Genomic DNA, 56414 nt, shown 5'->3' with positions numbered 1-56414 from the left:
GCTACGGCGCGATCATGGCCGCGGGCACGCAGACGGACGCCAACGGCTCCCCGGTCTTCACCGAGGCCGGACTGCCGACCACGGGCATGCTCGGCCCGTACCAGCAGAAGATCTACTACGGCGAGAAGACCGATCAGTACTCGATCGTCGGCGGTCCGCAGAAGGAGCTGGACTACGAGGAGAACGGCGAGAAGACCACCAGCTACGAGGGCAAGAGCGGGGTCAACCTCTCCAACACCTTCAACCGCGCCGCGTACGCGGTGGCCTTCAGCGAGCCGCAGATCCTCTACTCGGGGGCCATCGGCGAGGGCTCGCGGATCCTCTACAACCGCACGCCCAAGGAGCGCGTCGAGGCTGTCGCGCCGTGGCTGACCATCGACGGCGACGCCTACCCGGTGGTCGTCGACGGCCGGATCCAGTGGGTCATCGACGCCTACACGACGACCAACGGCTACCCGTACGCCTCGCGCACCACGCTCGGCGACACCACGGCCGACTCGCTGACCGTCGGGAACCAGCAGCGCGCGGTCGTCGCCCAGCAGAACCAGGTCAACTACATCCGCAACTCGGTGAAGGCCACCGTCGACGCCTACGACGGCACGGTGAACCTCTACCAGTGGGACACCCAGGACCCGGTCCTGAAGACCTGGATGAAGGCCTTCCCGGGCACGGTCAAGGGCAAGTCCGAGATCAGCGGCGACCTGATGGCGCACCTGCGGTACCCGCAGGACATGTTCAAGGTCCAGCGCGAGCTGCTGACCCGCTACCACGTCACCGACCCCGCGCAGTTCTACAGCGGCTCGGACGCCTGGCAGGTGCCGGACGACCCGACCAACAAGGACGGCAACGCGGTCCCGCCGTACTACCTGAGCATGAAGATGCCCGGAGACACGGCGCAGCGCTTCTCGCTGACGACGACGTTCACGCCGAACGGACGGCCCAACCTGGGCGGTTTCATGGCGGTCGACGCCGACGCCACCAGCAAGGAGTACGGCAGGCTGAGACTGCTGCGGGTCACCGAGGACGTGCCGGGCCCGGCGCAGGTGCAGAGCAAGCTCAACGGTCTGCCGTCCGTGGCCACCTTCGTCCGGGACATGAAGGGCGCCGACTCCGACATCCAGTACGGAAACCTGCTGACCGTCCCGCTCGACGGCGGATTCCTGTACGTGGAGCCGGTCTACGCCCAGGGACGCAACGCGCTCTACCCGCTCCTGAAGAAGGTCGCGGTGTCGTACGTGGACGCGGACCAGCCGGACGGTGACACGACCAAGGACACCACGGTGTTCGAGGACAACCTCACCAAGGCGCTCAACGCGGTCTTCGGGGTGGAGGCGCCGACCACGCCGCCCACCACACCGACGACCCCGCCGGGCACCACGAACCCGCCGCCGGCTTCGAACGACGCCGCGCTCAAGCAGGCGATCTCCGACGCGCAGAAGGCGTACGACGCGGGCGAGGCGGCGCTGGCGAAGGGCGACTGGGCGGCGTACGGCAAGGCTCAGGAGGACCTCCAGGCGGCTCTCCAGAAGGCGGCCGAGGCCGGGGCGAAGCTCAAGCCGACGGGATCAAGCGGCTGACCTGAGGTTTTCCACCCCGCGACCGTGGTACGGTTGGTTTACCGACGCGGGGTGGAGCAGCTCGGTAGCTCGCTGGGCTCATAACCCAGAGGTCGCAGGTTCAAATCCTGTCCCCGCTACTCAGAGGATGAGGGCCCGGATCCATAAGGATCCGGGCCCTCGTCGTGTGTCGGCGTGCATGGGGGGCCCGAAGAGCGGTAGGGAAGGGGCGAGTTGGCGTGAGTCGTGTTTGACTTGTCTCTCTGTGGGCATGTCGACAAAACGCTGAGTGACCTCACTGGCTGCGGTATACCAGGTGTGCTCGGGTTGCGGGTGGTGCGACGATGGTATTTATGGGGGACAGGGCAACTCTGTTGGAGACAGGGCGGTTTGTGCAGCGGCACGCCAGAAACGCCGCAGACGAGATCATCGAGGCAGTAGGGGCCGTCGATGCGGCCGTCGACACCACCGCCGAGACCGATGCCGAGAACGAGACCGAGACCGAGGCCCGCCACCGGCGCGCCGCCGAGCGCGGCGACCTCGCCTCGATGAGCGCCCTCGGCGCGCTGCTGCTGCGCCGCGGTGACCTCGACGGCGCCGAGCCCTATCTGCGCGGCGCCACCGCCGAAGGCGACCGGGCCGCCGCGAACAACCTCGGGGTCCTGCTGCACCAGCGCGGATACGCCGAGGAAGCAGCCGGCTGGTGGCGGGTCGCCGCCGTCGCCGGTTCCGCTCCCGCCGCCCACGCCCTCGGCCGCTACCACCGCGAGCGCGGCGACGAGCCCGCCGCCGAGTACTGGCTGCGCCAGGCCGCCGAGCAGGGCCACGCCCTCGGCGCGTACGCCCTCGCCGACCTCCTGGAACACCGCAGCGACGTCGGCGCCGAGCGCTGGCTGCGCGCCGCCGCCGAACAGGGCCACCGCGAGGCCGCGTACCGGCTCGCCCTCGCCCTGGAGCGCCGCGGCACCGAGACGACCCGCGGCCCGCACGACACCGGCACCCGGCTCAGGGTGCCCGGCACGGGCGCGATCGTGCCCACCGGCGCCCCGGCGAAGGGCGCCGACCCCGCCGTGCCCGGGCGTCCCGCGGGCGAGCCCGGCGGCGAGCCCACCGAGGCCGAGCAGTGGTTCCGGCAGGCCGCCGCGCGCGGCCACCGGCGGGCCGCGCTCCACCTCGGCGCGATCCTGGAGCACCGGGGCGAGCTCAAGGAGGCCGGCCGCTGGTACCTCAGCTCCGCCAAGGAGGGCGAGGCCAAGGCCGCCTGCGCGCTCGGCTTCCTGCTCCGCGACGCCGGCGACGAGGAGAGCGCCGCCGTGTGGTGGCTGCGCGCCGCCCAGGACGGCGACGGCAACGCGGCCAACGCCCTCGGCGCCCTGCACGCCGCCCGGGGCGAGCAGCAGACCGCCGAGCGCTGGTACCGGGCCGCCATGGACGCGGGCGACGTCAACGGCGCCTACAACCTCGGGCTGCTCTGCGCCGCTCAGGACCGCATCCCGCAGGCCGAGCAGTGGTACCGCCGGGCCGCCTACGCGGGCCACCGCGAGGCCGCCAACGCCCTCGCCGTACTGCTCCTGCAGGCCGGCGACGCCAACGGCGCCGAGCCCTGGTTCTCCAAGGCCGCCGAGGCCGGCAGCGTGGACGCCGCCTTCAACCTGGGCATCCTCCACGCGGGCCGTGACGAGGACCGTACGGCCCTCGTCTGGTACGAGCGGGCCGCGGCCGCCGGGCACACCGAGGCAGCCCTCCAGGTCGGCATCGCCGCCCTCCGGGACGGCGACGAGCGGACCGCCGAGCGGCACCTGCGCTGCGCCGCCGGCGGCGGCAGCGCCGAGGCCGCCTTCCGGCTCGCCTCGGTGCTCGACGCGCGTCGCCCCGACCCCGGCCCGGCCGTCCTCGGCGCGCCCCGGGAGGAGAAGACCGAGTGCGAGGAGTGGTACGAGCGGGCGGCCCAGCAGGGGCACCGGCGTGCCCAGGTGCGGGTCGGCATGCTCGCCGCCGGGCGCGGCGACCTGGCCGAGGCCGACCGCTGGTACCGCGAGGCGGCGGAGGCGGGCAGCCGCAACGGCGCCTTCAACCTCGGGCTGCTCCTCGCCCGCGAGGGCAGCGAGCGCGAGGCCGCCCTGTGGTGGACCCGGGCCGCCCGGGCCGGCCACGGCCGTGCCGCGCTCCGGCTCGCGCTGCTCGCGGCGCGCCGCGGGGAGCTGACCGAGGGGCGCCGCTGGTGCGCCCGCGCGGTGGAGCTGGGCCCGGCGGAGGTCGCCGAGCGGGCGGCCCGGCTGAGCGAGGCACTGCACCAGGAGCTCACGGCCTAGGTCGTGGGCGTCGGGGGCCAGGCGGGACTTTCCGGACCCGGCCCGGGGCTCCGCCCAATGGATTTGCGCTGGTCGAGGGGCGTCCCGTAGAGTCGGGTCTACCGACGCGGGGTGGAGCAGCTCGGTAGCTCGCTGGGCTCATAACCCAGAGGTCGCAGGTTCAAATCCTGTCCCCGCTACTCAGTAGCAACGAAGGCCCGGATCCAGTCACTGGATCCGGGCCTTCGTCGTGCTCGCGACCTCACGAAGAAGGCCCCCACCGAAGCGGGGGCCTTCTTGTGTCGAGCGGAGGTCGCGTCAGGCGGAGGACGCACAGCTCGGGCAGATGCCCCGGTACGTGACCTCGACGTTCGAGATGGTGAAGCCGAAGCGCTCGGTGTCCGGCAGGTCCGCCAGCGGGTCGCCGCCCGGGTGGACGTCGCGGATCGCGCCGCAGCGGCCGCAGACCAGGTGCTGGTGCGGCCGGTGGGCGTTGGGGTCGTAGCGCTTGGCGCGCCCGTCGGTCGCGACCTCGATGACCTCGCCGAGGGTGACCATCTCGCCCAGCGTGTTGTAGACGGTCGCGCGCGAGATCTCGGGGAGTCGCGTCACGGCGCGCGCATGGACCTCGTCGGCGGTCAGGTGCACATGATCACCGTCGAGGACCTCGGCCACGACACGCCGCTGCGCGGTCATCCGCCAGCCGCGTCCGCGCAGTCGTTCAAGCAGGTCACTCATGAGGGCCAGCGTAACAGTCGCACTGCCGGGTTCCCGAACAGGTGTGACTTTGGAAGTCCAATTGACTTAGACATTGTCTATTGTAGGATCGATTACGGCAGCGCAGGACAGGACGCAGGAGGCGCACGTGACGCAGGGACCGCTCACCACAGAGGCCGGCGCGCCGGTCGCCGACAACCAGAACAGCGAGACGGCGGGCATCGGCGGTCCGGTCCTCGTCCAGGACCAGCTCCTGCTGGAGAAGCTCGCCCACTTCAACCGTGAGCGCATCCCGGAGCGCGTGGTCCACGCGCGCGGTGCCGGCGCCTACGGCACCTTCACGCTCACCCGCGACGTCTCGCGGTGGACGCGGGCCGCGTTCCTCTCCGAGGTCGGCAAGGAGACCGAGACCTTCCTGCGCTTCTCGACCGTCGCGGGCAACCTCGGCGCGGCCGACGCCGTGCGCGACCCGCGCGGCTGGGCGCTGAAGTTCTACACCGAGGAGGGCAACTACGACCTCGTCGGCAACAACACCCCGGTGTTCTTCATCAAGGACGCCATCAAGTTCCCCGACTTCATCCACACCCAGAAGCGCGACCCGTACTCGGGCTCGCAGGAGGCGGACAACGTCTGGGACTTCTGGGGCCTCTCCCCGGAGTCGACCCACCAGGTCACCTGGCTCTTCGGCGACCGCGGCATCCCCGCCTCGTACCGCCACATGAACGGCTACGGCTCGCACACGTTCCAGTGGAACAACGAGGCCGGCGAGGTCTTCTGGGTCAAGTACCACTTCAAGACCGACCAGGGCATCAAGAACCTCACCCAGGACGAGGCCAACCGCCTCGCCGGCGAGGACCCCGACTCGCACCAGCGCGATCTGCGCGAGGCCATCGAGCGCGGCGACTTCCCGACCTGGACCGTGCAGGTCCAGATCATGCCCGCGGCCGACGCGGCGGACTACCGCTTCAACCCCTTCGACCTCACCAAGGTGTGGCCGCACGAGGACTACCCGCCGATCGAGATCGGCAAGCTGGAGCTCAACCGCAACCCGGAGAACATCTTCGCCGAGGTCGAGCAGTCGATCTTCTCCCCGGCGCACTTCGTGCCCGGCATCGGCCCGTCCCCGGACAAGATGCTCCAGGGCCGCCTCTTCGCCTACGGCGACGCCCACCGCTACCGCGTCGGCATCAACGCCGACCACCTGCCGGTGAACCGCCCGCACGCCACCGAGGCGCGCACCCACTCCCGTGACGGCTTCCTCTACGACGGCCGCCACAAGGGCGCGAAGAACTACGAACCGAACTCCTTCGGCGGCCCGTTCCAGACGGACCGTCCGCTGTGGCAGTCCGCCCCGGTCACCGGGGGCACGGGCAACCACGCCGCCGCGGTCCACGCCGAGGACGACGACTTCACGCAGGCGGGCGACCTCTACCGTCTGATGTCGGAGGACGAGAAGGGCCGTCTCGTGGGCAACCTGGCGGGCTTCATCGCCAAGGTCTCGCGCGAGGACATCGCCGAGCGCGCGATCGGCAACTTCCGCCGGGCGGACGAAGACTTCGGCAAGCGGCTGGAGGCCGCGATCCAGGCCCTGCGCGGCTGAGGACGCTTGCCGTAGAGAGAGCGGGCCGGATTTCCGTACGGATTCCGGCCCGCTTTCGTGTCATCCCGCGACGCTGTGCAGGGGGATCCAGCAGCGGATGATGTCGCGCACCGAGACGATGCCGACGGGACCCCGGTCGTCGAGGACGACCAGATGGCGGAATCCGCCGTGCGTCATGGCCTCGGCCGCCTCCTCCAGGGTCCAGGTGGGGGCGGCGAAGACGACGTCGTGGGTGGTGTGGGCGTCGGCGGTCTCGTCGTCGGGGTCCTGGTCGCGGGCCAGTGAGTTGAGGATGTCGCGCTCGGTGAGGATGCCGAGTCCGGCGTCCCCGTCCAGGACGACGGCCGCGCCGACGCGACGCGCCGCCATCAGCCGGGCGGCCTGTCGGAGGGTGTGGGCGGGGCCGATGGTGAGGACCACGGTGCTCATGGCGTCACGGACGAGCATGGGCGGAGCCACCTCCTTGGTGAAACGTTCCCGCCTTCAACGAGAAGCGCTTCACAAGTTCACAAGCGGGGGGACTCTCAGAGTGACACCGGGGGAGGGGGCCGACAAGGGGGCGCGCGAGGCGCTCCCGGGGAGTGCGCGTGAGCCGCGTTCATCGTTTGTCTACCGCCGCCGCCGAGGATCGGTGCGCACGCCGAACCGAAGGAAGGCAACGGGGATGAAGACGATCGTGAAGAAGACGCTGCGCGGGGCGGCCGGGGCCGCGGCGGCCGGACTGCTGGCGGTGGCGGGGACGGTGGCCGGATCCGGCACGGCCCAGGCCGCCTACGACCCCGGCACCCAGACCATGTGGGGCGACGAGCCGCTCTACCCCGGCTGGCACGTCAGCACCGGCTACGCGCGGCTCATCATGCAGACCGACGGGAACCTCGTCTTCTACCGGACGAACACACCGGGCGACTGGTCGAACGCCACGCCCCTCTGGCACACCGACACCGTCGGCTGCGGCCACAAGGCCGTCATGCAGAGCGACGGCCGGCTCGTGGTGCGCGGCGCGGACGGCCGCGAGTGCGCCTCACGGGGCCGCGACAAGGGGGGCTCCGCCTACGCCTGCCTCCAGGTCGGGGACGGCCCGGGCGGCCTCCACATCTGGTACACCAACACCCGGTGCGGCACGTTCAACGCCCTCACGGCGCGGACGCTGAGCTCGACGACCGAGGACAGGATCCTCTCCGACCTGTACTGACCCGTTCCTGCCCCCATCCCCCTCCACACGTGGCCCCGGCCCGGACCCCCTTCCGGCCGGGGCCACCGCACGTCCCCGCCCGGTGGCTCAGCCCGAGAGACGGCCCACCAGATCGGCCACCGACCACTGCGGGCGGGCCGCGAGCCGCGCCGCCGCCGATCGCAGCCGGGCCGGCAGCCGGCCGCACAGCTCGGCCAGTTCCCGGGCCGCGGCGGCCTCTCGACGGATCCGGTCCGGGCCCACGATCCGGGCGAGGAGTTCGTACGCGTCGTCCGGATCGAGCGGTCCGACCGGCAGTCGTACGGCCCCTGGTCCCGTTGCCGCCTTCGCCGCCGCTTCCACCCCCGCTGCCGACGCCGCCTCCGCTCCGACCCCCGCTGCCGACGCCGCCTCCGCCTCCGCCTCCGTGAGCAGGGCGGCGCACCCCGCCCCGCCGGGCAGCAGCGGCCCCGGCTCCCGTACTCCGTCGAGCAGCACCAGGACCCGACGGCCCGCGAGCGCCGCCCGGTAACGGGCCGCCAGCTCGCCCTCGCCCGTGCCCTCCGGAGGCCGCTCGCCCAGCGCCCGCAGGAACCCGGCCAGAACCTCCCGTACGGCTCCGGGGGCATCACCCCGCGCGTACAACTGACCGTCCGGGAACGCGTCCCGCACCCGGTGCGCCAGATGTACCGCGAGCGTCGAAGCACCCGCCCCGTACGGCCCCGAGAGCACGACCACCGGGCCGCCCCCCTGCCCGCCGCCGGACCGCAGCAGCCCCTCCGCCTCACGCACCTGCGCCCCGCGCCCCACCAGGTCCGGGATGTCCGGCGGCAGCTGGCACGGACGCGGCACGGCGAGCCCCGGACCGTCACGCCGGATCCGCTCGTACAGGCCGGTCAGCGCCCCGCCCGGATCCAGCCCGAGCCGCCGGTCCAGCCGCTCGCGCAAGGCCTCGAACAGCGCCAGCGCCTCCTCGCGCCGGCCGCACCGGTACAGCGCGAGCAGACACAGCCGGTGCGCCTCCTCGTCCTCCGGGCGCGCCGCCGTCAGCTCGCGCAGCGCCACGAGGACATCGGCGTGCCGACCGAGCGACAGCTCCGCCTCGTACGACGCCATGACCGCCGCGTGACGCGAGGCCGCGAGCCGCTCCCGGGTGCGTGCCGCGAGCGGCCCCGGCACCCCGTCGAGCGCGGTACCGGACCACCGGCCCAGGGCGCGCGCGAGGAGTTCCCGCGCCTCCTCGGGGGCGTCGCGCAACCGGGCGACGGCGCGGCCCGCCTCCTTCTCGTACCGGAAGACGTCCACCGCCTCGCGGGCGACGGCGAGCCGGTAGCCGCCCGGCCCGGCGACCAGGACGCCCGGACGGTCCAGCGCCCGCCGCAGCCGGTGGGCGTGCGTGCCGATCTGACCGACCGGGTCCTTGGGCCAGTCCTCCTCGTCCTCGCCCCACAGCGCCGTGATCAGCCGCTGCGTGGGCACCAGCTCTCCGGGCGCGAGCAGCAGGGCGCACAGCACCGCTCGCTGCTGCGGGCGGCCGAGCGCGCGTTCCCGCCCGTCGAGCCATGCGCGCGGTGGGCCGAGAACGGCGAACTCAAGTCCCATGACACCCCCTGAGCCATGAGTACTTCGCGGTTGACGTGGCGCATCATAGGCCGCCGGGACGCGCCGCCCGGAGGGGTTGCGGACCGTCGGCGCGCCGCGCCGACCAGCGGAAACAAGAGGAAAGACGGGGGTCACGGTGGACACGGGGGACACGGGAAAGCTGCGGTTCGCGCTGCTCGGGCCGCTGCGCGCCTGGTACGGGGACGCGGAGCTCGCCCTCGGCCGGCCACAGCAGCGGGCCCTGCTCGCGGTGCTGCTCGACGCGTCCGGGCGGACGGTCGCACACGGCGTCCTCGCGGAGGGGATCTGGGGCGAGGGTGCCGCTCCCGCCGACCCGCGCAAGGCGCTCCAGCTGCTCGTCCACCGGCTGCGGTCCGCGTTCCGGCCGCACCTGGCCGATTCGCCGATCGTCCGGGTCGGGGACGGGTACGCCCTACGGGCCCCGGACGCGTGGGTCGACACGACCGAATGGCGGCGGCTGGTCGCGGAGGCGCACGCCGGAGCGGCACCGGCCCGGGTACGGGAAGTGCTGCGCGCCGCGCACCGACTGTGGGCCGGCGAACCGCTCGCCGGCCTGCCCGGACCCCACGCGGAGGCGGTCCGCGCCCGCCTCGCCGACGAACGGCTCAGCGCCCTGGAGCAGCGGCTCGAACTCGACGCCGAGCTCGGCGACCGCCCCGACCTCACCGCCGAGGCCGCCGCCCTCTGCCTGGAACACCCGCACCGCCCCCGCCTCGTCGCCGTCCACATGCGCGCCCTCCACCGCGCAGGCCGCACGGCGGAAGCCCTGGCCGTCTACGAGGACGCCCGCGCGTCCATCCCAACGGAGGCGCTGTCCGGCCCGGCCGACACGAACGTCCCGGGCCACCGCTCCGTCCCGACCGGGCGACCCGCCCCCGGCGCCCGCTCCGGTCCGAACAGCGGCCCCGGCCCGGCCGGCCCCGCGCCCGATTCGCCCGCCGGACTTCAGCTGCGGATCCTGCGCGGCGATCCGACCCTGCTCGGCGGACCGGCGGACGGGCCCGCCGAGGAGGACACGCCTGTGTGGCGCGCCCCCGGACAACTGCCCGCCGGACTCGCCGACTTCACCGGCCGCGGGGACGCCGTCGACGCGCTCGCGGAGCAGCTGGGGGCGGGTGGCAGGGCCGTCGTGGTGTCCGCGCTCGACGGCATGGGCGGGGTCGGAAAGACCACGCTCGCCGTGCACGCGGCCCGCCGGGCGGCCGACCGCTTCCCCGACGGGCAGCTCTTCGCCGACCTGCGCGGCGCCGACCGCACCCCGCGTGAACCGGCCGCCGTCCTCGCCGAGTTCCTGCGCGCCCTCGGGGTGGCCGCCGAGGACGTACCGCCCGGCACGGCCGAACGCTCCGCCTGCTATCGCTCCGTGCTCACCGGCCGCCGGGTCCTCGTCGTCCTCGACAACGCCGCGGCACCCGAGCAGGTCGAGCCGCTCCTGCCCGGCTCCGCCGACTGCGCGGTCCTCGTCACCAGCCGCATCCGCCTGCCGGGCCTGGCGGGCGCCCACCACCTGCGGGTCGACCCGCTCCCGGCCGACGAGGCCGCCGAACTGTTCACCCGGATCGCGGGCCCCGACCGGGTCGCGGCCGAGCCGGGCCTCGTCGAGGAGATCGTCGCCGCCTGCGGGCGCCTGCCGCTCGCCGTACGGATCGCCGCCTCCCGCGTCGCAGCCAACCCCGGGACCGGCCTCGCCGCGCTGGCCGAGGGACTGCGGGACGAACGGCGGCTCGCCGCCCTCGACGACGGGGAGCGCGCCGTCGAGGCCACCTTCGCGCTCTCGTACCACCGCCTCACGCCGGAGGCGGCCCGCGCCTTCCGGCTCCTCTCGCTGCCCGAGGCGCCCGACGTCGCCCTGCCCTGCGCCGCAGCCCTCCTCGACCGCTCGGAGGAGGAGGCCGACGAACTCCTCGAAGGGCTCGTGGACCTCAACCTGCTGCACTCGCCGGGCTTCGGCCGGTACGGCTACCACGACCTGGTCCGCGCCTACGCGCGCGACCGGCTCGCCGAGGAGGAATGCGGCACGGAGCGGAGCGCCGCGGCCGCGAGGCTGCTCGACTTCTGTCTGGCCACCGCACGGCACGCCGACACCGCCGCCCGATCCGTCGACCCGGTCGAACGGAGCCTGCTCGACACACCGGTGACCCTGCCCGGCCGCCCGCTCGCCACCGGCGCCGACGCCGTCCGCTGGATGCGCGACCAGGCCCCGGTGCACGCCGCCGCCGTCGCCCTCGCCTGCACGGACCCGGCCCTGCCGCTCGCCCAGGCCGCCGAACTCGTCGACAAGATGGGTTCGGTCCTCTTCGAACGGACCCAGACGACCGTCATCGCCGGCCTCGCCGAGCGGATCGCCGGGGCGGCCGCGAGCCGCGGCGACCGCGCACCCCAGGCCCTCGCCCGCTATGTGCGCGGCACCATGCTCTGGCACGTCAACCGCTACGAGGAGTCCCGGACCGAGATCACCCGCGCGGTGGCGCTGTGCGAGGCCCTCGCCCAGGACCCGGACCCCACGGCCGGGCCGGCCGCCCGCGTCCGGGCCAAGGCGCTGCTCACGCTCGCCGGGAACGCGCGCGTGCACGGGCGGCACGCGGAGGCAGCCGGGCATGCCGGGCGGGCCGCCGAGGTGTTCCGGGGCCTCGGGGCCGAGCGGGCCCAGGGCAGCGCCCTGGGGGAGTTCGCCTTCAACGCCGCGCACACCGGGCGCCTGACCGAGGCCCGGCAGGCCGCCGAGCGCGGGGCGCGGCTGATGAGCGGGACCGGGCCGGTGTCCGCCGCCACCGGGCGCTACTACCTGGCGCGGGTGCTGCGGCTGTGCGGGGACCCGGAGGGCGCGCTCGTCCAGGCGACCGGGGCCCGGGAGGAGTTCGCCCGGCTCCAGGTCACGGTGTTCGAGGCGGCGGCGGGCGACCTCGCCGCCCGGATCCACGCGGAGTGCGGCCGGGCCACGCTGGCCGCGGAGGCCGCCGAGGAGGCGCTGCCGCTCGCCCGGAAGACCAGCGTGGCCCTGGAGGCGGCCCTGCTGCGGACCCTCGGCTCGGCGCTCGTCTCCCTCGGCAGGCCCAGCCGGGCCCGCGCCTGCCTCCAGGACGCGGCGGAGCTGTACGCACGGCTCGGCATCGCCGACGAGGAGCAGGTCGTACGAGCGCTGCTGGACACCCTGCCCGCGCCGTGAGTCGCACGGGTTGTCGTGCCCGTGCCGTGAGGTGCAAGGGCGTCCTGCCCGCGCCGTGAATCGCCCAGGCACCCTGCTGTGCCGCTCACGGCGCACGCCGGGCGAGCGCCCCGCGCTACGCGCGTTGACCGGATGTCTACCGGTGTCGGTGAACGTACTCCCCGTCAGGTCACCGACACGACTGGAGAGATCACGACATGACGACGCAGCCGCAGAACGGGCAGGTGTGGACGCTCCTCGCGGGCAACGGCCTCGCCGCCGACGTCAACGCGAGCCAGACCGGCAACGGCAACCGGATCCAGGGCTGGGCGCCCAATGGCAGCGCCGCCCAGGGCTGGGTCTTCTGGGCCAAGCCGAACAACACCTTCCTCCTGGAGACCAGGCTCACCCACAACGCCCACGCCCCCGGCCAGGGGATGGTGATGGACTACGACTACTCGCACTTCACCACCCACCTGTTCCAGGAGCACGGCCAGGCCAACCAGCTCTGGCATCTGGAGGACGGGGGCGACGGGCGGGTGCTGCTGCGCAGCGCCCGCCCCGACGAGGGCCCCGCCTACCTCACCGCCGACGCGCAGGGCGCCGCGCTCGGTGTTTGGCGGCGCGACCCCGCCAACCAGGGCCAGGTCTGGCGGCTCGCCCCGGCGGGCAGCACCGGCGGCGGCCAGGGCGGCGGCGCCCAGCCGCAGCCGCAGCCGCAGCCCGCGCCGGCCGGTGTGCACGGCGAGATGCTGGCCATGGTCAACGAGGAGCGCCGCCGCGCCGGAGTCCCGGCCATGCGGCTCGACGACCGGCTCTCCTCCGCCGCGCAGCGTCACGCCGACGACATGGCGCGCAACGACCTCACCCAGCACAACGGCACCGACGGGTCCGACTTCAGCCGTCGCATCAGCGACGCCGGCTTCCCCGGCAACACCGCCCGCGCCGAGAACGTCACCCCGTCCAACAGCGTCCCCGAGGCCATGCGGATGTGGATGGACAGCCCCGGCCACCGCAGCAACATCCTCAACGGCGCCTACCGCAACCTCGGTGTCGGATACGCGCCGCGGCAGCGCGGCAACTGGGGCCGCTTCGTGCAGACCTTCGGGAGCTGAACCCGATGGGAACGACATGGATCCCCGGCGCCGTACGCATCGGCGACAGCGCCATCGGCGGCCCCATGGACAGCCCCGAACTGCCGCCCCGGGTCGTCTGGCACACCACCGAGAGCGGTGCGGGGAACGCGGCCTTCGACTCCGTCGGCGCGTACCTGATCCGGCAGGGCAGCGAACCCCACCTCCTGTACGACCCCACCACCGACCGGCTCGGCCAGTTCGGGCCGCTCGACCGCAGCGCCCGCGCGCTGCGCAACGACGGGGACACCCGGACCAACCGGACCGGCCGGGTCTGCGTGCAGATCGAGGTCCTGGCCCGCGCCGCGACCCCGTTCACCGGCTACTGGAAGCCGGGCCCGAACTTCCGCGCGCTCATGGCGGCCGCCCGCTCCTGGGGCGTGCCCGACGTCTGGGCCGGCCGGGAGCGGTCCCGTACCGACTGGCGGGGGAAGGGAGGCCACTTCGGCCACGCCCACGTCCCCGGCAACGACCACTGGGATCCGGGGAACATCGACCCGGCCCGGCTCTTCGCCGCCGCCGGCGGGTCCATCGCACCGGCACCGGCGTCCCGCCAGCACCTGCGGTCCGTGGTCAGCCTGGCCCGGGTGCTCGCGGCGGCCCGCACAGACCCGGCGGCCGCCCAGGGCGCGGCGGCGCACCGCGCCGACGCGCTGCCCGTCGAGAAGGCGCTCGCCGCCGAGGGGCTGCTGCGCGCCGAATGGGCGGACGGCTCCTTCGGTACCAGGACCGTCACCGCGTACGCCGCCTGGCAGCGCCGCTGCGGCTACACCGGCGCGGACGCGGACGGCGTGCCCGGCCGCACCACCCTGGAACGGCTCGGCAGGGCGCACGGCTTCCAGGTCACCGCATGACCCCCACCCCGCATCAAGAGAGGACGAGCATGACCACCACGAGCATGACCACCACGAGCATTTCCGCCATCCGATCCTTCGTCGCCGGACTCGGCGTCGCCGTGACCGTCGCGGGGGCGGCCCTGGCGACCGCCCCGACCGCGGGCGCCGCCACCACCGACGACTGCGGGATGTTCCCGCCGGGGCTGCACGCCACCACGGAGGTCGCCACCTATCGGGGCGGCGCCCTCGACCTGCCGTCGAACAACGAGGCCAACGGGCAGCGCGTCGGCACCTGGACGCCCAACGCCTCCGAGGCGCAGACCTGGGCGGTGTGGAGCTACTGCGACGGCACCAGTGCCATCAGCCACGGCGGCGACGGCAAGGTGCTCGACGTCGACCGTGCCACCGGCATCCCGCAGATCTGGGACACGCCCGGAGGCTGGACGGGCCTCAACGACCCGTACGGCAGCGGGATCCCCGCCAACCAGAAGTGGCGGCTGACCGACGGCGGCAACGGCTGGCGGATGGCGAAGAACGTGGCCACCGGCCAGTGCCTGAAGTCCAACGGCGTCGGCTACCTCGACACCATGGCGTCGTGCGACCCGAACGACGCCGGCCAGTGGTGGAAGCTCGGCTGACACCCGGGGCCGGGCTGACGCCCGGGCCGGGCTGACGCCGGGGCCCGGCCGACGCCCGGCCGGCCCGGCGAGGGGGTCGCTCAGCCCTCCGCGTTCTCCTGGTTCAGGTAGCTGAGCAGCTCCCCGTGGAGCAGCCCGTTCGAGGCCGCCGCGTTCCCGCTGTGCGGGCCGTGGCGGCCGTCGAGCCCGGTGTACGTACCGCCGGCCTCCTGGACGACGACCGCCACCGCCGCCATGTCCCACAGCGACAGCTCCGGCTCCGCGCAGATGTCCACGGAACCCTCCGCGACCATCATGTACGGCCAGAAGTCGCCGTACGCCCGGGTCCGCCAGCACGCGCGCGTGAGGTCGAGGAAGCCGTCGAGGCGGCCCTGCTCCTCCCAGCCGCTCAGCGAGGAGTACGCGAAGGAGGCGTCCTCCAGGGAGGCGACCTTCGAGACGCCGATCCGGGTCGCCGAGGCGAGGCTGCGCCCGGTGTACGCGCCGAGGCCCTTCGCCGCCCACCAGCGCCGGCCGAGCGCCGGGGCCGACACCACGCCCACCACCGGCTGGAACCCGGTCTCCCCGGCCTCCATCAGCGAGATCAGGGTCGCCCAGACGGGAACCCCGCGCACGTAGTTCTTGGTGCCGTCGATCGGGTCGATCACCCAGCGGCGCGGGCCCGAGCCCTCCACGCCGTACTCCTCGCCGAGGATCGCGTCGCGCGGCCTGGCCCGCTTGAGCTGTCCGCGGATCAGCTCCTCGGCGGCCTTGTCGGCCTCGCTCACCGGGGTCATGTCCGGCTTCGTCTCGACCTTGAGGTCGAGCGCCTGGAATCGGTCCATGGTGGCCGCGTCGGCGGCATCCGCGAGGACATGGGCGAGACGCAGATCATCGTGGTAATCGGCCATGACCGGCACTCTATCTCCGTGTGATCCCTGGACGGGGAACCGTCCACCGGGGGCCCTTGACAGTGCCTGGACGCCTGCCGACGCTGAGCACGGAAACGATTCGCTCGGTCCAGGAGGCCGCCGATGCCGACTGCCCGCGAGGCCCTGCTCGACGCCGCGCTCGCCGCGCTCGCGCACCGGCCCTGGCCCGCCGTGCGCATGGCCGACCTGGCCGCGGCCGCCCGGGTCTCCCGGCAGACCCTCTACAACGAGTTCGGCAGCAAGGAGGGCCTTGCCCGCGCCCTGGTTCGCAGGGAGGCCGACACCTATCTCCAGGGGGTACGGCGGCTGCTCGCCGCCCCGGCCCCGCCCGAACGGAACCTTGCCGTCGTCGCCGAGTGGATCGTGATCCGGGCCGCAGCCCGGCCCGTGCTGCGGGCTCTGCTCACCGGCGCCTGGGACGAGCGGCTGCCCGCGCCCCGGCCCGCCAGACCCGGCGCGCGCCCCGCGGCCGTGCCCGCCCAGCGGCGCGCCGACGAGGGTCCGCCCGCGCCGGGCGAGTTGGTGGCGGCGACCGCGGCCTGCGCGGGCGAGCGCTGGGCGGCCGGCTGCGAACTCGCCGTACGCCTCGCCCTCAGCCATGTCGTGGCGCCCGTGATCCCCTCCGCGGAGGGCCGGCGGGCGGACGGTCAGTGCGCGGAGCCGGACAGCTGGAGCCCGATCACCCCGATGATGACCAGGCTGATCGAGATGAGCTTGAGCGTGGAGACCACGTCGCCGAGGAAGATCATTCCGTAGATCGCCGTCCCGGCCGCCCCGATCCCGGTCCACACCGCGTACGCGGGACCCACGTCGAGCTTGCGCAGGGCGAGCGTGAGGAGACCGAAGCTGCCCAGGGCGAAGGCCGCGAACGCGACCGTCGGCCACAGCCGGGTGAACCCGTGCGAGAGCTTGAGGCAGACCGCGAAGCCCGTCTCCAGGAAGCCCGCCACCACCACCAGCAGCCACGCCATCGTCAGTGCCTCCCACGCCGTCGGTGACTGCTTCGTCGCACTTGGTGCGATTATGCACTTGCCGGTCGGGGTCGTCCCTAAACGCGGACGCGACGCGGAAGGATCAGTCGCCCTCGCGTCGCTCCCGCGTCGCCAGCAGTCGCCGCAGCGAGACCAGCCGCGCCGGATCGGCGTGCCCGTCCGTCACCCACGCGTCGAGCGCGCAGTCCGGCTCGTCGTGGCTGCACGCGCGCGGGCAGTTCTCCGTGCCCGGCACGAGATCGGGGAAGGCGAGGATCACCCGGGACGGGTCGACGTGGTGCAGACCGAAGGAGCGCACGCCCGGGGTGTCGATGACCCAGCCGCCCTCCTTGTCGTTCAGCGGCAGGGCGAGCGCGGAGGTGGTGGTGTGCCGGCCGCGGCCCGTGACCGCGTTGACGACACCCGTGGTCCGCCGTCGCTCCGGCGGCACCAGGGCGTTGACCAGCGTCGTCTTTCCGACACCGGAGTGCCCGACGAACGCGGTCGTCCGGCCCTTGAGGTGCTCGTGGACCCGCTCGGCCGCGACCCCGTCCACGAACTCGTCGCGGGTGGTCACCACGTACGGCACGCCCAGCGCGCCGTACATGTCCAACAGGGTGTCCGGCGACGCCAGGTCCGACTTGGTGAGGACGAGCAGCGGGGTGAGGCCGCCGTCGTACGCGGCGACCAGACAGCGGTCGATCAGCCGGGGGCGCGGCTCGGGGTCGGCGAGCGCGGTGACGATCGCCAGCTGGTCGGCGTTGGCGACGACCACCCGCTCGTACGGGTCGTCGTCGTCGGCCGTGCGGCGCAGCACGGAGCTGCGCTCGCTGATCCGCACGATCCGGGCGAGGGTGTCCTTCTCTCCGGACAGGTCGCCGACGAGCGAGACCCGGTCGCCGACCACGGCGGCCTTGCGGCCCAGTTCGCGCGCCTTCATCGCGGTCACCGCCCGGTCGTCGACCAGAACGGTCAGCCGCCCGCGGTCGACGGTGAGGACCATGCCCTCGACGGCGTCCTCGTGCTTGGGCCGGATGGTGGTCCGGGGACGGGTGCCCTTGCGGTTGGGCCGCTGGCGGATGTCGTCCTCGTCGGTGTGCTTGCCGTAACGCCGCATGACTCAGGCCCCGAGCATTTCGGTCCACATCCTCGGGAAGTCGGGCAAGGTCTTCGCCGTCGTGGCCACGTCCTCGATCTCCACGCCCTCGACCGCGAGGCCGATGATCGCGCCCGCCGTCGCCATGCGGTGGTCGTGGTACGTGTGGAAGACGCCGCCGTGCAGCGGGCGCGGGCGGATGTGGAGACCGTCCTCGGTCTCGGTCACGTCGCCGCCCAGCTCGTTGATCTCCTTGGTGAGCGCCGCGAGCCGGTCGGTCTCGTGGAGCCGCAGATGGGCGACCCCGCGCAGGGTGGACGGGGAGTCCGCGAGGGCCGCGACCGCCGCGATGCCGGGGGTCAGCTCGCCGACCTCGCCGAGGTCCACGTCGATGCCGTGGATCCGGCCCGTACCGGTGAAGGTCAGACCCTCCTCGGTCAGCTCGTAGGTGCCACCCATTTCGGTGAAGATCTCCCGCAGCGCGTCACCGGGCTGGGTGGTTCGCGCGGGCCAGTCCGGGACCGTCACCCGGCCGCCGGTGATCAGGGCGGCCGCCAGGAACGGCTGCGCGTTCGACAGGTCGGGCTCGACGACCAGGTCACGGCCGCGCAGCGCGGACGGGGCCACCCGCCACACGTTCGGGGCGCCGCCGTGCTCCGGCTCGTCGACCTGGGCGCCGACCGCGCGCAGCATGTCGACCGTCATCCGGATGTGCGGCAGCGACGGCAGCCGCGAGCCCACGTGCCGTACCTCCACGCCCTGGTTGAACCGGGGCGCGGAGAGCAGCAGGGCGCTGACGAACTGGGAGGACGAGGAGGCGTCGATCTCGACCGTGCCGCCGTCCAGCCCACCGGCGCCGTGCACGGTCATGGGCAGCGCGCCGCGGCTCTCGTCGTCGATGCGGGCGCCGAGGGCGCGCAGCGCGTCGATCACGCCGTGCAGCGGGCGCTCGTGGGAGCGGGGGTCGCCGTCGAAGCGCACCGGGCCGTCGGCGAGCGCCGCGACCGGGGGCAGGAAGCGCATCACCGTGCCGGCGTTGCCGACGTCGACGGTCGCGGGGCCGCGCAGCGGCGAGGGGATGATCCGCCAGGCCTCGCCGGAGCCGTCCGGGCCCACGCCCTCCTCGATCTTCACGCCGAGGGTACGGAGCGCCTCGGCCATCAGGAGGGTGTCGCGGGAGCGCAGCGGGCGGCGCAGCCAGCCCGGCTCGGACGCCAGCGCGGCGAGGACCAGGGCGCGGTTGGTGACCGACTTCGATCCGGGCACGGTGACGGTCGCGTCGACGGCGCCGCGGGCATACGGGGCGGGCCAGAGGTCGGTGGGCGGGTCGGTGTGCGCGGAGGTGGCTGCGGTCATGGACTCACTGTACGGGGGAGTCAGAAGCCCAGGAGCCAGCGCCCGCCGCCGATCAGGGACGAGATCGCGACCGCGTGGAAGAAGAACAGCCACACCCCGGCGGGCACGTGGGTGAGCCGCGAGAGCTGGTCGGCGTCCGAGTCGGGGGCGCCGCCGTGGCGCCGTTTCGCCTGCAGCTCGAAGGCCGGGCGGACGCCGCCGAGCAGCAGGAACCAGACCACGGCGTACGCGAAGGTCGACTGGACCTCGGGGCCGGTCAGCAGGGAGACGAGGAGGAAGGCCGCGCCCGTCAGGAGGACGGTGAGGATCCCGTACGCGTTGCGGACCATCACCAGCACGGCGAGCAGCAGGGCGGTCGCGGCCCAGAGGAGCAGGGTGACCCGGTGGGTGCCGAGCAGGGCGGCGCCGCCGAGGCCGAGCAGCGGGGCGGCGGGGTATCCGGCGGCCAGGGTGAGGACCACGCCGACGCCGGTCGGCCGGCCCCGGCTCACGGTCAGTCCGCTGGTGTCCGAGTGCAGCCGGATCGCTTCGAGGCGGCGGCCGGTGGCGAGGGCCACCAGTCCGTGGCCGCCCTCGTGGGCGATGGTGATCGCGTTGCGGGCCGGCAGCCAGAGGGTGCGGAACACGACCAGGCTCAGGGCGCACGCGGCGGTGAGGTAGACGATCCACTCTTCCGGAGCCGGCTGGGTGCCGAGGATCTCGGTCATTTCGCGGACGGCTCCTCGGTCGTGTTCGGGATCGTGGCAGTGTGGCACGTATGTGCGGACGGTATGCAGCGAGTCGGCGGCCCGAGGACCTCGTCGGCCTTTTCGGAGTGGAGAAGTGGGAGCCGGAGGAGACTCTGGCCCTCGACTGGAACGTGGCCCCCACCAAAGAGGTCTGGGCCGTTCTGGAGCGTCCTCTGAAAGACGCAGAATCCCGGCGTCCGGTTCGTCAGCTGCGCGCACTGAAATGGGGCCTCGTGCCGTCCTGGTCGAAGACCCCGGAGGGCGCCGCCCGGATGATCAACGCGCGCGCGGAGACCCTGGACGAGAAGCCCTCCTTCAAACGGGCGTTCTCCGCCCGCCGGTGCATCCTCCCCGCCGACGGCTACTACGAGTGGGTGACCGGGGCGGGCGAGCGGGACCTGGAGGTCGAGGGGAAGAGGAAGCGGCCCCGCAAGCAGCCGTACTTCGTGACTCCCGCGGACGGCTCCGTCTTCGCGATGGCCGGGCTCTACGAGTTCTGGCGCGACCGGACCCTCCCCGACGGCGACCCCCTGGCGTGGTGGGTGACCTGCTCGGTGATCACCACCGAGGCGGAGACCGGGCCGCTGGGCGTGGCCCCCGAGGAGGGCCCGCACTCGCTCGCCGACATCCACCCCCGGATGCCGCTGATGCTCACCGAGGACCGCTGGGACGCCTGGCTCGACCCGGCGCGCACGCACCCGGAGGAGCTGCGCGGGCTGCTCGCCGCGCCGCCGGAGGGCCTCATGCGGGCCTACCCGGTGGCGACCGCGGTCAGCAACGTCCGGAACAACGGCCCCGAACTTCTGACGGAACTGGAGGGCCCGGAGGTCGGCACGCTGTTCTGAGACCCCGTCCCGCGCGCCGCCGGGCGGCAGGATGGGGGTGTGAGCGACGTGACAGAGTACGAGACCGTTTCCACCGACGCCGGGGAGGCCCGCGTCGCCTGGCACGCGGGGCCCGCGAGGACGAAGCCGTGGGCCGTCCTCGCCCTGGGCCACGGGGCCGGCGGCGGCATCGAGGCCCGCGACCTCCGGGCCCTGGCCGGTGCGCTGCCCGCCCTGGGCGTGACCGTCGCCCTCGTCGAGCAGCCCTGGCGGGTCGCGGGCAAGAAGGTCGCACCCGCCCCGAAGACCCTGGACAACGGCTGGCGCGGCCTCTGGCCCGCCCTCGCGAAGCCGGGGCTTCCGGTGATCGCGGGCGGCCGCAGCGCCGGCGCCCGGGTCGCCTGCCGCACCGGGCAGGAGCTGGGCGCCCTCGCCGTCCTCGCGCTGAGCTTCCCCCTGCACCCGCCGGGCCGGCCGGAGAAGTCCCGTGCCGACGAACTCCTCGGCACCGGCCTGCCGACGCTCGTCGTCCAGGGCGGCAACGACCCCTTCGGCCGCCCCGGGGAGTTCCCGGAGGGCTCGTACGGACTGGTCGAGATCCCGTACGGGGACCACGGCTTCGCCCTGCCCAAGCGCGCGCCGCTCGGCCAGGACGAGGCCATGGAGCTGCTCGTGGAGGGCGTCGCCGAGTGGATCTCCACTCTGCGCTGACGCCCGGGAATGTTGAGCCGGGGGCCATGGTTGTTCCGTGCGTCGGTGTGAGAGCAAGGAAGAGGGAGTCCGTCGCATGGGTTCGACCATCTGCCCGGAGCGCGCGCAGGCCGCTGACCTCGACTGGACAGTGCTGCCCGCGCCCAAGGCCGCCCCTATTCGGGCGGCGGGTGGAGCGGTTCCTCGTCTATCCTCCGAAACGAGTGGGTCCGCCCTCGGGCTCGCCGCGGCGCTGGAGGAGGTGGGTCCGGTCACTGGGACCGACACAGGGACCGACGACGGCCCCGAGGAGACGACCGAGGAGCGCAACGCGCGCTTCGAGCGGGACGCACTCGGCTACCTCGACCAGATGTACTCGGCCGCGCTGCGCATGACGCGCAACCCCGCGGACGCGGAGGACCTGGTGCAGGAGACCTACGCCAAGGCGTACGGATCCTTCCACCAGTTCCGCGAGGGTACGAACCTCAAGGCGTGGCTGTACCGCATCCTCACGAACACCTTCATCAACTCGTACCGCAAGAAGCAGCGTGAGCCCCAGCGCAGCGCCGCCGAGGAGATCGAGGACTGGCAGCTCGCCCGTGCCGAGTCGCACATGTCGACCGGTCTGCGCTCCGCCGAGTCGCAGGCGCTCGACCACCTCCCGGACTCCGACGTGAAGGAAGCGCTCCAGGCGATTCCCGAGGAGTTCCGCATCGCCGTCTATCTCGCGGATGTCGAGGGCTTTGCGTACAAGGAGATCGCGGACATCATGGGGACACCCATCGGTACGGTGATGTCCCGGCTGCACCGGGGTCGCCGCCAGCTGCGCGGCATGCTCGAGGACTACGCTCGCGACCGCGGGCTGGTACCCGCGGGCGCCGGAGAGTCGTCGAACGATCTGAAAGGCTCGGGCTCATGAGCTGCGGAGAGCCGCACGAGACGGATTGCTCGGAAGTCCTGGATCATCTGTACGAGTTCCTCGACCACGAGATGCCCGACAGTGACTGCACCAAGTTCGAGGTGCACTTCGAGGAGTGCTCCCCGTGCCTGGAGAAGTACGGCCTGGAGCAGGCGGTGAAGAAGCTCGTCAAGCGCTGCTGCGGCAGTGACGACGTCCCCACCGACCTGCGGTCCAAGGTCATGGGCCGGATCGACCTGATCCGCTCCGGGCACCTGGTGCCCGAGCAGGAGATCGCGCCGATCGTCCCGACGACACCGGCGCCCCAGGAGTAACTCCCCCTTCCACAGAGGGAGGAGGAGGCCGTCGCGGCACGAAAGCGACGGCCTCTTTCGTATATCAGCTTGTATCACCCGATGGTGCTAATCGGCGCCACCCCGCCGTCCCGGGCCGCCCAACTCGCTAGCGTGACCGGCGTGATGGGCGTGAAGGTCATTCCGCGCGCGGCCCGCGTGTACATCGGCTGTGCCCTGCTCGGCGCCGGGGCGTCCGCCCTGCCCGCGCTGCGCCCCGGCGCGGCCACCCCCTGGGGCACGGTCGCGCTCCTCGCCACCCTGTACGCGCTCTGCGAGCTGCCCGCCCGCTGCCGCGTCATCGGCCGAGCGATCGGCGGCTCCGTCCCCATGGGCACCGGCTCCTTCTTCCCCGTCCTCCTTGCCGCCGCCCTCCTCCTGCCGCCCGCCGCCGCCGCGCTCACCGCCCTGCCCGGCAGCCTCCTCGCCCGGGTGGACGAACCCCCGGCCGCCCCCCGCCGCGCCTGGCGGGCCGCCGCCACCGCCCTCGCCGTCTGGGCGGCCGCCCGGACAGCCGGGGCCCTCGGCTGCGCCGAGGCCCTCGGACACGGCCCCGAAGCCCCCGACTTCCCGTACGCGCTGCTGCCCGCGGGCGCCGCCGCGCTCACCTTCTGCCTGGTCCTGACCGCCCTCGACGGCGGCATCCGGGCGACCGCCGACGGACTGCCGCTCCGGGCCGCCTGGCGCGGGCTCGTCGGCCGGGCGCTCGCCCCGCACACCGTGCACGGGCTCGCCGGACTGATGATGGCCGTCCTCTGGCGCAGCACGTACGGACCGGTCTCGGCGCTCTTCGTGCTCCTCCCCATGTACATCTCCTGCTGGGTCTTCGCCCAGTACCACCGCGAGCGGGCCGCCCACCAGGCCACCATCCGCGCCCTCGTCCAGGCCGTCGACATCAAGGACCGCTACACCCGCGGCCACAGCGAGCGCGTCGGCCACGCCTCCGTCCTGATCGCCCGCGAGCTGGGCATGGCCGAGGAACGCCTCGACGTCGTACGGTTCGCCGGCATCCTGCACGACGTCGGCAAGCTGGGCGTGCCCACCCGGGTGCTCCGCAAGGACGGCCCGCTCACCCCCGAGGAGCGCCGGACCATCGAACTGCACCCGGAGTACGGACACGAGATGGTCCGGGGCATCGGCTTCCTCGGCGAGGCGCGGTCCGCGATCCTCCACCACCACGAGCGGATGGACGGCAGCGGCTACCCGTACGGGCTGCGCGGCGACGAGATCCCCGAGTTCGCCCGGGTGGTGGCCGTCGCCGACGCCTTCGACGCCATGACCTCCACCCGCTCCTACAGCCGGGCCCGCCCGGTGCCGACCGCCGTCGCCGAACTGGAGCGGTGCGCGGGCAGCCAGTTCGACCCCCGGATGGTCGCCGCCCTCGTCCGGGCCCTGGACCGGCACGGCTGGCAGCCCGCCGTCACCGCCGACGAGACCCCGCCGGCGGGCCCGGCCGGCGGGAACGTGCCACCGCCGCGCGAGGCCGGAGCGGCACGGCGACCGGAGGCACCCGGGACCAGGCCCAGGGAGCGCGCATGAGACCCCGCCCGCGCGGGGGGCCCGGAGCCGTCACCCTCGGCGCCGTGTACGGGGCCGCGCTGCTGCTGAGCCTCGCGGGCTTCGGCTCCACCCTCTGGTACGGCGTCGACGAACCCGGCAACGCCCTCGCCTTCGGCACCCTCGTCGTCCTCGGCGAGTTCGCCCGCTGGGGCGCCGCCCCCGGCGAGCGGGAGCCCGCGCCGCTCGCCGCCGCCGGGGCCCTCGCGTACGCCCTGCTCGGGGCGAGCGCCGGGACCGCCACCACCCACGGCGCCCTCCAGATCGTCGCCGTCGTCGTCGCGGCGGGCCTCGCCGGGATCGTCCCCCACCTCGCCCGGGGCCGGGGGCCCGGCCCCGACCATCTGGCCCGCCGCGTCCTCACCGTCGGCTTCGCCGCGCTCTGCTTCCAGCCCCTCTACAACTCCGGGGCCCTCGTCGAGCACCTCGGCCAGGGCCCCCCGTACGCCCTCTTCCTCCTGCTGCTGCTCGTCCTGACCGCCCTCTGCGACGCGGTCCTCGCCGCCCTGGTGCTCCGCGCCCGTACGGGATTCCCGTACGGCCCCCTCCTCCGTGACGAACTGCGCGCCCTCCTCGGCATCGGTTCCGCCGTCTGCGCCACCGGCACCGTCATGGCGCTCGGCGTCGCCGCCGCCGGGCTCTGGGCGCTGCCCGTGCTCGCCGTGCCGCTCCTCCTCACCCAGGTCTCCTTCCGGCGGTACGCCGCCGTGCGCACGGTCAACCGGCAGACCATCGCCTCCCTCGCCCGCGCCACCGAGATCGCCGGCTGCACCCCGCCCGGGCACGCCCGCCGGGTCGCCGCCCTCAGCGCGGCCGTCGGACGGGAGCTGGGCCTCTCCGGGGCCGAGCTGGCCGTCCTGGAGCACGCGGCGCTCATGCACGACATCGGACAGCTCTCCCTCGTCGACCCCGTCGCGGGCGGCGCCACCGCCCTCCTTCCCACCGAGGAGCAGCGCCGGATCGCCCTCCTCGGAGGCGAGGTGGTCCGCAGGACCGGTGTCCCCGAGGCCGTCGCCGTCGTCGTGGAGCGCCAGGCCGACCCGTACCGGGAGCAGCCGCAGGCCGCCCGGATCGTCCGGGCCGTGAACGCCTACGACGACCTCGCGGGCGGGGAGAGCGCGGGCGCCGCCCTCGACGCCCTGGAGCGGCTCCGGCTCGGCACCGCCCGCGACTATCACCCGGATGTCGTCGAATGCCTGGCCAGGGTCCTGGCGCGGGGCGGAGCGGCTGGGGTGACCTCCGTCGCCACTGGGTAACCCATGGGTAATGAGCGCGCGTCCGACCGGGCATGGTTGGATGCGAACAAGAGGGTGAAGCGACCGGCAGGCGGGAATCGTGAAGATCTTCGGGAAGGTACGGCATCGGCCCTCCGCCTCGTGGCGGCAGGCCACCGACCGCGCGTTCACGCTGATCGGCGACGGCCGGTACGAGGACGCGGGTGCGCTCCTGACGCGCGCGGCGGATCTTGAGCCATGGCTCTCGGAGTCCTGGTTCAACCTGGCGTTGCTGCACAAGTTCCGGCACGACTGGGAGCAGGCGCGGGCCGCCGGGCTCCGCGCGGTCGCGCTGCTGGACAAGGAGAGCGGCGCCCCCGACTGGTGGAACGTGGGGATCGCCGCCACCGCGCTCCAGGACTGGCCGCTGGCCCGCCGGGCCTGGCAGGCCTACGGACTGAAGGTGCCCGGCGCCGCCGCCGGCACCGGTGAGCCCGCCGGCATGGAGCTGGGCAGCGCCGCCGTCCGGCTGTCGCCCGAGGGCGAGGCCGAGGTCGTGTGGGGCCGCCGGCTCGACCCGGCCCGCATCGAGGTCCTCTCCGTCCCGCTGCCGTCCTCCGGACGCCGCTGGGGCGAGGTCGTCCTCCACGACGGCGTGCCGAACGGCGAGCGCACCACCACCGCCGGCCCCTCCTACCCGGTCTTCGACGAGATCGAGCTGTGGGCCCCCTCACCCGTCCCCACCTGGGTGGTCCTCCTGGAGGCGGCCACCGAGGCCGACCGGGACGCCCTGGAGCAGCTCGCCGCGGAGGCGGGTTTCGCCGCCGAGGACTGGTCGTCCTCCGTGCGGCTGCTCTGCCGCGCCTGCTCCGAGTCGACGATGCCGAGCGCCGAGGGCGAGGGCGAGCACTCCGACCCGCACGACCACAGCGAGCCGGGCCACCCGGGGCCGCTCGGGCACCGTTCGCCGGGCGAGCTGTGGGTCCCGGAGCGGGAGTGCGGCATCGCGGCCCCGGCGGGCCTGGTGCGCGGGCTCCTCGACGGCTGGGTGGCCGACAGTCCCGACAGCCGTGAGTGGCGTGATCTCGAAGAGGTCTGCTGAGGCCACGGCCACGGGCCCGTAGGCTGTCCTCCGACGGAATCGGGTTTTCAGAAGGGCGCGGCCGGACATGGCGCAGCAGGAGACGGACGAGCAGACGATCAACGACGGCTTCGTCGTGGACACGGAGGACTGCGAGGAGCGCGAGCTCGCCCACCGTGAGCGCGGCACGGCCCGCCCGATCACGGTGGTCGGCAACCCGGTGCTCCACAAGGAGTGCAAGGACGTCACCGAGTTCGACGACTCGCTCGCGGCGCTCATCGACGACATGTTCGCCAGCCAGAAGGCCGCCGAGGGCGTGGGCCTGGCCGCGAACCAGATCGGCGTGGACCTCAAGGTCTTCGTCTACGACTGCCCCGACGACGACGGCGTCCGGCACACCGGTGTCGTGATCAACCCGGTCCTCCAGGAGCTCCCCGCCGAGCTGCGCGTCCTCGACGAGTCCAACGAGGGCTGCCTGTCCGTGCCGACCGCCTACGCCGAACTGGCCCGTCCCGACTACGCCGAGGTCCACGGCCAGGACGCCCAGGGCAACCCGATCAAGGTCCGCGGCACCGGCTACTTCGCCCGCTGCCTCCAGCACGAGACGGACCACCTGTACGGCTACCTGTACATCGACCGCCTCTCCAAGCGGGACCGCAAGGACGCCCTGCGCCAGATGGAAGAGGGCACCCCGCGCTACGAGACGGTGCCCAACGCCTGACGACGCTCGTCGCTTCTCGCGCACACGGCGCGGTGGCCGGCCCAGCCGACCGCCGCGCCGATCGCGTACCAGAACAGGTCCGGCGCGTAGAACGTCGTACCGAACACAAGCCGCGCCATCGTGCTGCGCACGGCCAGCTCAGCCGGTATGCCCGTCAGCTGGAACAGCTCCATGCCACAGCTGAACCCGAGGGCGACCCCCGCCGTGACCGCCGGCCGCACCCGGGGCGCGACCAGCACGACCAGGGCCACGACCAGCACCGTGTAGAGCGCGTCCCCCGCGTACTTGACGACGTCCCCGGACCCGATCGCCCTGATCCCCAGCCCCGCCCCGACGGTCGCCAGGGCGGCACCCCCGGCCAGGACACGCACCCGCACAAGATCGCCCATGCCAGGCACCCTATGCGGTCGTGCGCCGGATGCGTCGCGCTACAGGAAGGGCCCCGCACTCATCGAAGTGCGGGGCCCTTCTCGCGTACGGACGGACTAGAAGTCCTCGTCCAGGTCCACCGAGCCCTCGACCGCCACCTGGTAGGCGGACGGACGGCGCTCGAAGAAGTTCGTGAGCTCCTGGACGCCCTGGAGCTCCATGAACGCGAACGGGTTCTCGGAGCCGTACACCGGGGCGAAGCCCAGGCGCTGGAGGCGCTGGTCGGCGACGCACTGGAGGTACTCGCGCATCGACTCGGTGTTCATGCCCGGCAGGCCGTCGCCGCACAGGTCGCGGCCGAACTGCAGCTCCGCCTCGACGGCCTCCTTCAGCATGTCCGTGACCTGCTGCTGAAGGGCGTCGTCGAAGAGCTCCGGCTCCTCCTTGCGGACGGTGTCCACGACCTCGAAGGCGAAGTTCATGTGCATCGTCTCGTCACGGAACACCCAGTTGGTGCCGGTCGCGAGACCGTGCAGCAGACCGCGGGACCGGAACCAGTACACGTACGCGAAGGCGCCGTAGAAGAACAGGCCCTCGATGCACGCGGCGAAGCAGATCAGGTTCAGCAGGAAGCGGCGGCGGTCGGCCTGGGTCTCCAGGCGGTCGATCTTCTCCACCGAGTCCATCCAGCGGAAGCAGAACTGCGCCTTCTCGCGGATGGACGGGATCTCCTCGACCGCGTCGAACGCGGCGGCGCGGTCGTCCGGGTCGGGCAGGTAGGTGTCGAGCAGCGTCAGATAGAACTGGACGTGCACGGCCTCCTCGAACAGCTGGCGCGAGAGGTAGAGCCGCGCCTCGGGGGAGTTGATGTGCTTGTACAGCGTCAGCACGAGGTTGTTCGACACGATCGAGTCGCCCGTCGCGAAGAACGCGACAAGACGGCCGATCATGTGCTGCTCACCGGGGGTGAGCTTGGCGAGGTCGGCGACGTCCGAGTGGAGGTCGACCTCCTCCACGGTCCAGGTGTTCTTGATCGCGTCGCGGTAGCGCTCGTAGAAGTCCGGGTAGCGCATCGGACGGAGGGTCAGCTCGAAGCCCGGGTCGAGGAGGTTCTTGTTCTCGCTGGTGCTCATTACTGGCAGGCCTCGCAGGACTCGGGGTTTTCCAGGGAGCAGGCGAGCGCGTCCGCGTCGGGGGCCGCCTGCTGGACGGGGATGGTGGCGGCGGCGGGCGTCGCGGCCTGGGCGGCGCGGGCGATCCGGGTCGCCGGGCGGGAGCGCAGGTAGTACGTCGTCTTCAGGCCCTGCTTCCAGGCGTACGCGTACATCGACGACAGCTTGCCGATCGTCGGCGTCTCCAGGAACAGGTTCAGCGACTGCGACTGGTCCAGGAACGGCGTACGGGCGGCGGCCATGTCGATCAGACCGCGCTGCGGGATCTCCCACGCCGTGCGGTACAGCTCGCGGACCTCGGCCGGGACCCAGGTGAAGCCGGCCACCGAGCCGTTGGCGTCGCGCAGTGCCTCACGGGTCTGCGCGTCCCACACGCCGAGCTTCTTCAGCTCGTCGACCAGGTACGAGTTGACCTGGAGGAACTCGCCCGACAGCGTCTCGCGCTTGAAGAGGTTCGAGACCTGCGGCTCGATGCACTCGTACACACCGGCGATCGAGGCGATCGTCGCGGTCGGCGCGATGGCGAGGAGCAGCGAGTTGCGCATGCCGACGGCGGCGATCCGCTCGCGCAGCGCGGCCCAGCGCTCCGGCCAGTTGAGCTCCACGTCGTAGTGGTCCGGGTGCAGCACACCACGAGCAGCGCGGGTCTTGTCCCAGGCGGGGACCGGGCCGCTGCGCTCGGCGAGGTCGGCGGAGGCCTCGTACGCGGCGAGCATGATCCGCTCGGCGATACGGGTGGACAGCGCGCGCGCCTCGGCGGAGTCGAACGGCATCTTCAGCTGGAAGAAGACGTCCTGGAGGCCCATCGCGCCCAGGCCGACCGGCCGCCAGCGGGCGTTGGAGCGGCCCGCCTGCTCGGTCGGGTAGAAGTTGATGTCGACGACCCGGTCGAGGAAGGTGACGGCCGTACGCACGGTGGCGTCGAGCCGCTCCCAGTCGATGTCGCCGTCGACGACGAACGAACCGAGGTTGACCGAGCCCAGGTTGCAGACCGCGGTCTCGCCGTCGTCCGTGACCTCCAGGATCTCCGTGCAGAGGTTGGAGGAGTGGACGGTGTGGCCGGGCTCGGCGGTCTGGTTGGCCGTCCGGTTCGAGGCGTCCTTGAAGGTCATCCAGCCGTTGCCGGTCTGGGCCAGGGTCCGCATCATCCGGCCGTACAGGTCGCGGGCCGGCATCGTCTTGCGGGCCAGGCCCGCCGCCTCGGCCTTGTGGTAGGCGGCGTCGAACTCCTCGCCCCACAGGTCGACAAGCTCGGGCACGTCCGCCGGGGAGAACAGCGACCAGTCGGCGTCGGCGTTGACCCGGCGCATGAACTCGTCCGGGATCCAGTGCGCCAGGTTCAGGTTGTGCGTACGGCGCTGGTCCTCGCCCGTGTTGTCGCGGAGCTCCAGGAACTCCTCGATGTCCGCGTGCCAGGTCTCCAGGTAGACGGCGGCGGCACCCTTGCGGCGGCCGCCCTGGTTCACGGCGGCGACGGAGGCGTCGAGCGTCTTCAGGAACGGCACGATGCCGTTGGAGTGCCCGTTGGTGCCGCGGATCAGCGAACCGCGGGCGCGGATGCGGGAGTACGAGAGGCCGATGCCGCCGGCGTGCTTCGAGAGGCGCGCCACCTGGTGGTAGCGGTCGTAGATGGAGTCCAGCTCGTCCTGGGGGGAGTCCAGGAGGTAGCAGGAGGACATCTGCGGGTGGCGGGTGCCGGAGTTGAACAGCGTGGGGGAGGACGGCAGGTAGTCCAGCCGGCTCATCAGGCTGTAGAGCGCCGTGACCTCGTCGAGCGCGCGGACGCTCTCGTCCTCCGCGAGACCGCAGGCCACCCGGAGCATGAAGTGCTGCGGGGTCTCGATCACCTTGCGGGTGATCGGGTGGCGCAGCAGGTAGCGCGAGTAGAGGGTGCGCAGACCGAAGTAGCCGAAGCGGTCGTCCGCGGCCGCGTCGATCGTCGTGTCGAGCCGGTCCGCGTGCAGCGCGACGAACTCGGCGGTGCGGTCGGCGATCAGGCCCTCGCGGTGACCGACGGCGACGGAGGCGGAGAACGAGAACGAGCCCTGCCCGGCCGCCTCGTCGGCGATCGTGATCGTCAGGAGCCGGGCGGCGAGCCGGGAGTACGCCGGGTCGTCGGCGATGAGACCCGCGGCCGCCTCGGTGGCCAGCTCGCGCAGCTCCGCCTCGTCCGCGACGGCGCTGCGGCCGCGGAGCGCGGCGGCGGCGACCTTGCCGGGGTCGGTGTCGGGGAGATCGGCGGTGAGGTCGGTCAGGGTCCGCAGCAGCACGGTCCCGGGGCCGTCGCTCTCGACCGCGGAAGCCTCGGCGGAAGCCGGATCGGCGGGCGCGATGGTCACGTGGGGGCTCTCCCTCGCTCGGCTCGGGGCCGCGGCGGGGGAAGGCGGGCAGGCGGGCATCCGTAACGCCGGACGCGTCGCTTCCACCGGCCCACTCCGCGAGGCCCGGACGTCATTGGCACCCGGAACGGACGGACCGGGCGCGCTGGCGGCAGGTCCTCGGACTCACCTCGTACGAATTCGTCGTATCCGTACGAAGCACACCGTTGCGGGACAGTTCCGGATTCGCGCCGGATTCCCCTGCGTCGACAGCGAGGATGAGCATACATGTGGGGGGCGTCGCTCGCCGAACCCCCCACATGTTGTGTCGCCCCCCCCGGCTCAGAACTCCAAGGCGTAGGTGCGCAGGCGGTGGTCGGGGATCGGCTCCCAGTCCCGGTCCGGGGTCCGGACGAAGCCCAGACGCTCGTAGATCCGGTGCGCGGAGACCATCGAGGCGTCCGTGGACAGCACGATGCGGCGGCACCCGGGAAGCGCCCGTGCCCGCTCGATACAGGCCCGTACGAGGGCCTCTCCGACGCCCCGGCCGCGGGCCTCCCGGGAGACCACGAGCATCCGGAACTCGGCCTCGCCCTCCACCGCGATGTCCGCCCAGGGAGTGGCGCCGGTGGCGAAGGTCACCCCGCCGAGGAGCCGCCCGTCGCCGTCCTCGGCGACGAGCACCTCGCTCTCGCGCGCCCGCCGTGCCGTGTCCCGCAGCACGTGCAGATACGAGTCCTCCGCGCCGTACTTCAGCAGTCCGTCGGTCAGATAGGTCCCCGCGGTGAGCTCACCGAGCGCTTCGTACTCCTCGGGCCGTACCGCCCTGATCGTGAAGTCCATGGGGGAAGTGTGCCTCCGGCCGGCCACTCGCCCCCAGTGCGTCTCAGCCGCCGGCCCCCACCGAGTTGTCGGGGGCGCCGTCACCGACCGGCGGCAGGTCGCCCCGCTCGACGGGCTGCCCGGTGCCGGCCTGCTTCGGCAGGACGGCGTCGAGCTCGGCCGCGTCGGCGTGGTGGGCGCGCTCGGCGGCGCCCTTGAGCGCCTTCCGGTCCATCGTGAGCGGGGCGGCGACCTCGACGCGCAGCCCCTTCTCGTTGCTCACGTACGCGTGCCGTTCGGCGGACCGCAGGTACCACCGGGCGCCGTCCCGGACACAGCTGTCCTGCTCGGCGGTGCTCGCGGCGCACTCCTTCGCCGAGAACGGGCGGCGCTCGGCGGAGACGGTGAGCCGGACGCCTTCCTTCGAGACGTACGCGACCTGGAAACCGTCGTCGCCGACGACCCCCGCCCCCATCGGGGCCGGCTCGAAGCCCTCGGCCTCGGTGACGTACACGTGGTCGGTGTCGGTCTGCGCCCAGCGGGCGCGGGCGTCCAGCTCGGCCGGGCCGGGCGTCGGGCGTTCGCCCGCCGTCTCGGTGCCGCAGCCGGTGACGGCGAGCGCGAGGGGGAGCAGGGCGAGCAGGGTGAGGCGTGGTCCGATCCGCATGTCCCGCATCCTCGCGCACGTACGGCGAAGGCCGCCATGCCTCCGGGGGAAGCAGGGCGGCCTTCGTCAGGTCGGGCGGTGGATCAGTGGGTCTCGGCGCCGACCTTCGGGAGCTTCGTGTCGACCCCGCGGTCGCCCGCGTCGGCCGTGTAGTCCTCCGGGGAGGTCTGGTCGACGCCCTCCGGAGCCTTGACGGCCTTGAGGACGAAGGTCAGGACGACCGTGACGACGACGTTGAGGACGAAGGCGGTGAGACCGATGTAGCCGATCTCGCCGATGCCCGGGATCTCCGCGGAGGAGCCGCCGAAGTGCTTCTGGGTCGGGCTCGCCACCCCGTAGGCGGCGACCGTGCCGTAGATCATGCCGACGGCCCAGCCGGCGAGCAGCGCCCAGCGGTGGAACCAGCGGGTGAACAGACCGCCGACGAGGGCCGGGAAGGTCTGCAGGATCCAGATGCCGCCGAGCAGCTGGAAGTTGATCGCGACCGTCTTGTCCATGGTGAGGACGAAGGCGAGCGCGCCGACCTTCACCAGGAGCGAGACCAGCTTGGAGACCTTGGTCTCCTGGGCCGGGGTGGCGTTCGGCTTGATGAAGTCCTTGTAGATGTTGCGGGTGAAGAGGTTGGCCGCGGCGATCGACATGATCGCGGCCGGGACGAGCGCGCCGATGCCGATCGCGGCGAACGCGACGCCCGCGAACCAGTCCGGGAACATCGTCTCGAAGAGCTGCGGGATGGCGAGCTGGCCGTTCTTCACCTGGATACCGGCGGCGATCGCCATGAAGCCGAGCAGCGCGAGCAGGCCCAGCATCAGCGAGTACAGCGGCAGGATCGTGGTGTTGCGGCGGATGACCTCACGGCTCCGGGACGACAGGGTCGCCGTGATGGAGTGCGGGTACATGAAGAGCGCGAGCGCCGAGCCGAGCGCGAGGGTCGCGTAGCCCCACTGGCCCATCTCGCCCGGCACCAGCGCGCCGCGCGGCTTGCCGGTCGCCGGGTTGGTCTGCGCGTACGCCTCGCCCGCCTTGGCGAAGATCTCGTCGAAGCCGCCCAGCTTGATCGGGATGTAGATGATCGCCACCGCGATGACGATGTAGATCAGGGTGTCCTTGACGAAGGCGATGAGCGCGGGGGCGCGCAGACCCGAGGAGTACGTGTACGCCGCGAGGACACCGAAGGCGATGAGCAGCGGCAGGTCCTTGATGAACCAGTGGGTGTTCTCGCCGCCGCCGACGCCCATCACGTCCAGGACGGCCTGGATGCCGACGAGCTGGAGCGCGATGTACGGCATGGTGGCGAGGATGCCGGTGACCGCCACCGCGAGGGAGAGGCCCTTGGAGTCCCAGCGGCCGCGCACGAAGTCCGAGGTGGTGACGTACCCGTGCTTGTGCGAGACCGACCAGAGGCGCGGCAGGAAGGTGAAGATCAGCGGGTAGACCAGGATCGTGTACGGGACGGCGAAGAAGCCCGCGGCGCCCGCCGCGTAGATGGCCGCCGGGACGGCGACGAAGGTGTACGCGGTGTAGAGGTCGCCGCCGAGCAGGAACCAGGTCACCCAGGTGCCGAACGAGCGCCCGCCCAGACCCCATTCGTCGAGGCTGTTCTCGTTCTCCGCCCTGCGCCAGCGCGAGGCGAGGAATCCCATGACCGTGACGGCCAGGAAGAAGAAGATGAAGACGGCGAGTGCCACGCCGTTGACGCCGTCCTTCATCGCGCGTCACCTCCCTTGCGGGCACGCTGGTCCAGCTGCCACAGCTTGTACGCGATCATGGTGAGTGCGGTGGAGATCAGCACCCAGAGCATCTGGTACCAGTAGAAGAACGGGATGCCCGCGAAGAGCGGTTCGGCCTTCGCGTACGAGCTCACCCAGAGCATCGCCACGAACGGCGCGAACAGACAGAGCGCGATCACGACCCTCAGGGGTGTGATGGTGGGTTGTTTCCCTTGTGTCGCTTCTGACATGGCGATTCCGGTCCCCTCACTGATCACCTCGGTAATGGTGGGGAAATCTAGGGGACGGTTCCGCTCCATGGAACCCCCGTCCGCATAACGGATGGGACTACGTCAGTTACCTTCGTGGGAGCGGTCCCCCGGCTCGGCCCCCGGCGCGCCCCCGGCGCGGACCTCAGAGCCAGCCCTCCTTGGCGGCTCGCACCCCCGCCTCGAACCGGCTGCGCGCGCCGAGCCGGTTCATCAGCTCCGAGCTCATCCGGCGCACGGTCCGCAGCGAGATCCCGAGCCGTCGGGCCGCGATGTCGTCCGTGCAGCCGATGCCGAGCAGCATGAGCAACTCCCGCTCCTGCGGCGAGAGGTCGTGCTCGTCGCGGCGCGGGGACTCACCGAAGGGCGTGCCCGCGTCCCAGAGGCGGTCGAAGAGCACCACGAGCGCGTGCACCAGGCCGGGACTGCGCACTTCGAGGGCGCCCGCGCGGCCGTCCTCCGGATCGACCGGGACGAGCGCCGCCTCGCGGTCGACGATCACCATGAGCATCGGCACCACGGGCACGGTCCGCGCCTCGCCGCCGAGTTCGCAGTACCAGCGGACGTACTCGACGGTCGGCGGGTCGTTGCGGAAGCTCTCCTGGTAGATCGACCGGATCTTCACCCCGCGTTCCAGGGCGAGTTGGTCGAGCGGCTGGCTCGCGTCCATCGTGTCGGGGAGCTGCGCCCCGCCCGGGAGCAGCGAGAGGCACTCGGTGCGGGCGTTCGCGGCCAGGTCCTCCAGGCGCTCGCGGACGTTGTCGAGGCCGGTGATGCGGTCCACGAGGTCGTGCCGGACGCCCGGTTCGGGGTGGTCCGCGTACGAGGCGAGGATGCCGGCCACGGCCCGGCCGGCCTGCTCGACCTGGCGCTTGCGCTTGCTCAGCTCCGCCTCGGCGCGGGAGAGCAGGAAGGAGAAGCCGACGTCCGGGTTGAAGGGCGCGGCCTCGCCCGAGGAGTCGTCCATCAGGACGAGCTTGAGGTCCGCGAGACAGGCGAGCGCCTCGCGGACCTCGGGCTCGGGGCGGCCCAGGTGGGCAGCCATCTCCGTCACGTCGTACTCGGGTCGCTCCAGGAGCAGACGGTAGACGGCTTCCGTCGACTCCTTTATGCCGAGCGCCTCCAGCATCCGGTATCTCCCCCTCGTCACGTTCCGTCGCGCGATCGCTCGCATTCGTGATCGCGGTCGTCGATGCTATGGGGGAGGTGCCCTCTAGGTCTAGACCAATCGTGGTGAACTCCGGGGTACGGGGCGAGCGTCGAGCACCGGCCGGGCGCCGTACCGGCCGACTGATGCGTCGAGGACCGCCGCCATCGCGAACCCCGAGACGAGCAGGGCCAGTTCGACCTGCGGGCCGATCCCGACCGCGAGCACCGCGAGCGCGCCCGCGCAGGCCGCCACGGCTCCCGCCCCCGAGGGGCCGCCCGCCGCCGAGGCCACCGAGCGGTCGAGCGACACACAGAAGGCGAAGGCACCCACGACGAGGGGGACCCAGCCGGTGACGGCTCCGGTGCCGGGCGGGCCCCACTGCCACAGGACGGTGAGCGCGCCCGCCGACGCGGCGGCGGCGAGCAGCGCGCCGAGGACGGCACGGAAGGCGGCGCCCGCCGCGGTGAGGGCGGCGAGAACTCCGAATGCGGCCAGGGCGGCTGCCGGGGCCGCGTAGGGGAGGAGCCCGTAGACGCCTTCCACGAGGTCGCGGTCCACCACGCCGGAGCCGCCGACGAGGGTGGGGGCACGCGTACCTCCCGGGGCGTTCGTTCCTCCCGCCAGGGCCGACCGCAGCGCCGTCACCGTCGCCGCGCCCGCCGCCGTCATCGGTTCCTCCGCCGGTACGACCACGACCACGGCCGAACCCGCACGGCGCCAGTCGGCCGCCGGCGGGGCCGCCGCGAGCAGCACCCCCGGGACCCGGGCCGCCCGCGCGGCCACCGCTTCCGCGTCCGCGCCCTCGGGGACCAGGACCTCCAGCGGATTCAGGACCCCCGACGGCACCCCGGCCGCCGTGAGCCGGTCGAGACCGTCGCGGGCGGGGCCGCTCGCCACCAGGGCGTGGGCCTCCGGATTGCCCACCCGCAGCTGCGTGGCCGCACCGGCGAGGAGGACGAGGAGGGCCAGGCCGACCGCCGCGAAGGATCGCCCGGCCGGTCGGGCGACGGGGGCGCGGCCGATCCGCGTCCGGGGGGCCATCGAGCGGAGCACCGGCGCCAGGGTCAGCGTCGCCGCCGTGCCCACCACCCACACCGCGAGCCCCGCGATCCCCACCGAGCGCAGGAACGACGCCGGGAAGAACGCCAGGACCACACAGGCCGCCGCCCCCGCCGCACCGGCCGCCACCGCCGGCCGGGCGCCGGTCTCCGGCGGCTGCGCCCAACGGTGCACCGCGAGGACGAGCGCCGTGACCGGCACCAGGTACACCACGACGAAGCTGATCTCGGTGAACCCGGCCACCGCCTCCACCAGGACCAGCGCCCCCACCGCCGTCACCCCGGCGAGCAGCAGCGGCGCCAGGGCCCCGAGCGGCGAACGGAACGCCAGGACGAGGAGCACCAGCAGCCCGATCGCGCAGGCCGCCTTCACCGCGAGGGCCACCGTGTCCGGCCCCGCCACCGCGCTGTCGTGCTGGAGCGGCAGCCCGCCCGTCACCTCGATCCGGGCCTCCGGCAGCGCCGACCGAAGCCCCGTGCGCAGCGTGCCCGCCGCCTCCTCGACGGCCGCGAGCCCCGCCAGATCCGGCTTCCCGGCGCCCGGGTAGACCAGCGCGTACACGGTCCGGCCGTCCGCCCCGAGGAAGCCCTCGTCGCCCGTGCCCGCGTACGAGACCGTCCGGGCGCCCGGGCCCGCCGCCCGCTCCACGACGGACGCGAACCGCCCGGCCGCCTCCGGGGCCCGTACGTCCGTGGCCGCCGGCCAGGTCGCGACCGCGACCAGCGGGGCGACGGCCGCCCCGTTCCCGTACCGCTCCTGGATCGCCTGGTTCGCCCGGTGACCGGGCCCGCCGGACGCGGTGAACGACTGGTCGAGCCGGCCGAGGCCCAGCACCGCCACCACGCCGCCGAGCAGCAGCGCCAGCACCCAGGCCACCCCGACGGCCACCCGGTGGCGCAGCGCGAACTCCCGTATCCGAAACGTCTGTTCAGTCGACATCGTCGAGCCGCTTCCTCAGCTCCGCGTCCAGACGCAGGCCCACCGCGCCGAGCGTCTCGTCCAGCTGCTCCGTCGAACTCGCCCCGATCACCGGCAGCACGGGCAGCTCACCGCCCGACGCCCATGCCAGGACCACCTGGTTGGCGGTCACCCCGAGCTCGGCCGCGACCTCCGCGAGCACCTTGAGCCGCCGCTCCGAACCCTCGTGCCGGTACTGCTCCGGCACCTCCTTGGCCGGATCGGTGTACGCCCCCGTCAGCTGGGTCGTGTACGCCGTGAACGTCAGCTCCGGCCGCGTCCCCAGATAGTCGAGCAGCTCCTCCGAGGCATGCGGGTTCACCCCGAACTCCGCGCCGGGGCGCGGCCGCAGATAGGTGTACCGCTGCTGCACGGCCGCGTAGTCCGGCACCCCGGCGGCCACCGCCGCGCCCCGGGACTCCTCGATCCGCCAGGCCGCGAAGTTGGAGCAGCCGGCCCGGCCGATCTTCCCCGTGTCCTCCAGCTCGCCGAAGGCGCCCATGGTCTCCGCGACCGGCGTCCGCCGGTCGTCGATGTGCGCGTAGTAGAGATCGATCCGGTCCGTGCCGAGGTTCCGCAGGCTCTCCTCCACCTGGCGCTGCAGCACGGGGGCCGAGAGCCCCTCCGCGCACTCCGGCCAGGCCGAACCGGGCGGGTCCGGCAGCGCGCCGACCTTGGTGGCCAGCACCATCTCGTCCCGGACGCCCCGGCTGCGCAGCCAGCGGCCGATGACCAGCTCGCTCTCGGCGCCCGTCGCCCCCGGCTCCCAGAAGGCGTACGTGTTGGCGGTGTCGATGAAGGTGCCGCCCGCCTCGTGGAAACGGTCGAGGACGGCGAAGGCGGCGGCCTCGTCGATCCGGGTGCCGAACGGCAGGGTGCCGAGGCACAGCGTGCTCACGCGAGGGCCCTCGGGGCCGCCCAGGTTGGTGTACTCCATCAGTTCTTCCCTCTTTCTCGCAGGTGGGGGGTGGTGACTGTCAGTTCCTGGACCAGGTGGTCCGACAGGCCGGCCGCATCGACGAAGCGGTACGAGCCGACCCGGGCACCGCCACCGGTGAACGCCCAGTCGATCCGCCAGAGCCGCAGCCGCGCACGGGCGTTCCAACTGGCGGGACAGAGCGAGCGGCAGACCCCGATCGCGTCGCGCAGCGAGCCGTGCGCCCCGCGCGTCCCGCGCATCCGGCGGATGTCCCCGATGGCCGCGCTGGTGTTGAAGTCGCCGGTCACCAGGACCGGGTGCGGATTGTCCCGCAGGTCCGCGACGAGCGCCGTGTACTCCCGGTCGCGGGCGGCGGCCCGCCGCCGCATGTCCCGCAGGAAGGCCGGGCGCAGCGGGTTCATCACCGTCAGCTGCACCGGGATGTGGACGTTGTACGTGGACAGGATCCCGTCGCCGATCCGCAGGTCCACCCGGAGCGAGCAGGCGCCGACCGGCACGGGCGGGCCGACGGGCGGGAACCGGGACAGCGTCACCGAGTTGTTGTCCACGGCCAGGTGGTGTTCGGGGAACGCCGCCCGGATCCGCTCCTCGTCGTCGATGTCCCAGACCTCGCCGCCCTCGAAGCCGTTCAGGTACTCCTGGAGGACGTAGACGTCCGCCGCTAGGGAGCGCAGGAAGGAGTAGAAGCGCTCGGGGTCGCCGCCCTGGTTCCAGTGCTGGGTGTTCCAGGAGACGAGCCGCAGCCCCTCCGCGGCGTCCGAACGACGGGCCAGTGCCCGCGGGTTGATCCCGTTCTGCGTCCAGCCCGCGAGCAGACAGCCCGCGGCGAGTGCCCCCGCCGCCCACCCGCCGGTCGCCGCGGCGGCGGCGAGCAGGGCCAGCGGGACGGCGGCGAAGACGAGCGGCGGCAGCAGGGAGACCGCGAGCCAGGGCCACCAGCGCCCGTTCAGCGCGAGGTGCAGGGCGAGGAACCCCGCCCAGACCAGGGCGCACGACAGCAGCACGTCGTCACCCGTTCCCCGGCAGGGACACCCAGAGGTCCTGCACCGCGTGGTCGGAGAGCTTCTCCGGCTCGTCGAACTCGTAGCGCTCGGCCTTCGCCCCGTTTCCCGTGAACGCCCAGTCCGTCCGCCAGAAGGGCTTCCAGCCGCCCTCCTCCCAGCTCGTGGGGTGCGGGTCGGTGCTCACCTCCGCCGCGTCGTCGAGGCGCTCCCGCAGCGGGTCGAGGTCGGACATCGCGGCCGTCGCGTTGAAGTCACCGGCCACCACGACCGGGTTGCGGTTGGCCGCGAGGTCGGCCTCCAGGCCGGCGTACTGCGCCCTGCGCGGGGCGAACCGTTCCCGCATGTGACGGTAGAAGGCGGCGGAGAGCAGCCCGTCCGGCATGCTGTTCCACACCGGCATGTGCACGTTGTAGAACGACACCGTCCTGCCCCCGACGCGCACGTCCGTCCGCAGCACCTTGTTCTCCCGGTACTCCGTCTGCCAGTCCGCGCCGGGCGGCAGGTCCCCGGCCGGGCCGACGGCGGGCTGCCGCAGGATCGGGAAGCGGGAGAGCGTCACCAGCTCCCCCCGGACCGCGACCTGGTAGCCGGGGAACTCCCGGCGCAGCCGCGCCAGGTCGTCGACGGGCAGCCTGCCCTTCCGGTCGGCGGTCACGTGCTGGTACTCGTGCAGCAGGTACACGTCCGCGTCCTTCGCCTTCAGGAAGGCGTAGAAGTGGTCCTGCGTGCCGAGGAGCTGGTTCCACGAGTTGGTGTTCCAGGCGAAGACCCGCACGGAGTCCGCGCCGGGCCTCGGCTCCGACCGCCACAGCGCCGCCGGGTCGAAGCCCGACTGCCCGAAGCCCACGACCAGCGCGAGCGCGGCGGCGGCGAGACTCCGCCACCGGGCGGCGCCCCGGGCGAGCGGGGCGAGGGCCGCGAGCAGCAGCGGGACCAGGGCGAAGGCGGCGGGCGGGACGATGCCCACCAGATGCCCGAGCCAGATCCGGCCGTCCGCCGCCCACTCGACGAGCAGGAGCACGAGCCAGGCGAGGGCGGCGCCGAGGACGAGCCGGTTCGGGCGCCGCCGGGCCGGGGCTTCGGGGGGCCGTACCGGAGCCTCGGGGCCTGCCTCCGGCGCGAGGGTGTCAGCCACGGGAGGCACCCACGGTCACCGGTGCGGCATCGGGCCGGGGCTGCGGGTCGTACAGGTGCCGGAACCGCTTCGAGCACAGCCACTGCGTCCCCGCGACCCCGATCGCCGCGAACACGGTCAGGTTCACCAGGAAGTTGACGGCCACGAAGTACCCGAGGAACAGCCGCCCCCGGTGCCGCCGCACCTCCCGGTACATGTCCAGGTCGCCCCAGACGCCGAGGACGAACAGGGCGAGCGGGAGCAACGCCCACGCGGCCCCCCACAGCACCGGAGCGGCCAGCGCGGCGACCGTCAGGGGCGCGGCCAGGCTGGCGCCCGCGCGGGGTCCCGTGACGAAGCCGCCCTGGAGGTGGCGTCTGCCGAGGATGAGGGGGACGGCGAGCCGGGCGCGCGCGAAGACCTTGTCCAGGACGATCCGTACGGTGTCGTCGTGGTCGTGCCGGCCGCGTACCTCCAGGGAGCTGAGCACCGTGTACCGCTCGGAGATGCGGCGCCCGTAGTCCTGGTCCTCGGTGTGCCGCAGGATCGGGTTGAACGGCCCCACCTCGTCGAAGACCCGCCGGGGGATCGCCAGGATCGCGGTGTGGACGGTGTCGATGACCCCCTCGGACTTCAGCAGCAGGTAGTACTGCTGGAGCGAGCGGTACTCCTCGATGAGGCTGTCGCGGATGAGCGGCTCCGGCTCGTAGGTGCCGCAGATCGCCCCGTACCCCTGTCCGGAGTCGAGCAGTTCGACGGACTTGGCGACGGCGTCGGGGTGCATGGCGACGTCGGAGTCGAGGAAGACCAGGATCTCGCCGGAGGAGAGCTCGGCGCCGAGGTTGCGGGCGACCGCGACCCCGCTGTTGACGCCGGTGGAGACCACCCGGGCGCCGGCCGCCGCGGCGATCGCGGCGGAGTCGTCGGTGGAGCAGTCGTCGACGACGACGACCTCGATGTTCGGGTACGTCTGGGTGAGGGCGGCCTCGACGCACAGGCCGATCGAGCGGCCGTAGTTGTAGTTGGGGACGATGACGGAGACCAGCGGAACGGACATGATCGGGCTCTCCTAGAAAAGGACCTTGGCGAGGGAGAGGGCCCCCTGCCGCCACGGTTCGACACTGGTGACGCCCTCGCTCTTCTTCGCGGGACGGGAGCCGGCCGGGAGCGCGGCGGCGGTGCGCCGCTGCTCGCGCCACCAGGCGTAGGTGCGCAGGATCGCGTCCTGGTTGGAGTGCTTCGGCCGGAAGCCGAGGACGTCCCTGGCCTTGTCGGTGGAGACGAAGCTGTCGTCGAGGAGCTTGTGCAGCAGACGGCCGTAGACCGGGGAGAGCCCGGAGCGCTGGAGCAGGCTGAGCGCGGCGAGCGCCGGCTTCGCGGGCATCGAGCGGACCCGCTTGCCGTGCCCGGCGGCGTCCAGGACGGCCTGGAAGTCCTCCCGGATCGTGCCGAACGAGGTGGCCCCCAGGTTGAACGTGTCGTCCGCCGTCTCGGCCGGCGCGTCCATCGCGGTGACGACCGCGTCGACGAGGTCGTCCACGTCGAACATCTGGATGCGGACGTCGCCCCGGCCCAGGACCGGGAAGTTCCGGCCCTCCTCGGCCCACTCGAAGAGCATCGCGAACAGGCCCATCCGGCCCGGACCGAGGAAGGTCTTCGGCCGCAGGATCGGTACGCACATCTCCCGGCCCCGGAAGCGCTCGGCGACCTCCTCGGCCTCCGCCTTGGCGGCGCTGTAGGTGTCGACGGGCTCGCGCGGATACTCCTCCGGGGTGGGCACCACCTTCGGCAGTCCGTACACGGCGGTCGAGGAGATGTGCACGACCCGGGGCACGGCGTTCGCCTCGGCGGCCGTCAGGACCGCCTCCGTACCGCCGACGATCACCGACCGGATCATGTCGGCCGGGTAGCTGGGCAGGGCGGCGGCGCAGTGCACCACCACGTCCGCGTCCGCCGTGACCCGCTTCATCGTGACCGCGTCCCGGACGTCCGAGACGGTGTGCGTCAGGTTCTCGTGCTCCGTACGCGGGGCCCGCAGGTCCACACAGTGCACCTGCCGGCCGTCGCCGAGCAGCCGGTCGATCAGGGTCGAACCGAGCATGCCGGCACCGCCGGTCACCACAATGCGCTCTACCACAGCGACGACACCTTCTCCTTGACGAAACGGGTGAGCAGACGGGGCAGACCCTGGGCGAGGGTCTTGTCGAGGCAGTCCAGGAAGAACTCGACCTCGTGCGGCTCGGCGACCAGCGAGGGGGCGACCATCAGCGGGTTGTCGCCGTTGAGCGTGTAGTACGTGTAGATGCCGTGGTCCCGGTAGAGGGCGTTGACCACCGACGAGGTGATGAGCTTGGTGCGGAAGCGCGGGTCCTTCGTCATCGCGCCCGGCACCAGCTTCGTGACCAGCTCCAGGATCTTCGGGCCCTTGTGCAGGAAGACCCCGTGCAGCGCGCCGTGGCCGCGGACCTCGGCCACCACGTCCGGGTACTCCTTGGCGATCCGCTCCAGACCGGGGGCGAGGATCCGCTCGATGTCCCGCGCGCGGGCCGGATAGTCGTCCTCGACGGCCACGTTGACGGCCTCGATGGCGGTGACCGCCTCCTCGCCGAAGCCGTAGTAGGTGGTCGACGTCGACTGGAGCAGGGCGTCCGTGAGGTTGTCGTAGGCCTTGCGGAAGACAGGCTCGCGGGCGACGAAGGCGGAGATGGAGGACTTGCCGCCGCCGAAGGACTTCGAGGTGGTGAGGATGTCGGGGACCAGACCCTCGTACCGCATGAAGTGGAAGAGGGTGCCCGTCTTGCCCCAGCCGGTGTAGATCTCGTCGAAGAGCAGCACGATGTTCTCGGCGGTGCACAACTCCCGCAGCCCGCGCAGGAACTCCTCCGAGCACTCGTTCATCGTCGATGCCGACAGCGGCTCGATGAGGATCGCGTACACGTCCGACTCGCCCCTGTCGGTCCGGAGTTCGGCGACGAGCTCGCGGACCGAGTCCAGGTCCCCGTACCGGAAGATCCCCACGCCGGGGATGCCGGGGAACTGGAAACCCGACTGGTTCTGGCCGGTCAGGCTGCCCGAGCCGAGCAGCTTGCCGTGGAAGGAGATGTCGGCCCGCAGCACCCGGGAGCGCCGGCCGCCGTGGAACTTGTACGCCAGCTTGACCGCGCCCTCGACCGCCTCCGCACCGGAGTTGGGGAAGAACGACATGTTCAGGTCGCCGGGCAGCAGCTCCGCGAGGTTGTGGCCGAGGGCCGCGACGTACGGCGAGAAGTAGGTCTTGTGGACCTCCATGCTCTTCCGCTCCTGGAAGCGCTGCCGGGCGGCGAGGATCCGGGGGTGGTTGTGGCCGTGGTTGAGGACCCCGACACCACCGGTGAAGTCGAGCACCCGGCGGCCGTCGCGCTGGGTGATCCAGACGCCCTCGGCGCTCTCGACGAGCTCCTGGCCGAAGCCGAAGGAGGTCATCAGGGAGACCTGGCTCTTGTTGACGTGGTCCTTGTACAGGCCGTGGACCTGCTTGGTCGTCAGCGACTCGCAGTCGTCGACGGTGTAGAGGGCGGTCATGTCCGTTCCTTCGGGTCGGTGGGGGAGCGGCGGGGGAGGGTCAGGAGGAGGGCGGCGCCTCCGACGAGGACCTCGCTGAGCGTGCAGATCACCCGGCTGGCGACGGCGACGGCGGTCGCCTCCTGCCAGGGCAGTACGGCGGTCAGCGCCAGGAGCAGCAGGGCCTCGCGGGCACCCCAGCCGTCCGGCAGCACCACCACGAGGCTGGCGGCGGCGGTGGCCAGGGCGAAGCCGCCCACGCAGACCGGCAGCGCGGTCAGCGGCGGGGCGCCGAGCATCACGGCGAGCGCCCACAGGTGCAGTCCGCCGACCGCCCAGGAGGCGGTGGCCGAGGCGAGGGCCCGCCGCATGCCCCGGTCGCTCGCCCGGGTGGTGGGCGCCTGCCGCCGGGCGAGCCGGGCGGCGAACGCCGCCAGATGGTGCAGCAGTCCGGGCCGTACGGCCCAGGCGACGGTGACCGCGCCCGGCAGGACCAGCCACCAGGCCTCGGCGCCGATCGTCCAGGGCGCGGCGATCGGGCCCACGGCGAGGCCGGTGAGGACGGCCACGATCAGATTGAGCAGGAAGACGGCGAGGACGACCGGCGCGGACACTCCCGCCGCACCGCCCATCCGCAGCTGGGCGAGGACGCCCCAGACCGCCCCCGGCACGTACTTGCCGAGGTAGGAGGTGAAGTAGATCCGGGTCGCGGTCCTGCCGGGCACCCCGGGCCCGAGGTCGGCGAGGAGGGTCCGCCAGGTGGCCATGGAGCACAGGACGGCGAGGGCGTTGGCGACCAGTGCCCCGAGGAGGTAGGGGACGGAGTCGGGTCGCAGCACGAGGGCGGCGAGCTCGCCGGCCCGGCCGTACAGGGCGTAGCCGATGCCGGTGGCGACGGCGACGGGGAAGAGGACGGGGAGGGCGCGACGGAGGCGGCCGCGCGGGGGCTTGGTCGCGGGGGGCGTGAGGGGCGTGGTGGCAGGGGCGGTGGTGGTGGTCATGTCCGGCCTCAGGACCCGAGGTGGCTGAGCGGCCACGCGCCGGCCAGCAGCGCCGACCAGAGCAGGGCGTTGGAGACGGTCATCCGGTCGCTGAACAGCGCCCGCGAGGGATTGCCGCCACCCGCGTCGACCACGAGCAGCTGCAGGTAGCGGGCGAGTCCGAAGAGCGCGAACGGGGCGGTGAGCACCGCGACCAGCGGCCCGTGCGCGCCGAAGACCGGACTGTCCTGCACCTGGAGGACGTAACTGACCGCCGTGAGCACCGCGGTGAAGGCGAGCAGCTGGTCGAGGAAGCCGAGGGTGTAGCCGCGCAGCGCGGGCCGGTGCAGCACCCCTCCGACCGCCATCTCGTGGCGCCGCTTGCCCAGGATCAGCAGCAGGCACAGGGAGAAGACACAGAGGGTGAGCCAGCTCGGCACCGGGTTCCCCGAGGCCAGGCAGCCCTGGGCGAGGCGCAGGACGAAACCGAGGGCGACGATGAAGACGTCGAGCAGCGGGACGTGCTTGAGCCCCTTGCTGTACGCGGCGTTGAGCGCGATGTACGCGGCGACCGGCCACCAGTCGACGAGCGCGGCCGTGCCGGTGAGCACCGTGAGACCGACCGTCGCCACGAGGAGGACGGCGAGGGCGGCGGCGAAGGAGACGGCGGTCGCGACGCCGATCCGTCCGGCGGCGATCGGACGGTGCCGCTTCTCCGGGTGGCGGCGGTCGCGGTCCCGGTCGCCGAGGTCGTTGACCAGGTAGATCAGCGCGGAGGCGAGGGTGAAGACGCCGATCGCGGCGAGCGCTCCGGCGAGCGCGGCACCGTCGAGGTGGGGTGCGCCGAGCAGGCCGAGGGGGACGACGACCAGGTTCTTCGTCCACTGTCCAGGGCGGACGAGGGAGGTGAGATCGGCGAGACGACTGGGAGGACGGGAGGCCGGCGGGCGGGCCGTCGGCGCCTGTCGGCCGGTGAGCGTGGGCGTGGCCATGAACGGGCTCCTGTGGGGAGGGGCGTACGGAGGTCGGCGGTGGTCATCCGGTGAGGGAGGTGGGAGAAGCGGCGGTGGACGCGGTGGCTTCGGGACGGCGGCGCACGCTGGGCCCGAAGTCCGGCTCGGTGAGCCAGCGGACGGTGCCGCGCGCCGCGCCGAGCACGATCGCCTGGTGCAGCACGAAGTGGACGGCGGTGAAGTAGAGGAGGAAGCCGGGTCCGCGGGTCCGGAGCGCGAACCGGCTCAGACCCGGATCGGCGCAGGCGAAGACCAGCGCGCAGACGGCGGGGACGAGCAGCAGCCACGGTGTGAGCAGGCCGAGGAGGAGGGTGGGGAGGGTGAGCGCGGCGGCGAGGACGCCGAGCGGCCGGTTGGCGGTGAGGCCGCCCTCCCGCAGCTGCCCGAGCGCCGCGATGAGCAGCTGCGAGCGCCGGTACTGCTCACGGAGCATCGCCCCGAGCCGGTCGACGTCGTCGTGCCGGCCGCGGATCGCCTCGGTCATCAGGATCCGGTGGGTCCGGACGAGCCGGCCGCTGTACTCGACGTCCTCCGAGTCCCGGAGGTTCTCGTCGAAGGGTCCGGTCGCCTCGAAGACCTCCTTGCGGATCGCGCCGAGGGCGAAGAACGCGGTACGGACCTCGCCGGCGGCGCGGCGGCGCCAGAAGTGGGCGTGCAGGGCGTGGTAGCGCTCCACGGGCCCGTCGTCGAAGAGCGGTTCGGGGTCGAGAACCCCGTGGACACAGCCGAGACCGGGGTCGTCCCGGAGCAGGTCGGCGGCGTTCGCGAGGGCCTCGGGATGGAGGGCCGTGTCGGAGTCGAGGAAGAAGAGGATCTCGCCGCGGGCGGCGGCGGCTCCGAGGTTCCGGGCGGCGGACACCCCGCTGTTGTGGGGGTTGGCGATCAGGACGACGTCGAACTCCCGGGCGATGTCCCGGGACCTGTCGGTGCTCGCGTCGTCGACGACGATGACGTCGAGCGGGGCGTGGGTCTGGGCGAACACCGAGGTCAGACAGGCGTGGAGGGTCTTCTCGTAGTTGTAGTTGGGGATGACGACGGACACGCTGGGACGGGCCCTGGGCATGGGGGTTCCTTGGAAGGGCGGTCAGGGGGTTTCGGCGTGGGGCTCGGCGTGTGGGGGCGCTTCAGAGCAGCCGGAAGTCCGCGATGCGGTGGCGGGAGAGTGCGGGGGAGTGGCCGAGGAGGCGTCGGCAGAGCAGCAGCGCGTGGCCGACGGCCTCGATCTCGTCCGGGCCCCGGATGTACAGGGCGAGGCGGACGGTTCGGTCGAGAACCAGCGCCCGCGCGGATTCGAAACGGTCCTGCGGACGGGCGACGCGGTGCAGCGTCTCGACGAGGAGTGCGGCGGACGGGGCCGGTGGGGGGTCGGTGTCCGGGGCGGGGTCGTCGTCCGATGCCCTCATCGAGATGCCGACGAGGTAGATGACGATCAGCCCCAGGAGAAGCCGTCGTCGCCGGCGGTGGTCCGCGCGGCCGCGACCGTCGTTCCGCCGTCGGTGACACCCGCTCCGTCGGACGCCGGGTCCGCCGCCAGGACGAGGGTCAGCGCGGCCGCGGCGGGGACGAGCAGGGCGAGGGCGGGGCGGACCTGAATGCGGGCGAAAGCGGCGAAACGGGTGGCGCTGAGCATGGCGGAACTGCCTTCCTGGCGATACGGACGGGGAATGCCGGGGGTGGGTCTCCCTGCGCCGCTCCCGGGCTCTTCCGGGCGGCTCCGACAGGTCCAAGACTGGCCCGCCGGGGGTGCCCTGTCACCGGAAAACGGCTGGCGCCAACCGCGTGGCCGTTAGGAGCCAGTCCGTGCGCACGGCCGCCGCGCGCCGCTCACCTGGGGGTTTCCGGGAGGCGTCACGTTCCGGCCAGGCGGAAGGTGCCGGGCGGCCGTCATCTCGCGGTACGGCCCCGGGGTCTCCGTACGGCCCGGGGTCTTACCGTGCGGGTTCCGGGGTCTCCGTGCGGCCGTCGGGGCCTTCCCGTACGGCCCCGGGGCCTCCGTACGGCCGTCGGGGTCTTCCCGTGCGGGCTCCGGAAACGCCGAACGGCCGCACCCGGTGGGGTGCGGCCGTTCGTGTCCCTTGCGAAAGGCTCAGCCGTTGGGCCGCTTCAGGCGCGCCACGAACTTGTACCGGTCGCCGCGGTAGACCGACCGCACCCATTCGACCGGCTCGCCCTGGGCGTCCAGCGAGTGGCGGGAGAGCATCAGCATCGGCAGGCCCACGTCCGTGCCGAGCAGTCCGGCCTCGCGCGGGGTGGCGAGGGAGGTCTCGATGGTCTCCTCGGCCTCGGCGAGGTGCACGTCGTACACCTCGGCGAGTGCGGTGTACAACGAGGTGTACTTCACAAGCGAACGCCGCAGCGCGGGGAATCGCTTTGCGGAGAGATGGGTGGTTTCGATCGCCATCGGCTCGCCGCTCGCGAGGCGCAGTCGCTCAATGCGGAGCACCCGTCCGCCGGCCGAGATGTCGAGCAGCCCGGCGAGCGTGTCGTCTGCGGTGACGTAGCCGATGTCGAGGAGCTGCGAGGTGGGCTCCAGGCCCTGGGCGCGCATGTCCTCCGTGTAGGAGGTGAGTTGCAGGGCCTGGGAGACCTTGGGCTTGGCCACGAAGGTGCCCTTGCCCTGGATGCGCTCCAGTCGGCCCTCGACGACCAGCTCCTGGAGGGCCTGGCGCACGGTGGTGCGCGAGGTGTCGAACTCGGCGGCGAGCGTGCGCTCCGGAGGGACCGGCGTGCCGGGCGGCAGGGTCTCCGTCATGTCGAGCAAATGCCGCTTCAGTCGGTAGTACTTGGGCACGCGCGCGGTACGGGTGGGTGCCCCACCCTCCGTCTCCGTGCTGCCCGCGTCCGTGGCCATGGCCTGCCTTCCCGACTCCTGTGCTGCTGCCGTCACCGGCTCCTCCGTCTGTCGCGGCTCACATGGTGGCACGGACCGGTCACGGGTCGTCGCCCTCCCTCAGGTGTCGGTCCGATAACGGACGCGACTGCCCTTCTTATACACCCTTGACACCCCTAAAGGTCTAGGCCAAGCTCCGGGTACTGGTCTAAACCATTAAAGACCAGGTCCCAGCCCCACGAGCACTACCCGACGTATGTCTTCGCGCGGTGGGCAGGGGTTGCAGGCATCCCTGAGGAGGGTGGCGTGAAGCGCAAGCTCATCGCGGCGATCGGCGTCGCAGGCATGATGGTCTCTATCGCTGCGTGCGGTTCCGACAGTGACAAGGGTAAGGACGGCGCCAAGGCGCCGGCCGGGGGCGACAAGACTCTGACCGTCTGGGTCATGGACGGTTCCGCCCCGGACGCCTGGATGACCGAGGTGAACAAGGCCTTCGAGGCCAAGCACCCGGGCGTCAAGGTCAAGGTCGAGAAGCAGATCTGGAACGGCATCCAGGAGAAGGTCACCACCGCGCTCTCCGAGGACACCCCGCCGGACGTTCTGGAGCTCGGCAACACGCAGACCGCGGGCTACGCCGTCACGGGCGGCCTCGCCGACCTGACCGGCGACAAGGCCACGCTGGGCTACGACGCCTGGAACAAGGGCATGGTCGCCTCCAACGAGCTGGACGGCAAGCTCTACTCGGCCCCGTGGTACGCCGCCAACCGCGTCGTCGTCTACGACAAGGCCGCCTTCAAGAAGGCCGGCGTCACCCCGCCGAAGACCCGCGCCGAGTGGATCGACGGTCTGAAGAAGCTCAAGGCCTCCGACCCGAAGTCGCAGGCGATCTACCTGCCGGGCCAGTCCTGGTACGTCCTCGCCGGTCTCATCTGGGACGAGGGCAGCGACCTCGCGGTCAAGGACGGCGACAAGTGGAAGGGCAACCTGTCCTCCCCCGAGGCCGTCAACGCCATGAACTTCTACAAGGAGCTGGCGTCCTACTCCACCGCTCCGAAGGACAAGGACGAGGCGACCCCGCAGCAGTCCACCGACATCGTCCCCAAGGGCGGCGTGGCGTCCTGGATCGGTCTCGGCTGGGAGGCCGGCGGCGCGATCGACGCCATGAAGAAGGCCGGCAAGACCGCCGACTTCGGCTACTTCCCGATCCCGGGCAAGACGGCCGACAAGCCGGGCTCCGTCTTCCTCGGCGGCTCGAACCTCGCCATCGCCGAGCGCTCCCAGAACAAGGAGCTCGCGAAGGAGTGGCTGGCCCTCGCCGCCGGCAAGGAGTACATGACGAAGTACGCCACCGCCACCGCGGGCGCGCTGCTTCCCAACACCGACGCCGCGCAGTTCAAGCCGGCCGCCGGCTCCTTCGCCGAGGCCATGGCCGCGTCCTCCGCCTCCGGCAAGGTCACCCCGGTCACCCCGGGCTGGGCGAACGTCGAGACCGCCCCGAACCCGATCAAGGACTTCATGACCAAGGTCCTGAAGGGTCAGGACGCCAAGGCGGCCGGCGAGGCGGCCGACAAGGTCATCAACGAGCGCATCAACCAGCAGTAATCAGCAGCACCAGCAGTAATCCGTAGCCCGGTGGTGCGGCCGGTCACGCACCGGCCGCACCATCGGCGCTTCACGAGTGATCAGCGGCCCGCTCCCCCGGGCCGCGCCCCGGTGGGCGCGGGAGCCCCAGAACCGCGAGGAATAAGACCATGACCGTGGACTCCCAGGGGACGGCGACCGCCGATCCTCAGGACGCGCCCGGGAGGGCGGCAGGGAAGTCTCAGACTCCGCCACCCCCTTCGGGCCCGAAGGAAGTCCTTAAGCCTTCGCGCGGCAGGCGTTCCCTGCCCAGCGGGTGGCTGCCGTACCTGCTCGTCGCGCCTGCCCTGCTGTCCATGGCGGTGCTGCTGCTCTACCCGCTGATCCGCAATGTGATCCTCTCCTTCCAGCAGCTCAACCGGAAGGAGTTCATCACCCGCGAGACCGTCTGGACCGGCTTCGACAACTACACCGAACTCCTGGGTGACCCGGAGTTCTGGACCGTCGTCGTCCGAAGCGTCGTCTTCACGGCCGTCAACGTCTTCCTCATCATGGCGATCGGCACCGGCATCGGCCTGCTGCTCAACCGCCTCGGCAAGAAGATGCGACTGGTCCTCTCGCTGGCCCTGATGTTCGCCTGGGCCATGCCGATCGTCGCCTCCGTCACGGTCTTCCGCTGGCTCTTCGACGAGCAGTTCGGCGTCGTGAACTGGCTGATGCGCACGCTGGGCTTCGACGGCTACGAGCAGCACAACTGGTTCGAGACCGGGTTCTCGACCCTCGTCATCATCATGATCCTGCTCGTCTGGGGCTCCATCCCCTTCGTCGCCCTCAACATGTACGCCGCCCTGACCACCGTCGGGTCCGAGCTGTACGAGGCCGCGAAGATGGACGGCGCCAGCGGCTGGCGCACCTTCTGGGCCGTGGTCTTCCCGAACCTGAAGTCGTTCTTCATGATCACGACGTTCCTGGAGATCATCTGGATCTTCAAGGCCTTCGCCCAGGTCTACGCCATGAACCTGGGTGGCCCCGACCGCGGCTCCGAGACGCTCCCGGTCTTCGCCTACATCGAGGGCGTCGGCCAGTTCCACTACGGTGTCGCCGCGGCCATCTCCATCCTGACGATCGTGATGCTCATCGCGGTCATGTCCTTCTACTTCCGCCTGATCCTGAAGCAGGAGGAGGAGCTGTGAGCGCCACCACCCAGACTCCGCAGAAGCTGCGCACCAGGAAGCCGCTCACGGTCCCCGTGGTCGCCAAGAACCTCACCGCCCTCCTGCTCGCGGTCGTCTTCGTCTTCCCCGTGTACTGGATGTTCTCGTCCTCGCTGAAGCCGCAGCACGAGATCATGACGAAGGACCCCGTCTTCGTCTTCACCCCGACGTTCGAGAACTACACGACCGCCACCGGCGTCGACCTGTTCTGGACGTACGTGACCAACAGCCTCATGGTCACCGTCGGTGCCGTGGTGCTCGCCCTGGTCGTCGCCCTGGCCGCGAGCTTCGCGATAGCCCGGATGAAGTTCAAGGGGCGCAAGGGCATCGTCCTCACCGTCATGATGGCGCAGATGGCCCCCTGGGAGGTCATGGTCATCGCGATGTACATGATCTCCCGTGAGAACGACATGCTGAACAGCATTCCGGCGCTCACGCTCATCTACTTCGTGATGGTCCTCCCCTTCACCATGTGGACCCTGCGCGGCTTCATCGCCGCCGTCCCGGTCGAGCTGGAGGAGGCCGCGCAGATCGACGGCTGCACCCGCAGTCAGGCGTTCCGCAAGGTGATCTTCCCGCTGCTCGCCCCCGGCCTGATGTCGACCTCGCTCTTCGGCTTCATCACCGCCTGGAACGAGTTCGCCATGATCCTCATGCTGAACAAGGAGAAGGAGTCGCAGACCCTGACGCTCTGGCTGACCCAGTTCCAGACCGCGTTCGGCAGCGACTGGGGCGCCACCATGGCCGCCTCCACGCTCTTCTCGCTCCCTGTGCTCATCGTCTTCCTCTTCCTCCAGCGCAAGGCCGTCGGCGGCATGACCGCCGGCGCGGTGAAGGGATAAGGGCTCCTCATGACCACACTCGTACACGCCACGGACACCCTGACCCGTGACGCGCTCACGGTGCTCCAGCCCGGGTTCGTCGGCACCACCGCGCCCGACTGGCTGCTGCGCCGCATAGGCGAGGGCCTGTCGTCCGTCGGCCTGTTCGGCCGGAACATCGTCAGCCCCGAGCAGCTCACCGCGCTCACCGCGCAGCTCAGGGCCGAGCGGGACGACGTCCTCGTCGCCATCGACGAGGAGGGCGGGGACGTCACCCGCCTGGAGGTCAAGCAGGGCTCGTCCTTCCCCGGCAACTACGCCCTCGGCAGCGTCGACGACGTCGAGCTGACCCGGGCCGTGGCCCGCGAACTCGGCCGCCGGCTCGCGGCCTGCGGTGTCGACCTCAACTGGGCGCCCTCCGCCGACGTCAACTCCAACGCCGAGAACCCCGTCATCGGCGTCCGGTCCTTCGGGCCGGACCCGGACCTGGTCGCCCGGCACACCGTGGCGTACGTCGACGGCCTGCAGGGCGTCGGGGTCGCGGCCTGCACCAAGCACTTTCCCGGACACGGCGACACCAACGTGGACTCCCACGACGCGCTGCCCCGGATCGATGTGGACCTCGCCACACTGCACACCCGTGAGCTGGTACCTTTCCGCGCTGCCGTCGCCGCGGGTACCAAAGCGGTCATGAGCGCGCATATTCTTCTCTCCGCGCTCGACCCCCACCGCCCGGCCACCCTGAGCCCGCAGATCCTCACGGGTCTGCTCCGCCAGGAACTGGGCTTCGAGGGGCTGATCGTCACCGACGGCATGGAGATGCAGGCCGTCGCGGCGACGTACGGCATCGAGCGCGGATCCGTCCTCGCCATCGCCGCGGGCGCCGACGCCATCTGCGTCGGCGGCGGGCTGTGCGACGAGGACACCGTGCTGCAGCTGCGCGACGCGCTCGTCAATGCGGTACGGACCGGTGAACTGCCCGAGGAGCGGCTGGCCGACGCCGCGGCGCGCGTGCGCGCCCTGGCGGCCTGGACCCAGGCGCACCGGGCCAGGGGGGCTGGATCGGTGCCGGGCGCGGCAGTGCAGGAGGGGACCGCGCCCGGCGCCGACATCGGACTCGTCGCCGCCCGCCGGGCCCTGAAGGTGACCCGGGGGGAGCGGCCGTACACCCCGATGACCAGCGCTCCCTACGTGGCCTCCTTCACCCCCGTCGCGAACTTCGCGGTCGGCGACGAGACGCCCTGGGGCATCGCCGCCGAGCTGGAGCGACTGCTGCCCGGCACGGAGACCGGTTCCTACGCCGACTCCTCGGTGGACGCCGTCCTCGCCGCAGCGGGGGAGCGGCGGATCGTGGCCGTCGTACGCGACGTCCACCGGCACACGTGGATGATCGAGGCCCTGGACGCCCTGATCGCGGCCCGCCCGGACACCGTCGTGGTCGAGATGGGCCTCAACGAGGCGGAGCCCCGCGGGGCCCTGCACATCGCCACGCACGGCGCGGCCCGGGTCTGCGGCCGCGCGGCCGCCGAGGCCGTCGTCGGAACCGGCGCCTGACCACCGCCTCCGGCACACGTCGTACGCGAAGGGGCCCGGCACCTGAACAGGTGCCGGGCCCCTTCGTCGTACACGGGGGTTCCGGGCGGTTCAGATGCCCTGCCAGGCGGGCTTGTTCGCGAAGGTGTGACGGAAGTAGTCCGCGAGCTTCAGCTTGGAGGCGGCGGCCTCGTCCACCACGACCGTGGCGTGCGGGTGCAGCTGCAGCGCGGAGGCCGGCACCAGCGCCGCCACCGGGCCCTCGACGGTCTGTGCCACGGCCTCGGCCTTGCCCTCGCCGGTGGCGAGCAGCACCAGGTGACGGGCCTCCAGGATGGTGCCGATGCCCTGGGTGATGACGTGGTGCGGCACCTGCTCGATGTCGTTGTCGAAGAAGCGGGCGTTGTCCACGCGGGTCTGCTCGGTCAGCGTCTTGATCCGGGTGCGGGAGGCGAGCGAGGAGCACGGCTCGTTGAAGCCGATGTGCCCGTCGGTGCCGATGCCGAGGATCTGCAGGTCCACGCCACCGGCCTCGGCGAGCGCCGTGTCGTACGCCTCGCAGGCCGCCAGGACGTCCGCGGCGGAGCCGTCGGGGCCCATGAAGGCCTCCTGGGAGAGCCCGAGCGGCTCGACGACCTGGCGGAGCACGGTGGAGCGGTACGACTCGGGGTGGCCCGAGGGCAGTCCGACGTACTCGTCCAGCTGGGCGATCCGGGCCCGCGAGGCGTCCACGGAGCCGGCCTCGACCTGGGCGATCAGCGCGTCGTAGATGGGCAGCGGAGTCGAGCCGGTGGCCACGCCGAGCAGCGCGTCGGGCTTGCGGCGCAGGAGGTCGGCGATGCCGTCCGCGATGAGTTCGCCGCCCGCCTTGGCGTCCTTGACGATGACAACTTCCACGCTGTGCCTGCCGATCTGGTGAGGGGCTGGTGAGGGAGCCATGTGGTATAGACCAATCAAAGCCAAATCTAGCAGAGGAGGGGCCTTCCCCTCATGCTGTTCCGCCTCCCGGACGCGCCCGCCGCCTCCATCGTCGGCCGCCCGTGTCCCCCCAGCCACTCGAACCCCTCGGACCCTCAAGGTCAGGCGATGGAGCCCCCCGTCGCGTCGATCCACTGCCCGGTCACCCAGCGCCCGTCGTGCGAGGCCAGGAAGGCCACCACGTCGGCTATGTCCTCCGGGGTGCCGACCTTGCCCAGGGCCGACATCGCCGCCGCTCCCGCCCAGGCCTCGTCGTTCCCCCGCAGCCAGCCCGCGTTGATGTCGGTGTCCACGATGCCCGGCGCCACCGCGTTGACCGTGATCCCGCGCGAACCCAGCACCTTCGACAGATAGCGGGTGAACACGTCGAGCGCGCTCTTCGACATCGCGTACGCCATCAGCTCCGGCATCACCGCCGCGTGCGAGAGGCCCGTCGAGACGTTCACGATCCGGCCCCCGTCGCGCAGTCGCTCCGCGCCGAGCTGTGCGAGGAAGAACGGCGCCCTGGTGTTGACGGCGAAGATCCGCTCGTACTCCTCCTCGGTGATCGTCGCGAACGGCGAGGAGGCCCCGATCCCCGCGTTGTTCACCAGGATGTCCAGGCCCTCGCTGTGGGCGTCGAACGCGGCCCACAGCGCCTCCGCGTCCCCCGGCACCCCGAGCTCCTGCCCGATCGCGAAGGCCTCGCCGCCGGCGGCCTCGATCGCCGCGACCGTCTCCTTCGCCGCCGCCTCGTTGCTCCCGTAGTGCACCGCGACCCGCGCCCCGTCGCGGCCGAGCCGCTCGGCGATCCCCCGCCCGATGCCCCGGCTGCCACCCGTCACCAGAGCCGTCTTTCCTTCGAGCACGCCCATGACGACGCCCCCCTCATTTCTGTAGCGGTCGTTACGAAAAGACCGTACCCCACTTCCGTAGTGGCCGCTATAGAATTCACTCCATGGTGACGACACAGCGCGGCCGCCCCCGCTCCTTCGACCGGCTCACGGCCCTGGAGAAGGCCACGATGGCCTTCTGGGAGCACGGCTACGAGACGACCTCCGTCTCCGACCTCACCCGCGCCATGGGCATCAGCGCCCCCAGCCTCTACGCCGCCTTCGGCGACAAGAAGACGCTGTTCGAGGAGGTCGTCGAGGCGTACACCACCTCGTTCGGGGCGTACGGCGGCCGGGCCTTCGCGGAGGAGGCGACCGCCCGCGGCGCCATAGGGCGGGTCCTGAGCGAGGCCGCCGAGCTCTTCACCGAGCCGGGTCACCCCCGCGGCTGC

General features: G+C 72.4%; 53 protein-coding genes, 2 tRNA genes and 1 riboswitch (2 of these 56 cut by a window edge). Of the genes, 24 read left to right on the top strand and 31 right to left on the bottom strand.

Annotated features, from left to right (window positions below):
* The 4 genes from OG259_RS14605 to OG259_RS14590 form a co-directional block, all read left to right on the top strand.
* Nucleotides 1-1577, top strand: partial view of a UPF0182 family membrane protein gene (locus OG259_RS14605; RefSeq protein WP_328947091.1) — the 3' portion only. 1324 nt of this gene lie to the left of the window's left edge; the window shows 1577 of its 2901 coding nt (coding positions 1325-2901); its start codon lies off the left edge, out of view; its stop codon occupies nt 1575-1577.
* Nucleotides 1578-1622: 45 nt separating this feature from the next.
* Nucleotides 1623-1696: transfer RNA gene (locus tag OG259_RS14600), tRNA-Met, on the top strand.
* Between the two features lie 204 nt (nt 1697-1900).
* Entirely contained in the window at nt 1901-3868 is a 1968-nt protein-coding gene (locus tag OG259_RS14595; protein WP_328942660.1) for a tetratricopeptide repeat protein, read from the top strand.
* 105 nt (nt 3869-3973) lie between these two features.
* Nucleotides 3974-4047 (top strand) — tRNA-Met (locus OG259_RS14590).
* Between the two features lie 118 nt (nt 4048-4165).
* Here OG259_RS14590 and OG259_RS14585 read toward each other — a convergent pair.
* Nucleotides 4166-4585 (bottom strand): Fur family transcriptional regulator, encoded by a 420-nt coding sequence (locus tag OG259_RS14585; RefSeq protein WP_328942659.1) that lies wholly within the window; start codon nt 4583-4585, stop codon nt 4166-4168.
* A gap of 127 nt (nt 4586-4712) precedes the next feature.
* Here OG259_RS14585 and OG259_RS14580 point away from each other — a divergent pair, with 127 nt between their 5' ends.
* Entirely contained in the window at nt 4713-6164 is a 1452-nt protein-coding gene (locus OG259_RS14580) for a catalase (RefSeq protein WP_328942658.1), read from the top strand.
* 60 nt (nt 6165-6224) lie between these two features.
* Here OG259_RS14580 and OG259_RS14575 read toward each other — a convergent pair whose 3' ends face one another.
* Nucleotides 6225-6611 carry a CBS domain-containing protein gene (locus tag OG259_RS14575; protein ID WP_328942657.1) on the bottom strand — a complete coding sequence of 129 codons (387 nt, stop codon included), beginning with the start codon at nt 6609-6611 and terminating at the stop codon, nt 6225-6227.
* A 217-nt stretch (nt 6612-6828) separates the two neighbouring features.
* Here OG259_RS14575 and OG259_RS14570 point away from each other — a divergent pair, with 217 nt between their 5' ends.
* Nucleotides 6829-7356, top strand: coding sequence for a hypothetical protein (locus OG259_RS14570; RefSeq protein WP_328942656.1), 528 nt, complete (start codon nt 6829-6831; stop codon nt 7354-7356).
* Nucleotides 7357-7443: 87 nt separating this feature from the next.
* Here OG259_RS14570 and OG259_RS14565 read toward each other — a convergent pair whose 3' ends face one another.
* Nucleotides 7444-8937, bottom strand: a complete 1494-nt coding sequence (locus tag OG259_RS14565) for an AfsR/SARP family transcriptional regulator (RefSeq protein WP_328942655.1) — start codon at nt 8935-8937, stop codon at nt 7444-7446.
* A gap of 136 nt (nt 8938-9073) precedes the next feature.
* Between OG259_RS14565 and OG259_RS14560 the strand changes: the two genes are divergently transcribed.
* From OG259_RS14560 to OG259_RS14545, 4 genes are all read left to right on the top strand, one after another.
* Nucleotides 9074-12124 (top strand): AfsR/SARP family transcriptional regulator, encoded by a 3051-nt coding sequence (locus tag OG259_RS14560; protein WP_328942654.1) that lies wholly within the window; start codon nt 9074-9076, stop codon nt 12122-12124.
* A 197-nt stretch (nt 12125-12321) separates the two neighbouring features.
* Nucleotides 12322-13218 carry a CAP domain-containing protein gene (locus tag OG259_RS14555; protein WP_328942653.1) on the top strand — a complete coding sequence of 299 codons (897 nt, stop codon included), beginning with the start codon at nt 12322-12324 and terminating at the stop codon, nt 13216-13218.
* A gap of 5 nt (nt 13219-13223) precedes the next feature.
* Entirely contained in the window at nt 13224-14090 is an 867-nt protein-coding gene (locus OG259_RS14550; RefSeq protein ID WP_328942652.1) for a peptidoglycan-binding protein LysM, read from the top strand.
* A 29-nt stretch (nt 14091-14119) separates the two neighbouring features.
* The gene (locus OG259_RS14545) at nt 14120-14710 is read left to right on the top strand and encodes an RICIN domain-containing protein (RefSeq protein WP_328942651.1); all 591 of its coding nucleotides are present in this window, start codon (nt 14120-14122) and stop codon (nt 14708-14710) included.
* Nucleotides 14711-14790: 80 nt separating this feature from the next.
* On the opposite strand, the gene hisN is transcribed toward OG259_RS14545, so the two are convergent.
* Complete coding sequence (gene hisN / locus OG259_RS14540; protein ID WP_266896430.1) at nt 14791-15600, bottom strand: histidinol-phosphatase; 810 nt, start codon at nt 15598-15600, stop codon at nt 14791-14793.
* A gap of 123 nt (nt 15601-15723) precedes the next feature.
* Here hisN and OG259_RS14535 point away from each other — a divergent pair, with 123 nt between their 5' ends.
* A complete protein-coding gene (locus OG259_RS14535; protein WP_328942650.1) occupies nt 15724-16377 on the top strand; it encodes a TetR/AcrR family transcriptional regulator in 654 nt (217 codons plus the stop codon).
* On the opposite strand, the gene OG259_RS14530 is transcribed toward OG259_RS14535, so the two are convergent.
* The 4 genes from OG259_RS14530 to OG259_RS14515 form a co-directional block, all read right to left on the bottom strand.
* Complete coding sequence (locus OG259_RS14530) at nt 16269-16592, bottom strand: DMT family transporter (RefSeq protein WP_073912172.1); 324 nt, start codon at nt 16590-16592, stop codon at nt 16269-16271. The two genes, OG259_RS14535 and OG259_RS14530, sit on opposite strands and share 109 nt — an antisense overlap.
* A gap of 103 nt (nt 16593-16695) precedes the next feature.
* The gene (rsgA, locus tag OG259_RS14525) at nt 16696-17709 is read right to left on the bottom strand and encodes a ribosome small subunit-dependent GTPase A (RefSeq protein ID WP_328942649.1); all 1014 of its coding nucleotides are present in this window, start codon (nt 17707-17709) and stop codon (nt 16696-16698) included.
* Between the two features lie 3 nt (nt 17710-17712).
* Nucleotides 17713-19044 (bottom strand): 3-phosphoshikimate 1-carboxyvinyltransferase, encoded by a 1332-nt coding sequence (aroA, locus tag OG259_RS14520; protein ID WP_328942648.1) that lies wholly within the window; start codon nt 19042-19044, stop codon nt 17713-17715.
* Between the two features lie 20 nt (nt 19045-19064).
* Nucleotides 19065-19751: a M50 family metallopeptidase gene (locus OG259_RS14515; RefSeq protein ID WP_328942647.1), complete on the bottom strand. Its 687-nt coding sequence runs from the start codon at nt 19749-19751 to the stop codon at nt 19065-19067.
* Between the two features lie 50 nt (nt 19752-19801).
* Between OG259_RS14515 and OG259_RS14510 the strand changes: the two genes are divergently transcribed.
* The 8 genes from OG259_RS14510 to def all read left to right on the top strand — a co-directional run bounded on the left by OG259_RS14510 (nt 19802) and on the right by def (nt 27110).
* Entirely contained in the window at nt 19802-20617 is an 816-nt protein-coding gene (locus OG259_RS14510) for an SOS response-associated peptidase (protein ID WP_328942646.1), read from the top strand.
* 39 nt (nt 20618-20656) lie between these two features.
* Nucleotides 20657-21307 (top strand): alpha/beta hydrolase family protein, encoded by a 651-nt coding sequence (locus OG259_RS14505; RefSeq protein WP_443051966.1) that lies wholly within the window; start codon nt 20657-20659, stop codon nt 21305-21307.
* A gap of 241 nt (nt 21308-21548) precedes the next feature.
* A complete protein-coding gene (locus OG259_RS14500) occupies nt 21549-22205 on the top strand; it encodes a sigma-70 family RNA polymerase sigma factor (protein ID WP_030207302.1) in 657 nt (218 codons plus the stop codon).
* Entirely contained in the window at nt 22202-22519 is a 318-nt protein-coding gene (gene rsrA / locus OG259_RS14495) for a mycothiol system anti-sigma-R factor (protein ID WP_328942645.1), read from the top strand. Before OG259_RS14500 ends, rsrA begins: the two co-directional genes overlap by 4 nt.
* Nucleotides 22520-22669: 150 nt before the next feature.
* Nucleotides 22670-24076 (top strand): HD-GYP domain-containing protein, encoded by a 1407-nt coding sequence (locus OG259_RS14490; protein ID WP_328947089.1) that lies wholly within the window; start codon nt 22670-22672, stop codon nt 24074-24076.
* Nucleotides 24073-25350, top strand: coding sequence for an HD-GYP domain-containing protein (locus OG259_RS14485; RefSeq protein ID WP_328942644.1), 1278 nt, complete (start codon nt 24073-24075; stop codon nt 25348-25350). The genes OG259_RS14490 and OG259_RS14485 overlap by 4 nt, the downstream gene beginning before the upstream one ends.
* A gap of 79 nt (nt 25351-25429) precedes the next feature.
* On the top strand, nt 25430-26410 hold the full coding sequence (locus OG259_RS14480; protein ID WP_328942643.1) for a tetratricopeptide repeat protein: 981 nt from the start codon (nt 25430-25432) through the stop codon (nt 26408-26410).
* A 67-nt stretch (nt 26411-26477) separates the two neighbouring features.
* A complete protein-coding gene (gene def, locus OG259_RS14475; protein ID WP_328942642.1) occupies nt 26478-27110 on the top strand; it encodes a peptide deformylase in 633 nt (210 codons plus the stop codon).
* Here def and OG259_RS14470 read toward each other — a convergent pair.
* The 21 genes from OG259_RS14470 to OG259_RS14370 form a co-directional block, all read right to left on the bottom strand.
* On the bottom strand, nt 27086-27499 hold the full coding sequence (locus tag OG259_RS14470) for a ribosomal maturation YjgA family protein (protein WP_328942641.1): 414 nt from the start codon (nt 27497-27499) through the stop codon (nt 27086-27088). The two genes, def and OG259_RS14470, sit on opposite strands and share 25 nt — an antisense overlap.
* 96 nt (nt 27500-27595) lie before the next feature.
* Nucleotides 27596-28612: a ribonucleotide-diphosphate reductase subunit beta gene (locus OG259_RS14465; protein ID WP_024761173.1), complete on the bottom strand. Its 1017-nt coding sequence runs from the start codon at nt 28610-28612 to the stop codon at nt 27596-27598.
* The gene (locus OG259_RS14460; protein WP_328942640.1) at nt 28612-30990 is read right to left on the bottom strand and encodes a ribonucleoside-diphosphate reductase subunit alpha; all 2379 of its coding nucleotides are present in this window, start codon (nt 30988-30990) and stop codon (nt 28612-28614) included. Before OG259_RS14460 ends, OG259_RS14465 begins: the two co-directional genes overlap by 1 nt.
* Before the next feature lie 133 nt (nt 30991-31123).
* Nucleotides 31124-31259: riboswitch (cobalamin riboswitch) on the bottom strand.
* 52 nt (nt 31260-31311) lie between these two features.
* Nucleotides 31312-31812 (bottom strand): GNAT family N-acetyltransferase, encoded by a 501-nt coding sequence (locus tag OG259_RS14455; protein ID WP_328942639.1) that lies wholly within the window; start codon nt 31810-31812, stop codon nt 31312-31314.
* A 43-nt stretch (nt 31813-31855) separates the two neighbouring features.
* Nucleotides 31856-32458, bottom strand: a complete 603-nt coding sequence (locus OG259_RS14450; protein ID WP_328942638.1) for a hypothetical protein — start codon at nt 32456-32458, stop codon at nt 31856-31858.
* 83 nt (nt 32459-32541) lie between these two features.
* Nucleotides 32542-34167: a monocarboxylate uptake permease MctP gene (gene mctP, locus OG259_RS14445; RefSeq protein WP_266896462.1), complete on the bottom strand. Its 1626-nt coding sequence runs from the start codon at nt 34165-34167 to the stop codon at nt 32542-32544.
* Entirely contained in the window at nt 34164-34418 is a 255-nt protein-coding gene (locus OG259_RS14440) for a DUF3311 domain-containing protein (RefSeq protein ID WP_056643933.1), read from the bottom strand. The genes mctP and OG259_RS14440 overlap by 4 nt, the downstream gene beginning before the upstream one ends.
* Before the next feature lie 163 nt (nt 34419-34581).
* Nucleotides 34582-35565 (bottom strand): LuxR C-terminal-related transcriptional regulator, encoded by a 984-nt coding sequence (locus OG259_RS14435; protein WP_328942637.1) that lies wholly within the window; start codon nt 35563-35565, stop codon nt 34582-34584.
* Between the two features lie 90 nt (nt 35566-35655).
* Nucleotides 35656-37584, bottom strand: coding sequence for an MMPL family transporter (locus tag OG259_RS14430; RefSeq protein ID WP_328942636.1), 1929 nt, complete (start codon nt 37582-37584; stop codon nt 35656-35658).
* A complete protein-coding gene (locus tag OG259_RS14425) occupies nt 37574-38539 on the bottom strand; it encodes an aldo/keto reductase (protein WP_328942635.1) in 966 nt (321 codons plus the stop codon). The genes OG259_RS14430 and OG259_RS14425 overlap by 11 nt, the downstream gene beginning before the upstream one ends.
* On the bottom strand, nt 38539-39546 hold the full coding sequence (locus OG259_RS14420; protein ID WP_328942634.1) for an endonuclease/exonuclease/phosphatase family protein: 1008 nt from the start codon (nt 39544-39546) through the stop codon (nt 38539-38541). The genes OG259_RS14425 and OG259_RS14420 overlap by 1 nt, the downstream gene beginning before the upstream one ends.
* A gap of 4 nt (nt 39547-39550) precedes the next feature.
* Nucleotides 39551-40681: an endonuclease/exonuclease/phosphatase family protein gene (locus OG259_RS14415; RefSeq protein ID WP_328942633.1), complete on the bottom strand. Its 1131-nt coding sequence runs from the start codon at nt 40679-40681 to the stop codon at nt 39551-39553.
* Nucleotides 40674-41717 carry a glycosyltransferase family 2 protein gene (locus tag OG259_RS14410; RefSeq protein WP_328942632.1) on the bottom strand — a complete coding sequence of 348 codons (1044 nt, stop codon included), beginning with the start codon at nt 41715-41717 and terminating at the stop codon, nt 40674-40676. The genes OG259_RS14415 and OG259_RS14410 overlap by 8 nt, the downstream gene beginning before the upstream one ends.
* A 12-nt stretch (nt 41718-41729) precedes the next feature.
* Nucleotides 41730-42797, bottom strand: a complete 1068-nt coding sequence (locus OG259_RS14405) for an NAD-dependent epimerase/dehydratase family protein (RefSeq protein ID WP_266896482.1) — start codon at nt 42795-42797, stop codon at nt 41730-41732.
* Nucleotides 42791-44221, bottom strand: a complete 1431-nt coding sequence (locus OG259_RS14400; RefSeq protein ID WP_328942631.1) for an aspartate aminotransferase family protein — start codon at nt 44219-44221, stop codon at nt 42791-42793. The genes OG259_RS14405 and OG259_RS14400 overlap by 7 nt, the downstream gene beginning before the upstream one ends.
* Nucleotides 44218-45201 (bottom strand): lysylphosphatidylglycerol synthase domain-containing protein, encoded by a 984-nt coding sequence (locus OG259_RS14395; protein WP_328942630.1) that lies wholly within the window; start codon nt 45199-45201, stop codon nt 44218-44220. Before OG259_RS14395 ends, OG259_RS14400 begins: the two co-directional genes overlap by 4 nt.
* Nucleotides 45202-45209: 8 nt before the next feature.
* Nucleotides 45210-46172 carry a UbiA prenyltransferase family protein gene (locus OG259_RS14390; protein ID WP_328942629.1) on the bottom strand — a complete coding sequence of 321 codons (963 nt, stop codon included), beginning with the start codon at nt 46170-46172 and terminating at the stop codon, nt 45210-45212.
* Between the two features lie 43 nt (nt 46173-46215).
* On the bottom strand, nt 46216-47256 hold the full coding sequence (locus OG259_RS14385) for a glycosyltransferase family 2 protein (protein ID WP_328942628.1): 1041 nt from the start codon (nt 47254-47256) through the stop codon (nt 46216-46218).
* 61 nt (nt 47257-47317) lie between these two features.
* The gene (locus tag OG259_RS14380) at nt 47318-47596 is read right to left on the bottom strand and encodes a hypothetical protein (RefSeq protein WP_328942627.1); all 279 of its coding nucleotides are present in this window, start codon (nt 47594-47596) and stop codon (nt 47318-47320) included.
* Between the two features lie 26 nt (nt 47597-47622).
* Entirely contained in the window at nt 47623-47823 is a 201-nt protein-coding gene (locus tag OG259_RS14375; RefSeq protein WP_328942626.1) for a hypothetical protein, read from the bottom strand.
* Between the two features lie 456 nt (nt 47824-48279).
* Entirely contained in the window at nt 48280-49044 is a 765-nt protein-coding gene (locus OG259_RS14370) for a GntR family transcriptional regulator (protein ID WP_266900895.1), read from the bottom strand.
* A 285-nt stretch (nt 49045-49329) separates the two neighbouring features.
* Between OG259_RS14370 and OG259_RS14365 the strand changes: the two genes are divergently transcribed.
* The 4 genes from OG259_RS14365 to OG259_RS14350 all read left to right on the top strand — a co-directional run bounded on the left by OG259_RS14365 (nt 49330) and on the right by OG259_RS14350 (nt 54193).
* A complete protein-coding gene (locus OG259_RS14365) occupies nt 49330-50625 on the top strand; it encodes an extracellular solute-binding protein (protein ID WP_328942625.1) in 1296 nt (431 codons plus the stop codon).
* A gap of 149 nt (nt 50626-50774) precedes the next feature.
* Nucleotides 50775-51797, top strand: coding sequence for a carbohydrate ABC transporter permease (locus OG259_RS14360; RefSeq protein WP_328942624.1), 1023 nt, complete (start codon nt 50775-50777; stop codon nt 51795-51797).
* 26 nt (nt 51798-51823) lie between these two features.
* Nucleotides 51824-52660, top strand: coding sequence for a carbohydrate ABC transporter permease (locus tag OG259_RS14355; protein ID WP_328947088.1), 837 nt, complete (start codon nt 51824-51826; stop codon nt 52658-52660).
* A gap of 9 nt (nt 52661-52669) precedes the next feature.
* Nucleotides 52670-54193: a glycoside hydrolase family 3 protein gene (locus OG259_RS14350; protein WP_328942623.1), complete on the top strand. Its 1524-nt coding sequence runs from the start codon at nt 52670-52672 to the stop codon at nt 54191-54193.
* Nucleotides 54194-54283: 90 nt separating this feature from the next.
* Here OG259_RS14350 and nagB read toward each other — a convergent pair whose 3' ends face one another.
* Together nagB and OG259_RS14340 are read right to left on the bottom strand one after the other, a co-directional pair.
* Entirely contained in the window at nt 54284-55069 is a 786-nt protein-coding gene (gene nagB, locus OG259_RS14345) for a glucosamine-6-phosphate deaminase (RefSeq protein ID WP_328947087.1), read from the bottom strand.
* Nucleotides 55070-55251: 182 nt separating this feature from the next.
* The gene (locus OG259_RS14340) at nt 55252-56004 is read right to left on the bottom strand and encodes an SDR family oxidoreductase (protein WP_328942622.1); all 753 of its coding nucleotides are present in this window, start codon (nt 56002-56004) and stop codon (nt 55252-55254) included.
* Nucleotides 56005-56087: 83 nt separating this feature from the next.
* Here OG259_RS14340 and OG259_RS14335 point away from each other — a divergent pair, with 83 nt between their 5' ends.
* Nucleotides 56088-56414, top strand: partial view of a TetR/AcrR family transcriptional regulator gene (locus tag OG259_RS14335; RefSeq protein WP_328942621.1) — the 5' portion only. Its footprint extends 276 nt past the window's final position; the window shows 327 of its 603 coding nt (coding positions 1-327); its start codon is at nt 56088-56090; the stop codon falls past the right edge of the window.

The organism is Streptomyces sp. NBC_00250, from assembly GCF_036192275.1.
GTDB lineage: Bacteria > Actinomycetota > Actinomycetes > Streptomycetales > Streptomycetaceae > Streptomyces.
This window is presented reverse-complemented; position numbering and strand designations above follow the sequence as displayed.

Bases quoted from the DNA above. Each gene is read 5' to 3' on its own strand.
- OG259_RS14450 (WP_328942638.1), bottom strand. From the start codon at position 32,458: ATGCGGATCGGACCACGCCTCACCCTGCTCGCCCTGCTCCCCCTCGCG.
- OG259_RS14565 (WP_328942655.1), bottom strand. From the start codon at position 8,937: ATGGGACTTGAGTTCGCCGTTCTCGGCCCACCGCGCGCATGGCTCGAC.
- OG259_RS14550 (WP_328942652.1), top strand. From the start codon at position 13,224: ATGGGAACGACATGGATCCCCGGCGCCGTACGCATCGGCGACAGCGCC.
- rsgA (WP_328942649.1), bottom strand. From the start codon at position 17,709: ATGCGGCGTTACGGCAAGCACACCGACGAGGACGACATCCGCCAGCGG.
- OG259_RS14555 (WP_328942653.1), top strand. From the start codon at position 12,322: ATGACGACGCAGCCGCAGAACGGGCAGGTGTGGACGCTCCTCGCGGGC.
- mctP (WP_266896462.1), bottom strand. From the start codon at position 34,167: ATGAAGGACGGCGTCAACGGCGTGGCACTCGCCGTCTTCATCTTCTTC.
- OG259_RS14375 (WP_328942626.1), bottom strand. From the start codon at position 47,823: ATGCTCAGCGCCACCCGTTTCGCCGCTTTCGCCCGCATTCAGGTCCGC.
- OG259_RS14570 (WP_328942656.1), top strand. From the start codon at position 6,829: ATGAAGACGATCGTGAAGAAGACGCTGCGCGGGGCGGCCGGGGCCGCG.
- OG259_RS14435 (WP_328942637.1), bottom strand. From the start codon at position 35,565: ATGCTGGAGGCGCTCGGCATAAAGGAGTCGACGGAAGCCGTCTACCGT.
- OG259_RS14535 (WP_328942650.1), top strand. From the start codon at position 15,724: ATGCCGACTGCCCGCGAGGCCCTGCTCGACGCCGCGCTCGCCGCGCTC.
- OG259_RS14595 (WP_328942660.1), top strand. From the start codon at position 1,901: ATGGTATTTATGGGGGACAGGGCAACTCTGTTGGAGACAGGGCGGTTT.
- hisN (WP_266896430.1), bottom strand. From the start codon at position 15,600: ATGGCCGATTACCACGATGATCTGCGTCTCGCCCATGTCCTCGCGGAT.
- OG259_RS14530 (WP_073912172.1), bottom strand. From the start codon at position 16,592: ATGGCGTGGCTGCTGGTGGTGGTGGCGGGCTTCCTGGAGACGGGCTTC.
- OG259_RS14380 (WP_328942627.1), bottom strand. From the start codon at position 47,596: ATGAGGGCATCGGACGACGACCCCGCCCCGGACACCGACCCCCCACCG.
- OG259_RS14585 (WP_328942659.1), bottom strand. From the start codon at position 4,585: ATGAGTGACCTGCTTGAACGACTGCGCGGACGCGGCTGGCGGATGACC.
- OG259_RS14545 (WP_328942651.1), top strand. From the start codon at position 14,120: ATGACCACCACGAGCATGACCACCACGAGCATTTCCGCCATCCGATCC.
- OG259_RS14575 (WP_328942657.1), bottom strand. From the start codon at position 6,611: ATGCTCGTCCGTGACGCCATGAGCACCGTGGTCCTCACCATCGGCCCC.
- OG259_RS14400 (WP_328942631.1), bottom strand. From the start codon at position 44,221: ATGACCGCCCTCTACACCGTCGACGACTGCGAGTCGCTGACGACCAAG.
- OG259_RS14455 (WP_328942639.1), bottom strand. From the start codon at position 31,812: ATGGACTTCACGATCAGGGCGGTACGGCCCGAGGAGTACGAAGCGCTC.
- OG259_RS14370 (WP_266900895.1), bottom strand. From the start codon at position 49,044: ATGGCCACGGACGCGGGCAGCACGGAGACGGAGGGTGGGGCACCCACC.
- OG259_RS14515 (WP_328942647.1), bottom strand. From the start codon at position 19,751: ATGACCGAGATCCTCGGCACCCAGCCGGCTCCGGAAGAGTGGATCGTC.
- OG259_RS14395 (WP_328942630.1), bottom strand. From the start codon at position 45,201: ATGACCACCACCACCGCCCCTGCCACCACGCCCCTCACGCCCCCCGCG.
- OG259_RS14430 (WP_328942636.1), bottom strand. From the start codon at position 37,584: ATGTCGACTGAACAGACGTTTCGGATACGGGAGTTCGCGCTGCGCCAC.
- OG259_RS14470 (WP_328942641.1), bottom strand. From the start codon at position 27,499: ATGGGCGATCTTGTGCGGGTGCGTGTCCTGGCCGGGGGTGCCGCCCTG.
- OG259_RS14485 (WP_328942644.1), top strand. From the start codon at position 24,073: ATGAGACCCCGCCCGCGCGGGGGGCCCGGAGCCGTCACCCTCGGCGCC.
- def (WP_328942642.1), top strand. From the start codon at position 26,478: ATGGCGCAGCAGGAGACGGACGAGCAGACGATCAACGACGGCTTCGTC.
- rsrA (WP_328942645.1), top strand. From the start codon at position 22,202: ATGAGCTGCGGAGAGCCGCACGAGACGGATTGCTCGGAAGTCCTGGAT.
- OG259_RS14425 (WP_328942635.1), bottom strand. From the start codon at position 38,539: ATGGAGTACACCAACCTGGGCGGCCCCGAGGGCCCTCGCGTGAGCACG.
- OG259_RS14465 (WP_024761173.1), bottom strand. From the start codon at position 28,612: ATGAGCACCAGCGAGAACAAGAACCTCCTCGACCCGGGCTTCGAGCTG.
- OG259_RS14410 (WP_328942632.1), bottom strand. From the start codon at position 41,717: ATGTCCGTTCCGCTGGTCTCCGTCATCGTCCCCAACTACAACTACGGC.
- aroA (WP_328942648.1), bottom strand. From the start codon at position 19,044: ATGACCGCAGCCACCTCCGCGCACACCGACCCGCCCACCGACCTCTGG.
- OG259_RS14390 (WP_328942629.1), bottom strand. From the start codon at position 46,172: ATGGCCACGCCCACGCTCACCGGCCGACAGGCGCCGACGGCCCGCCCG.
- OG259_RS14385 (WP_328942628.1), bottom strand. From the start codon at position 47,256: ATGCCCAGGGCCCGTCCCAGCGTGTCCGTCGTCATCCCCAACTACAAC.
- OG259_RS14510 (WP_328942646.1), top strand. From the start codon at position 19,802: ATGTGCGGACGGTATGCAGCGAGTCGGCGGCCCGAGGACCTCGTCGGC.
- OG259_RS14360 (WP_328942624.1), top strand. From the start codon at position 50,775: ATGACCGTGGACTCCCAGGGGACGGCGACCGCCGATCCTCAGGACGCG.
- OG259_RS14440 (WP_056643933.1), bottom strand. From the start codon at position 34,418: ATGTCAGAAGCGACACAAGGGAAACAACCCACCATCACACCCCTGAGG.
- OG259_RS14350 (WP_328942623.1), top strand. From the start codon at position 52,670: ATGACCACACTCGTACACGCCACGGACACCCTGACCCGTGACGCGCTC.
- OG259_RS14340 (WP_328942622.1), bottom strand. From the start codon at position 56,004: ATGGGCGTGCTCGAAGGAAAGACGGCTCTGGTGACGGGTGGCAGCCGG.